Origin of the sequence: Streptomyces sp. Root1304 (genome assembly GCF_001426405.1) — a bacterium.
Classification (GTDB): Bacteria; Actinomycetota; Actinomycetes; order Streptomycetales; family Streptomycetaceae; genus Streptomyces.
Genome location: NZ_LMEP01000024.1, coordinates 399,751 through 454,733, shown reverse-complemented (window position 1 = coordinate 454,733; position 54,983 = coordinate 399,751). Strand labels below are relative to the sequence as shown.

At 73.7% G+C, this 54,983-nt stretch carries 55 protein-coding genes and 1 riboswitch (2 of these 56 only partly in view); of the genes, 34 read left to right on the top strand and 21 right to left on the bottom strand.

Annotation, left to right across the window (positions count from 1 at the left end; genetic code table 11):
* A protein-coding gene (locus ASD33_RS26635; protein ID WP_056565591.1) for a putative T7SS-secreted protein crosses the window boundary here: on the top strand, positions 1 to 4,295 show its 3' portion. It extends 469 nt beyond the left edge of the window; 4,295 of the gene's 4,764 nt are visible here — the last part of the coding sequence; its start codon lies beyond the left edge, outside the window; its stop codon occupies positions 4,293 to 4,295.
* A gap of 2 nt (positions 4,296 to 4,297) precedes the next feature.
* Complete coding sequence (locus ASD33_RS34570) at positions 4,298 to 4,837, top strand: hypothetical protein (RefSeq protein ID WP_242427275.1); 540 nt, start codon at positions 4,298 to 4,300, stop codon at positions 4,835 to 4,837.
* A 1-nt stretch (position 4,838) separates the two neighbouring features.
* Here ASD33_RS34570 and ASD33_RS26625 read toward each other — a convergent pair whose 3' ends face one another.
* Positions 4,839 to 5,606 (bottom strand): GNAT family N-acetyltransferase, encoded by a 768-nt coding sequence (locus ASD33_RS26625; protein ID WP_056565587.1) that lies wholly within the window; start codon positions 5,604 to 5,606, stop codon positions 4,839 to 4,841.
* A gap of 321 nt (positions 5,607 to 5,927) precedes the next feature.
* On the opposite strand from ASD33_RS26625, the gene ASD33_RS26620 reads away from it, so the two are divergent.
* Both ASD33_RS26620 and ASD33_RS26615 read left to right on the top strand, forming a co-directional pair.
* Positions 5,928 to 6,938: an aldo/keto reductase gene (locus ASD33_RS26620; RefSeq protein WP_056565584.1), complete on the top strand. Its 1,011-nt coding sequence runs from the start codon at positions 5,928 to 5,930 to the stop codon at positions 6,936 to 6,938.
* Between the two features lie 43 nt (positions 6,939 to 6,981).
* On the top strand, positions 6,982 to 7,401 hold the full coding sequence (locus ASD33_RS26615; RefSeq protein ID WP_056565581.1) for an SRPBCC family protein: 420 nt from the start codon (positions 6,982 to 6,984) through the stop codon (positions 7,399 to 7,401).
* Between the two features lie 69 nt (positions 7,402 to 7,470).
* Here the strand turns inward: ASD33_RS26615 and ASD33_RS26610 are convergent, their stop codons facing one another.
* Positions 7,471 to 8,271 carry a DUF4239 domain-containing protein gene (locus tag ASD33_RS26610; RefSeq protein WP_056565578.1) on the bottom strand — a complete coding sequence of 267 codons (801 nt, stop codon included), beginning with the start codon at positions 8,269 to 8,271 and terminating at the stop codon, positions 7,471 to 7,473.
* A 238-nt stretch (positions 8,272 to 8,509) separates the two neighbouring features.
* Between ASD33_RS26610 and ASD33_RS26605 the strand changes: the two genes are divergently transcribed.
* Positions 8,510 to 9,199, top strand: coding sequence for a hypothetical protein (locus ASD33_RS26605; RefSeq protein WP_063992042.1), 690 nt, complete (start codon positions 8,510 to 8,512; stop codon positions 9,197 to 9,199).
* 79 nt (positions 9,200 to 9,278) lie between these two features.
* Here ASD33_RS26605 and ASD33_RS26600 read toward each other — a convergent pair whose 3' ends face one another.
* Positions 9,279 to 9,752 (bottom strand): alpha/beta hydrolase, encoded by a 474-nt coding sequence (locus tag ASD33_RS26600; RefSeq protein WP_056565573.1) that lies wholly within the window; start codon positions 9,750 to 9,752, stop codon positions 9,279 to 9,281.
* Between the two features lie 155 nt (positions 9,753 to 9,907).
* On the opposite strand from ASD33_RS26600, the gene ASD33_RS26595 reads away from it, so the two are divergent.
* The 6 genes from ASD33_RS26595 to ASD33_RS26570 all read left to right on the top strand — a co-directional run bounded on the left by ASD33_RS26595 (position 9,908) and on the right by ASD33_RS26570 (position 13,037).
* Positions 9,908 to 10,318 carry a VOC family protein gene (locus tag ASD33_RS26595; RefSeq protein WP_056565760.1) on the top strand — a complete coding sequence of 137 codons (411 nt, stop codon included), beginning with the start codon at positions 9,908 to 9,910 and terminating at the stop codon, positions 10,316 to 10,318.
* Between the two features lie 140 nt (positions 10,319 to 10,458).
* Positions 10,459 to 10,899, top strand: a complete 441-nt coding sequence (locus ASD33_RS26590; protein WP_056565570.1) for a helix-turn-helix transcriptional regulator — start codon at positions 10,459 to 10,461, stop codon at positions 10,897 to 10,899.
* A gap of 10 nt (positions 10,900 to 10,909) precedes the next feature.
* Positions 10,910 to 11,563, top strand: coding sequence for a glyoxalase (locus ASD33_RS26585; RefSeq protein WP_056565757.1), 654 nt, complete (start codon positions 10,910 to 10,912; stop codon positions 11,561 to 11,563).
* 92 nt (positions 11,564 to 11,655) lie between these two features.
* On the top strand, positions 11,656 to 12,132 hold the full coding sequence (locus ASD33_RS26580) for a DUF1801 domain-containing protein (RefSeq protein WP_056565567.1): 477 nt from the start codon (positions 11,656 to 11,658) through the stop codon (positions 12,130 to 12,132).
* 265 nt (positions 12,133 to 12,397) lie between these two features.
* Positions 12,398 to 12,601, top strand: a complete 204-nt coding sequence (locus tag ASD33_RS26575; protein ID WP_056565564.1) for a cold-shock protein — start codon at positions 12,398 to 12,400, stop codon at positions 12,599 to 12,601.
* A gap of 151 nt (positions 12,602 to 12,752) precedes the next feature.
* Entirely contained in the window at positions 12,753 to 13,037 is a 285-nt protein-coding gene (locus tag ASD33_RS26570) for an SCO5918 family protein (protein ID WP_056565561.1), read from the top strand.
* 119 nt (positions 13,038 to 13,156) lie between these two features.
* Here the strand turns inward: ASD33_RS26570 and ASD33_RS26565 are convergent, their stop codons facing one another.
* Both ASD33_RS26565 and ASD33_RS26560 read right to left on the bottom strand, forming a co-directional pair.
* Positions 13,157 to 13,516 (bottom strand): hypothetical protein, encoded by a 360-nt coding sequence (locus ASD33_RS26565; protein WP_056565558.1) that lies wholly within the window; start codon positions 13,514 to 13,516, stop codon positions 13,157 to 13,159.
* A 38-nt stretch (positions 13,517 to 13,554) separates the two neighbouring features.
* On the bottom strand, positions 13,555 to 14,193 hold the full coding sequence (locus ASD33_RS26560; RefSeq protein WP_056565554.1) for an MBL fold metallo-hydrolase: 639 nt from the start codon (positions 14,191 to 14,193) through the stop codon (positions 13,555 to 13,557).
* A gap of 112 nt (positions 14,194 to 14,305) precedes the next feature.
* On the opposite strand from ASD33_RS26560, the gene ASD33_RS26555 reads away from it, so the two are divergent.
* Positions 14,306 to 15,262 (top strand): helix-turn-helix domain-containing protein, encoded by a 957-nt coding sequence (locus ASD33_RS26555; RefSeq protein ID WP_056565551.1) that lies wholly within the window; start codon positions 14,306 to 14,308, stop codon positions 15,260 to 15,262.
* Here ASD33_RS26555 and ASD33_RS26550 read toward each other — a convergent pair.
* On the bottom strand, positions 15,246 to 16,661 hold the full coding sequence (locus ASD33_RS26550; protein WP_079045034.1) for a hypothetical protein: 1,416 nt from the start codon (positions 16,659 to 16,661) through the stop codon (positions 15,246 to 15,248). The two genes, ASD33_RS26555 and ASD33_RS26550, sit on opposite strands and share 17 nt — an antisense overlap.
* Positions 16,662 to 16,808: 147 nt before the next feature.
* Here ASD33_RS26550 and ASD33_RS26545 point away from each other — a divergent pair, with 147 nt between their 5' ends.
* Complete coding sequence (locus ASD33_RS26545) at positions 16,809 to 17,768, top strand: D-2-hydroxyacid dehydrogenase family protein (RefSeq protein ID WP_056565548.1); 960 nt, start codon at positions 16,809 to 16,811, stop codon at positions 17,766 to 17,768.
* Positions 17,769 to 17,793: 25 nt separating this feature from the next.
* On the opposite strand, the gene ASD33_RS26540 is transcribed toward ASD33_RS26545, so the two are convergent.
* The 4 genes from ASD33_RS26540 to ASD33_RS26525 all read right to left on the bottom strand — a co-directional run bounded on the left by ASD33_RS26540 (position 17,794) and on the right by ASD33_RS26525 (position 20,732).
* Positions 17,794 to 18,150 (bottom strand): GntR family transcriptional regulator, encoded by a 357-nt coding sequence (locus ASD33_RS26540; protein ID WP_056565544.1) that lies wholly within the window; start codon positions 18,148 to 18,150, stop codon positions 17,794 to 17,796.
* Between the two features lie 2 nt (positions 18,151 to 18,152).
* The gene (locus tag ASD33_RS26535) at positions 18,153 to 19,112 is read right to left on the bottom strand and encodes a DUF1648 domain-containing protein (protein ID WP_056565540.1); all 960 of its coding nucleotides are present in this window, start codon (positions 19,110 to 19,112) and stop codon (positions 18,153 to 18,155) included.
* A 222-nt stretch (positions 19,113 to 19,334) separates the two neighbouring features.
* On the bottom strand, positions 19,335 to 20,213 hold the full coding sequence (locus ASD33_RS26530) for an alpha/beta hydrolase (protein ID WP_056565537.1): 879 nt from the start codon (positions 20,211 to 20,213) through the stop codon (positions 19,335 to 19,337).
* Positions 20,214 to 20,291: 78 nt separating this feature from the next.
* Entirely contained in the window at positions 20,292 to 20,732 is a 441-nt protein-coding gene (locus ASD33_RS26525) for a MarR family transcriptional regulator (protein ID WP_056565754.1), read from the bottom strand.
* 95 nt (positions 20,733 to 20,827) lie between these two features.
* Here ASD33_RS26525 and ASD33_RS26520 point away from each other — a divergent pair, with 95 nt between their 5' ends.
* Both ASD33_RS26520 and ASD33_RS26515 read left to right on the top strand, forming a co-directional pair.
* Entirely contained in the window at positions 20,828 to 21,175 is a 348-nt protein-coding gene (locus ASD33_RS26520) for a DoxX family protein (protein ID WP_056565533.1), read from the top strand.
* A 48-nt stretch (positions 21,176 to 21,223) separates the two neighbouring features.
* Positions 21,224 to 21,463: a hypothetical protein gene (locus ASD33_RS26515; protein ID WP_199863592.1), complete on the top strand. Its 240-nt coding sequence runs from the start codon at positions 21,224 to 21,226 to the stop codon at positions 21,461 to 21,463.
* On the opposite strand, the gene cobN is transcribed toward ASD33_RS26515, so the two are convergent.
* On the bottom strand, positions 21,460 to 25,086 hold the full coding sequence (gene cobN / locus ASD33_RS26510; RefSeq protein ID WP_056565527.1) for a cobaltochelatase subunit CobN: 3,627 nt from the start codon (positions 25,084 to 25,086) through the stop codon (positions 21,460 to 21,462). The genes ASD33_RS26515 and cobN overlap by 4 nt on opposite strands.
* A gap of 39 nt (positions 25,087 to 25,125) precedes the next feature.
* Positions 25,126 to 25,251, bottom strand: a riboswitch (cobalamin riboswitch).
* 87 nt (positions 25,252 to 25,338) lie between these two features.
* On the opposite strand from cobN, the gene ASD33_RS26505 reads away from it, so the two are divergent.
* From ASD33_RS26505 to ASD33_RS26495, 3 genes are read left to right on the top strand one after another with little or no spacing between them, the layout of a single operon-like run.
* Complete coding sequence (locus ASD33_RS26505; RefSeq protein ID WP_056565751.1) at positions 25,339 to 26,574, top strand: cobalamin biosynthesis protein CobG; 1,236 nt, start codon at positions 25,339 to 25,341, stop codon at positions 26,572 to 26,574.
* Positions 26,571 to 27,224, top strand: coding sequence for a precorrin-8X methylmutase (locus tag ASD33_RS26500; protein ID WP_079045033.1), 654 nt, complete (start codon positions 26,571 to 26,573; stop codon positions 27,222 to 27,224). Before ASD33_RS26505 ends, ASD33_RS26500 begins: the two co-directional genes overlap by 4 nt.
* Positions 27,221 to 28,771: a precorrin-2 C(20)-methyltransferase gene (locus tag ASD33_RS26495; protein WP_056565520.1), complete on the top strand. Its 1,551-nt coding sequence runs from the start codon at positions 27,221 to 27,223 to the stop codon at positions 28,769 to 28,771. The genes ASD33_RS26500 and ASD33_RS26495 overlap by 4 nt, the downstream gene beginning before the upstream one ends.
* A gap of 21 nt (positions 28,772 to 28,792) precedes the next feature.
* Here ASD33_RS26495 and ASD33_RS26490 read toward each other — a convergent pair whose 3' ends face one another.
* Complete coding sequence (locus tag ASD33_RS26490; RefSeq protein WP_242427274.1) at positions 28,793 to 30,325, bottom strand: serine hydrolase; 1,533 nt, start codon at positions 30,323 to 30,325, stop codon at positions 28,793 to 28,795.
* A 288-nt stretch (positions 30,326 to 30,613) separates the two neighbouring features.
* Between ASD33_RS26490 and ASD33_RS26485 the strand changes: the two genes are divergently transcribed.
* The gene (locus ASD33_RS26485; protein ID WP_056565513.1) at positions 30,614 to 32,155 is read left to right on the top strand and encodes a PA14 domain-containing protein; all 1,542 of its coding nucleotides are present in this window, start codon (positions 30,614 to 30,616) and stop codon (positions 32,153 to 32,155) included.
* A gap of 25 nt (positions 32,156 to 32,180) precedes the next feature.
* Here ASD33_RS26485 and ASD33_RS26480 read toward each other — a convergent pair whose 3' ends face one another.
* Positions 32,181 to 32,909, bottom strand: coding sequence for a cobalt-precorrin-6A reductase (locus tag ASD33_RS26480; protein WP_056565510.1), 729 nt, complete (start codon positions 32,907 to 32,909; stop codon positions 32,181 to 32,183).
* Between the two features lie 12 nt (positions 32,910 to 32,921).
* Between ASD33_RS26480 and ASD33_RS26475 the strand changes: the two genes are divergently transcribed.
* Positions 32,922 to 34,064, top strand: a complete 1,143-nt coding sequence (locus tag ASD33_RS26475; protein WP_056565508.1) for a cobalt-precorrin-5B (C(1))-methyltransferase — start codon at positions 32,922 to 32,924, stop codon at positions 34,062 to 34,064.
* Here ASD33_RS26475 and ASD33_RS26470 read toward each other — a convergent pair.
* The 4 genes from ASD33_RS26470 to ASD33_RS35870 all read right to left on the bottom strand — a co-directional run bounded on the left by ASD33_RS26470 (position 34,049) and on the right by ASD33_RS35870 (position 37,093).
* Positions 34,049 to 34,762 (bottom strand): hypothetical protein, encoded by a 714-nt coding sequence (locus ASD33_RS26470; RefSeq protein WP_056565506.1) that lies wholly within the window; start codon positions 34,760 to 34,762, stop codon positions 34,049 to 34,051. The genes ASD33_RS26475 and ASD33_RS26470 overlap by 16 nt on opposite strands.
* Positions 34,763 to 34,928: 166 nt before the next feature.
* Entirely contained in the window at positions 34,929 to 35,678 is a 750-nt protein-coding gene (gene cobM / locus ASD33_RS26465) for a precorrin-4 C(11)-methyltransferase (protein ID WP_056565504.1), read from the bottom strand.
* A complete protein-coding gene (locus ASD33_RS26460) occupies positions 35,675 to 36,901 on the bottom strand; it encodes a bifunctional cobalt-precorrin-7 (C(5))-methyltransferase/cobalt-precorrin-6B (C(15))-methyltransferase (RefSeq protein WP_056565501.1) in 1,227 nt (408 codons plus the stop codon). The genes cobM and ASD33_RS26460 overlap by 4 nt, the downstream gene beginning before the upstream one ends.
* 48 nt (positions 36,902 to 36,949) lie before the next feature.
* Positions 36,950 to 37,093, bottom strand: coding sequence for a DUF6126 family protein (locus ASD33_RS35870; RefSeq protein WP_189508452.1), 144 nt, complete (start codon positions 37,091 to 37,093; stop codon positions 36,950 to 36,952).
* Between the two features lie 111 nt (positions 37,094 to 37,204).
* Between ASD33_RS35870 and ASD33_RS26455 the strand changes: the two genes are divergently transcribed.
* From ASD33_RS26455 to ASD33_RS26435, 5 genes are all read left to right on the top strand, one after another.
* Positions 37,205 to 38,284, top strand: a complete 1,080-nt coding sequence (locus ASD33_RS26455; protein ID WP_056565748.1) for an LLM class flavin-dependent oxidoreductase — start codon at positions 37,205 to 37,207, stop codon at positions 38,282 to 38,284.
* A 4-nt stretch (positions 38,285 to 38,288) separates the two neighbouring features.
* Positions 38,289 to 38,912 (top strand): FMN reductase, encoded by a 624-nt coding sequence (locus ASD33_RS26450; protein ID WP_056565499.1) that lies wholly within the window; start codon positions 38,289 to 38,291, stop codon positions 38,910 to 38,912.
* Positions 38,913 to 38,976: 64 nt separating this feature from the next.
* Positions 38,977 to 39,414 carry a universal stress protein gene (locus tag ASD33_RS26445; protein WP_056565497.1) on the top strand — a complete coding sequence of 146 codons (438 nt, stop codon included), beginning with the start codon at positions 38,977 to 38,979 and terminating at the stop codon, positions 39,412 to 39,414.
* A gap of 140 nt (positions 39,415 to 39,554) precedes the next feature.
* Positions 39,555 to 39,926 (top strand): VOC family protein, encoded by a 372-nt coding sequence (locus ASD33_RS26440; protein WP_056565494.1) that lies wholly within the window; start codon positions 39,555 to 39,557, stop codon positions 39,924 to 39,926.
* A gap of 167 nt (positions 39,927 to 40,093) precedes the next feature.
* Positions 40,094 to 40,657 (top strand): hypothetical protein, encoded by a 564-nt coding sequence (locus ASD33_RS26435; protein WP_063992038.1) that lies wholly within the window; start codon positions 40,094 to 40,096, stop codon positions 40,655 to 40,657.
* Here the strand turns inward: ASD33_RS26435 and ASD33_RS26430 are convergent.
* On the bottom strand, positions 40,615 to 41,019 hold the full coding sequence (locus ASD33_RS26430) for a hypothetical protein (protein WP_056565491.1): 405 nt from the start codon (positions 41,017 to 41,019) through the stop codon (positions 40,615 to 40,617). The two genes, ASD33_RS26435 and ASD33_RS26430, sit on opposite strands and share 43 nt — an antisense overlap.
* Before the next feature lie 245 nt (positions 41,020 to 41,264).
* Here ASD33_RS26430 and ASD33_RS26425 point away from each other — a divergent pair, with 245 nt between their 5' ends.
* From ASD33_RS26425 to ASD33_RS26390, 8 genes are all read left to right on the top strand, one after another.
* Positions 41,265 to 42,086 carry an alpha/beta hydrolase gene (locus ASD33_RS26425; RefSeq protein WP_056565488.1) on the top strand — a complete coding sequence of 274 codons (822 nt, stop codon included), beginning with the start codon at positions 41,265 to 41,267 and terminating at the stop codon, positions 42,084 to 42,086.
* 37 nt (positions 42,087 to 42,123) lie between these two features.
* Entirely contained in the window at positions 42,124 to 42,558 is a 435-nt protein-coding gene (locus ASD33_RS26420; RefSeq protein WP_056565483.1) for a hypothetical protein, read from the top strand.
* Between the two features lie 11 nt (positions 42,559 to 42,569).
* The gene (locus ASD33_RS26415; protein ID WP_056565480.1) at positions 42,570 to 43,001 is read left to right on the top strand and encodes a hypothetical protein; all 432 of its coding nucleotides are present in this window, start codon (positions 42,570 to 42,572) and stop codon (positions 42,999 to 43,001) included.
* 34 nt (positions 43,002 to 43,035) lie between these two features.
* Entirely contained in the window at positions 43,036 to 44,019 is a 984-nt protein-coding gene (locus ASD33_RS26410) for an endonuclease/exonuclease/phosphatase family protein (protein ID WP_056565740.1), read from the top strand.
* An 18-nt stretch (positions 44,020 to 44,037) separates the two neighbouring features.
* Positions 44,038 to 44,274, top strand: a complete 237-nt coding sequence (locus tag ASD33_RS26405; RefSeq protein ID WP_056565477.1) for a DUF2630 family protein — start codon at positions 44,038 to 44,040, stop codon at positions 44,272 to 44,274.
* Positions 44,275 to 44,358: 84 nt separating this feature from the next.
* Complete coding sequence (locus ASD33_RS26400; RefSeq protein ID WP_056565475.1) at positions 44,359 to 46,320, top strand: FUSC family protein; 1,962 nt, start codon at positions 44,359 to 44,361, stop codon at positions 46,318 to 46,320.
* Positions 46,321 to 46,514: 194 nt separating this feature from the next.
* Complete coding sequence (locus ASD33_RS26395; protein WP_056565472.1) at positions 46,515 to 47,990, top strand: APC family permease; 1,476 nt, start codon at positions 46,515 to 46,517, stop codon at positions 47,988 to 47,990.
* 70 nt (positions 47,991 to 48,060) lie between these two features.
* On the top strand, positions 48,061 to 49,050 hold the full coding sequence (locus ASD33_RS26390) for a hypothetical protein (RefSeq protein WP_056565468.1): 990 nt from the start codon (positions 48,061 to 48,063) through the stop codon (positions 49,048 to 49,050).
* A gap of 66 nt (positions 49,051 to 49,116) precedes the next feature.
* Here ASD33_RS26390 and ASD33_RS26385 read toward each other — a convergent pair whose 3' ends face one another.
* On the bottom strand, positions 49,117 to 51,195 hold the full coding sequence (locus ASD33_RS26385) for a PhoX family protein (protein WP_056565465.1): 2,079 nt from the start codon (positions 51,193 to 51,195) through the stop codon (positions 49,117 to 49,119).
* Between the two features lie 886 nt (positions 51,196 to 52,081).
* Between ASD33_RS26385 and ASD33_RS36565 the strand changes: the two genes are divergently transcribed.
* Positions 52,082 to 53,344, top strand: coding sequence for a VWA domain-containing protein (locus ASD33_RS36565; RefSeq protein WP_242427273.1), 1,263 nt, complete (start codon positions 52,082 to 52,084; stop codon positions 53,342 to 53,344).
* Here ASD33_RS36565 and ASD33_RS26375 read toward each other — a convergent pair.
* Both ASD33_RS26375 and ASD33_RS26370 read right to left on the bottom strand, forming a co-directional pair.
* Positions 53,341 to 54,486, bottom strand: coding sequence for an ATP-binding protein (locus ASD33_RS26375; protein WP_056565462.1), 1,146 nt, complete (start codon positions 54,484 to 54,486; stop codon positions 53,341 to 53,343). The genes ASD33_RS36565 and ASD33_RS26375 overlap by 4 nt on opposite strands.
* Positions 54,483 to 54,983, bottom strand: partial view of a response regulator transcription factor gene (locus tag ASD33_RS26370; protein WP_056565461.1) — the 3' portion only. Its footprint extends 156 nt past the window's final position; only the last 501 of its 657 coding nucleotides appear in the window; the start codon falls outside the window, past its right edge; the stop codon is at positions 54,483 to 54,485. Before ASD33_RS26370 ends, ASD33_RS26375 begins: the two co-directional genes overlap by 4 nt.

Sequence of the window (54,983 nt, the reverse complement as noted above, 5' to 3'; positions counted from 1 at the left end):
CGACCGTGGAATGGGCCCAGGGGCAGGCCCAGACCGCCATCGACAAGTGGAAGCAGGGCACCAAGGCGTCCGAGGACGCGGCGAACGCCCACCGGACGAAGGTCGACGACTTCAACAAGGCCGTCGACCGGTACAACGCCGAACCCGCCGACAAGCGGAACCCCGCCTCCCTGCCGCCGAGGCCCGGCGCCTTCAGCGACCCCGGCAAGGCCCTGATGGAGGAGGCGCAGGAGATCCTCGCCGAGGCCCGCAAGCAGCGCAACACCGCCGCGGAGACCGCCCGCGCGGCGGTCCGGGCGGCCCGCGACGCGGCCCCGCCCAAGCCCTCGTACGGCGAGCAGGCCATGGACGGTCTCGAAGAACTGCAGGTGATGCAGAACCACTTCGGCGGCGGCATCGTCAAGGGCACGGCGGGCCTGCTCAGTTTCGTCCGGAGCGTCAACCCCACCGACCCGTACAACCTCACCCACCCCGCCGAGTACTTCACCCAGCTCAACAGCCTCGCCGCCGGTCTCGTACAGGTCGCCAACGACCCCATGGGCGCGGGCAAGCAGATGCTCGACAACTTCATGAAGGACCCGGCGGAGGGCCTAGGCCGGCTCGTCCCCGACCTGTTGCTGACCGCCGCGACCGGCGGCGGCGGGGCGGCGGTCAAGGGCGTCAGGGTCGCGGCGGAGGCGGCGGACCTCGCCAACGACGCCAACCGGGCCCGCAGGCTGATCGACGACACCCCCCGCGGCACCCACAACCGGCCCGACGCCGAGCGCCCGGTCGGCGAGACCGACCCGGTGGACCTGGCCTCGGGCCGGATGTTCCTGCCGCAGACCGATCTGGTGCTGCCCGGCGCGCTGCCGCTGGCCTTCACCAGGCGCACCGAGTCCGGGTACACGCTGGGCCGGTTCTTCGGCCCGTCCTGGTCCTCGACCGTGGACGAGCGGCTGACGGTCGACGCGCGCGGCGTCGTCCACGTCACCGACGACGGCCTCCTGCTCCCCTATCCGCACCCGGTGCCGGGCCTCCCCACCCTCCCCGACGCGGGCACCGCACGCCGGCTCCTGGCCCGCCACGACAACGGTGACTACACGCTCACCGACCCGGCGTCCGGTCTGGTCCGCCGGTACACCGCACCGGCCGGCGCCGAGCCGGGCGGGAACGGGGTGGCCTGGCTCACCGGCATCGACGACCGCAACGGCCACTCCGTCACGGTGGACCGTGCCGAGGACGGCACCCCGCTCGCCCTCGTCCACTCGGCCGGTCACCACGTGGTCCTCGACACCGAGGACGGCCGGGTGACCCGCCTCGCCCTGCGGCTCCCCGACGGCGCCGCACAGGACGTCGTCCGGTACGGCTACACCGACGGCGACCTGACCGCCGTCACCAGGCCCTCCGGCGCGACCCTCGCCTTCGCGTACGACGACCGGCACCGGGTCATCACCTGGACCGACTCCAACGACAGCCGCTACGACTACGTCTACGACGACGAGGACCGGGTCGTCGGAGAGGGCGGCGGGGCCGGCCACCTGCAGCTCACCCTCGCGTACGGCCGCCCCGACCCGGTCACCGGCCACCGCACCACCACCCTGACCACCGCCGACGGCCGCGTCGTCCGCCATCTGATCGACGGCGACTCGCGCGTCGTGGCCACCACCGACCCGCTCGGGAACACCACCCGCTCCACCCACGACCGGCACGGCAACGTGCTCAGCCGCACCGACCCGCTCGGCCGGACCACCACCTTCACCTACGACGCCGAGGGCCGGCTGCTCGTCCTCGTCCGCCCCGACGGAGGCCGTGTCGCCGTCCGGCGCGACGCGCGCGGGCTCCCGGTCGAGTTCACGGACGCGGACGGCACGCGCATCCGCCAGGAGTACGACGAGCGCGGCAACCTGACGGCGGTCACCGACGCCGCGGGCCACACCACCCGGTACGCCTACGACGAGCTGGGCCACCCCGTGTCCCGTACGACCGGGACCGGGTCCGTCACCACGTACCGCAGCGACGCGGCGGGACTGCCCCTGGCCGTCACCGACCCGCTCGGGAACACCACCCGCTACGAACGCGACGCCTTCGGCCGGCTCGTCCGGGTCACGAACCCGCTCGGCGACGTCACCACCCTGGAGTGGGACGCCGACGGCGGCCTGGCCCGGCGCACCCACCCCGACGGCTCCGCCGAGACCTGGACCTACGACGGCGAGGGCAACTGCACCGCCCACACCGACCGGGCGGGGCTCACCAGCCGCTTCGAGTACACCCACTTCGACCTGCTTTCCGCCCGCACCGGCCCGGACGGGGCCCGCCACACCTTCGAGCACGACGCCGCCCTGCGGCTCACCGGGGTCACCGACCCGCGCGGCCTGACCTGGTCGTACGCCTACGACCCGGCCGGCCGGACCGTCGCCGAGACCGACTTCGACGGGCGGACCGTCAGCTACGAGCACGACGCGGCCGGGCAGGTGACCGCGCGGACCAACGCGGCCGGGGAGACGGTCGGCTACGAGCGGGACGCGCTCGGCCAGGTCGTCAGGAAGGAGGCGTCCGGCGCCGTCACCACGTACGCCTACGACCGCGCCGGGCGCATCGTCCACGCGGCCGGTCCCGACGGCGAACTCGTCCGGCAGTACGACCGCCGCGGCGACCTGAAGGCGGAGATCGTCGACGGCCGGCTGCTCTCCTTCGGCTACGACACGGCCGGGCGCCGCGCCCGCCGCACCACGCCCACGGGGCACGTGACCCGCTACGAGTACGACGCGGCGGGCCGCCTCGCGGCGCTGGCCGGCGGCACCCGGCGGATCGGCTTCACCCACGACCCGGCCGGACGCGAGGTGCTCCGGTCCGTCGGCGGCGCGGCGGACGGCCCGGACGGCGCACTGACGCTGGCGTCCGTCTGGGACGAGGCCGGCCGGCTGACCGGCCAGGAACTGACCGCCGGGGCCCGCACCGTCAACCGGCGCGCCTACGCCTACCGCGCCGACGGACACCTCAGCGCCCTGGACGACGCCCTGCGCGGCTCCTTCCGCTACGACCTCGACGCCGCGGGCCGGGTCACCGCGGTGGCGGGCCCCGACTGGGCCGAGTCGTACGCCTACGACGCGGCCGGGGCCCAGACCTCCGCGTCCTGGCCCGCGACGCACGCCGGCCGGGAGGCGACCGGCTCGCGCGCCTACGAGGGCACCACCGTCACCCGCGCCGGATCCGTGCGCTACGAGCACGACGCCGCCGGCCGGATCACCCTGCGCCGCAGGACGCGGCTGTCCCGGAAGGCCGACACCTGGCGCTACGACTGGGACGCCGAGGACCGGCTCACCGCCGTCACCACCCCCGACGGGACCCGCTGGCGCTACCGGTACGACCCGCTGGGCCGCCGCACCGCGAAGCAGCGGCTGGCGGAGGACGGGGCGACGGTCGTCGAGGAGGTGCGGTTCACCTGGGACGGCTGGACCCTGTGCGAACAGACCACCACCGCCCCCGGGGTCCCCCGGCCCGTCGCCCTCACCTGGGACCACCGCGGCGTACGGCCGCTGTCCCAGACGGAACGCGTACTCGCGGCGGACGACTCCCAGGAGGTGTTCGACGAGCGCTTCTTCGCCATCGCCACCGACCTCGTCGGCACCCCCACCGAACTCGTCTCCGAGTCCGGCGACGTCGCGTGGCTCACCCGCGCCACGCTGTGGGGCACCACCACCTGGTCCAGGAGCGGGACCGCGTACACCCCGCTGCGCTTCCCCGGGCAGTACTTCGACTCCGAGTCCGGCCTGCACTACAACCTGCACCGGCACTACGACCCCGAGACCGCCCGCTATCTGACGCAGGACCCGCTCGGGCTCGCGCCGGGCCCCGACCCCTCGGCCTATGTGCACAACCCGCACGTCCGGGCCGACCCGCTGGGCCTCGCCCCCTACGACCCGCTGCGCGAGGGGTACACCTCCTCGCCGGGGTTCGAGCGGGACCCGTACCACCCCGACGTCGTCGAGGAGCGCATCCGCCAGGACCGCGAGCGCTACGGCATCAAGGACCCCGCCGACAAGGGCATGATCGGGTCGAACGGACCCCAGATCACCAGCAAGACGCTGTGGAACCAGGGGCCGTACCGGATCGACGTGGAGAACCCCAACCCGGGGCAGCGGCCGGGGCAGCTGCACTTCCAGGACCAGAGCAACAAGGGGGCCAAGTACCAGTTCGACTTCGAGTCCGGGAAGTTCGAGGGTCTGCCCCGGAGCATCGAGAAGGCCGTGGGCAACAATCCCGGTTTCATCGCCGGCATCAGGAAGGGTCTCGCCGCACTCGGCGAAGGGTAGACGTGCGCACCAACCAGTGGATGAGGAAGCTCCTCGCGGACGCGGGCCCGGCCGGTCCGGCCGGTCTCTCCGGTCTGTCCTCGTCGGACGTCCCCCCGATGTTCCAGGAGGTGGTCGAGCGCGGCTGGTCGGTCACGGAGAGCGGCGCGCGGGTGCTGACCGATCTCCGCCCCGACCCGGCGGGGTCGTACTTCGACCGGCTGGCGGAGGAGACCACGGTCAACGGCCGGGGGATGACGGACTACGACCTGTCCACCGAGCCCGCCGACGCGGCCGACCGCGCGAACGTGCTGCTGCGCCGCTGCCTCGCGTACGCCGCCGGGTGCCTGCGGGCGGCGCGGGACCACTTCGGCGACGACGCGGTGCGGGCGTACGTCTCGCTGTCCCTCGGCGGGCTCGACGACGACCTGCTGACCGCCCAGGTCACGTTCTGCACCCCGCTGCCGGACACCGCGCCCTACATCGCGGACCTGGAGCGGGTGGAGGACGCCGCGGTGGCGGAGCTCTCCGTGGGCGACTGCCCGGACGGGGGGACGGCGTAGGTCACCGGGAGGCCCACCAGGTCGCGGGCGCCGCGACGGTGTAGCCCAGCGACTCGTACAGCGGCCTGCCCAGCTTCGAGGCGGTGAGGGTGACCGGCAGGTCGGCCAGGTGGGCGAGGGAGCCGAGCATGACGGCCCGTCCCACGCCGCGCGACCGGAACGCCGGCGAGGTGCCGACCCAGTAGTGGCTGCCGATGCCGTCGTCCACGACGGTGAGACCGGCGCCGGCGGGCACGCCGTCGTGGACGGCGAGGAACACGTCCACGCCCGGCGTCTCGATCAGCGCCGCCGGGAACAGCTCGCCGGGGCGGTACGGCTGGAATCCGGCCAGCTCGAATCCCTCGATCGCGATCCGCTCGGCCGCCTGGAGGTCCTCGGGCCGCCGTACCCGGATCACGTCCATGGCCGGCTCGCCGACGGGGCCGGGCGGGCGCAGCATGACCGGCATCTGCCAGCCGCGCAGACCCAGGTCGCTCAGGTCGGTCGAGCTGAACGGGTCCTCGGCGTTCACCGGCCCCGCGGCTCCGCGTACCAGCGCACCCAGCTCGTCCAGTTCGCCCGGGTCGAGTACCGGCTCCTGAACGAGAATCCGCAGGCCGGCGCGCGCGTCGCCGTCGACCGCGACGAATCCACGCCGCCGGACGACCTCGTGCCCCCGGCTGCGCCCGGTCGCGGTCCAGAGGGCGGCGGAGTTACGGGCCTGACGCGTCGGCGCGTCACTGAGGGCTACGGACGGGGGCCGGTCGGCGGAGGTGGATCGTGTTGTCATGACACTTACGGTAGTGCCCAATTGCCCCATGGAAGGGGCCAATTCGGCCTGATCCGATTGGGCCACCTGTGGCCCGGGGAGGGCGGGACTGTCGGAGTACGGCGGAGGGCGGGCGCGAGCGGGCGGGTGCAGGTGAGCACGGACGGACACGGGCAGGCACGAGATATTTACCCAGCGCACGCATGAAGTCAGTCCTTGCATTAGCCCGCGTCCGCAAGTAATCTCTTCATCTGCAAGGCGCGCTCGCATGCGAATGCGGCGCCCGTACGGCGGGGCCCCACCCCGTCCCCCTCCCCCCACATCCCGCAAAGGCACCCCCCCATGTCGCTCAAGAACCTCCTCCCCGGCCGTCTCGGCTTCGGCACCGCCCCGCTCGGCAACATGTTCCGCGCCATCCCCGACGCCGAGGCCGCCGCCACCGTCGAGGCCGCCTGGGAGCACGGCATCCGTTTCTACGACACCGCCCCCTTCTACGGCGCCGGCCTGGCCGAGGAGCGGCTCGGTGAGGTCCTCGCCGGCAAGCCCCGCGACGAGTTCGTCCTGTCCACCAAGGTCGGCCGGGTCATCCTGGACGAGCACGAGACGGACGTGCCCGACTTCGGCGAGAAGGGCGGACTGTTCGAGCACGGCAACCCGAACAAGATCCTCCACGAGTGGACCGCCGACGCCACCGAGCGTTCCATCGAGGGCAGCCTCAAGCGGCTCGGCACCGACCGCCTCGACATCGTCTGGGTCCACGACATCGCCCAGGACTTCCACGGCGACGCGTGGCTGGCCAGGTTCGAGGAGGCCCGCACCGGCGCCTTCCGCGTGCTGTCCCGCCTCCGCGACGAGGGCGTCATCAAGGCCTGGGGCCTCGGCGTCAACAAGACCGAGCCCGTCGAGCTGACCCTCGCCCTCGACGAGCCGCAGCCCGACGGCTTCCTCCTCGCCGGCCGCTACACCCTCCTCGACCACGCGCACGCCCTCACCCGCCTGCTGCCCATGGCCCAGGAGCAGGGCGTCGACATGGTCGTCGGCGGCCCGTACAGCTCCGGCATCCTCGCCGGCGGCACCCACTTCGAGTACCAGCAGGCCCCCGCCGAGATCATCGAGCGCGTCGGGAAGCTGAAGGCGCTGGCCGCCGGCCACGGTGTGAGCATCAAGGCCGCGGCGCTGCAGTTCTCCCTCGCCCACCCGGCGTCCGCCGCCGCCGTACCGGGCGCCACCCGCCCCAGCCGTATCGCCGAGGACACCGCCGCGCTGAACGAGACGGTCCCGGCGGCGTTCTGGACCGACCTGCGCGCGGCGGGCCTGGTCAGCCCGGCGGCCCCGCTCCCGAACAACGCCTGACCTTCCACCCCGTCCCCCCACACACAGCAACAGGAGAAGCGCCATGGCTTCCGCGTCCGTCTCCCGCGTCCTCCCCGCCTCCCCCCAGCAGGTCTGGGGCCTCATCGGCGGCTTCGACGCCCTCCCCGACTGGCTCCCCTACATCCCCGAGTCCACCGCTCTCGAAGGCGGTCGCGTCCGCCGCCTGACCAACCCCGCCGGCGACGTCATCATCGAGCGCCTCGTCGACTTCAACGAGGCGGAGCGGCACTACAGTTACGCCATCCTCGAAGCCCCGTTCCCCGTCGAGGGCTACGTCTCCACCCTCCGCGTCCACGCGGTCCCCGGCCGCGAGGACCTCGCCGAGGTCCAGTGGTCCGGCCGCTTCCACCCCAGGGGCGTCACCGAGCAGGAGGCCGTCGACCTCTTCACCGGCATCTACGCCGACGGCCTCGACGCCCTCCACCAGGCACTCACCGCCTGAGGCCGGCACCCGCGGGCCCCCCGGCGCGGCGCCGCTCTCGTCGGGCCGCCGCCGGAAGGTGTCGCGCGGTCAGACCGTGCGGCGGTTGCCCCGCTCGTCGCAGGGCAGCTCCGCGGCCGGGTGGTTCGCCGTGTAGTCGCGGGTCGCCTGGCGTTCCGCCTCGGCGATGGCCGTCGGCGGCACGTCGATGATGCCGCCGAACGGACGGTCGACGTCCCGGATGATGCACAGCGCCGTCGTCAGGAGCGCCGTGATCACCACGAGGGTGATCAGCTGGCCCCGGTTGTTCCTTCGGGGCAGACAGATCCCGAGGGCCATGACGGTGATGACCAGGGTGGCGAGCAGGAACCAGAGGATGGCGCTGGGGATGCTGGCGGTGGCCTGGGTGAGCCGCTCCTCCCGCTCGTCGGACCGTTTGTTGTCGGCGGCGATCAGCATGCCGAAGGCCGGCTGGCCCTCCAGCGTGCGGAAGGTCCGGCGGAAGTCCGTCGACCACACGCTCGGCGCGGCAGAGCCCTCGCCGTCGGCCATCGCCGGCCATTCCTGGGTGCGTACGGCACGGGCGTAGCAGACGGCGGCCGCCTGGATCCGGGCCCGCTGGGCGGCGGGCGCGTACTCGGCCGTCTCCACGATCTGGTCCAGGGCCCGCGCCTCACCGCGCGAGGCCACCTCGGCCTTCCCGTAGGAACCGTTGGCCGTGACCAGCACGAAGGCCAGCAGCAGGACGGTCAGCGTCAGCAGCGGACCGACCAGGTCCTTCACTGCCATGCCGGTGTCGTCGTCCTCGCTCAACAGCCGTGGCCGCAGCCATCGGTTGGCGGCGAGGCCGGCGAGCAGAGCGAGTGCGGCGACCACGATGACGAGGACCACGGGCGATTGCCTCCGGGGAACGACTGGGGGCCGGCGGGGCCCCTCGCAGGAGGACCGCCTCGGCCGGTACGGGCGGGAGCGGCGATCATGACCCGGCAGGTCACGCGGCCGGAACAGAGGAAACGTTCGCTCACCCCCGCACGGGGGACACCCTTGCGCCGGCGGGAGCACCGGGGCCCGCCCCGGCCGGGAGCGGGCAGGGAGCTGAAAGGGGAGCGGGATGCGCCACGATGTCGCCATGACCGCCTCGCACACGACGCCCGCCACACCGTCCGCGACCGACGCCACCGACGGAATAGCCTGGCTCGCCGCCCCCCGGTCGATCGTCTACGGGGGCTACAGCGTGCTCCTCGCTCGTGGGCTGGGATCCGGGGAGCTCGTCGACCGGTTCGCGGCCACCGTTCTCGGGCCGGAGCGCGCCGTGTGTCCCGTGGGTGAGGTGACGGGCGAGGAGCTGGTCGAGCTGCTGGAGGACGAGTACGGGGGCGTCCACGAGGAGATCGCGCTCCGGCACGGGGAGCACGAGGGATGGGCGTACGCCGTCATGTACGGCGGCTGGCCCAGCGAACTGGGCAGCCTGCTGCCCGTCTCGCGCGACGGCGCCCACGTCTTCCACCTGGTGTTCGAGGAGGAGAACGGCAAGCCGGTGCCGCCGTGGTTCACCTACGTCCACGACGAGCGCCTGCTGTGCGCCTTCAACCTCCACCTGGACCGCTCCTGGGGCCACGACGGCGTGGAGGGCGAACCCGAGGCGGCGGCGCCGCTGCAACGGCTGCTGAACGCCGCCGGCCTGCCCGACGAGAACCTGCCCCACCGCGACGCGCACCGCGTCTCCCTGGAGGTCCTCGAACGCCACTTCGCCCTCACCCTGCCCCGTGCGCGCATCCTGGGCACCGCGCTCCCCGCGGTGGTCCTGGAGTCGGACTGAGCATCGGCGGGTCCGACAGCCGGCGCGGTGGCGGGCGCGGCCCGAGGGGCGCTCGCGCGCACGCCCGCCGACCCGCCGCTCAGCGCATGACCGTCGCCGTGAAGGCCGCGATGTCGCGGGCCACCCGGGCCGGCCGTTCCCAGTGGACGACGTGTCCGGCGCCCTCGTGGACGATCAGCCGGGCGCCCGGGACGGCGTCCAGCATCGTCTGCTGGTCCTCGGGCGTCAGTACGGGGTCCCGGTCGCCCCGGACGACCAGCGTGGGCACCAGGATTCCCGCCAGCGTCGCCCGCAGATCGGTTTCGAGCAGCCCGCGCAGCGTCTCCCGCCACACGTACGCGGGGGCCTTCAGGCTCTCCTCGACGACGGTCTCCAGGAAGCCGCGCCCGACGGGGGCCTCCGTCAGACCGGAGACGAAGCGCTCGGCGAGCTCGCGGCTCACCGGATCCTCCAACTGGACGACCGGAGCGCCCCCGGGCCCGCCCGCCTCCGCGTACGGAAGCGCCGGCCCGTGCCGCAGAACCACCCGGCGCACGACGACACCACCGACCACGGGGCCCTCCTCTCCGCCCCTCCCTTCCCAGCGTAGGCCTCCCCCGCGCGGGGGACCCGCCCGCGCGGACCGCCTCTTCCCGGCACGGACCTTCCCCCGGAATTCGTCAGGAATCGAGAAGCACGTCTCGGTTGCGCCCAACTAGGTTGGCGGGCATGGACATCACCATTCACACCACCGTCCTTCCGCACGACGACCCCGACGCCTCGCTGCGGTTCTACCGGGACACCCTCGGGTTCGAGGTGCGCAGCGACGTCGGGCAGGGGCGGACCCGGTGGATCACCGTCGGACCCGCCGGGCAGCCCGGTACGTCGATCCTGCTCGCGCCGCCCGGGGCCGACCCCGGCATCACCGAGGACGAGCGGCGGACCATCGCCGAGATGATGGCCAAGGGCACGTACGGCTGGATCCTGCTGGCCACCCCCGACCTCGACGGCGTCTTCGAGAAGGTGCAGGCCGGGGACGCCGAGGTCGTGCAGGAGCCGACCCAGCAGCCGTACGGCGTGCGCGACTGCGCCTTCCGCGATCCCGCCGGCAACCTCGTCCGCTTCCAGGAAGTCCGCTGAGCCGTCCGACGGGACCGGCACCGCGCCGGTCCGTCCGACGGCACGGCGTCGCTCCGGGCCGTCCGCTTCCGGGAAGCAGGGCCTCCGCCGCTTCCCGGAAGCCCGTCGAAAGGATTCCTCCCATGTGTCATCCTGCGTGGATGAGCGCACTGACCGAAGCACAGCGCCTGAGTGATCTGGCGCGGCTGCGCCGTGTGCGTGACCGGATGGACCGCGAGTACGCGCAGCCTCTCGACGTCGAGGCCCTCGCCAGGGGCGTCAGCATGTCGGCCGGCCACCTCAGCCGGCAGTTCCGGCAGGCCTACGGCGAATCGCCGTACTCGTACCTCATGACCCGGCGCATCGAGCGCGCCATGGCCCTGCTCCAGCAGGACGGGCTGAGCGTCACCGACGTCTGTTTCACCGTCGGCTGCTCCTCGCTCGGCACCTTCAGCACCCGCTTCACCGAGCTCGTCGGCGTCTCGCCCAGCGTCTACCGGCGCCAGGTCGCGGACGGCGAGGCCGGCCTGCCGTCCTGCGTCGCCAAGCAGGTCACCCGACCGGTCAGGAATCGAGAAGCACCCGTCGCCGCCCGCGCCTAGCGTGAACGGCATGAACACCATCGCCTCCGTCACCGTCGAGGTGGCCGACCTCCCGGCCGCCGACCGTTTCTACACCGCCTCCGGCCTGGGCTCGTGGGTCCGCCTGCGTGCCTCGGACGCCCCGGCCTCCGGCTTCCGCGGGGTCTCCCTCTCGCTCACCGTCTCCCAGCCGGCCGACGTCCGGTACCTGGTCGACGCCGCCCTCGACGCGGGCGCCACCGTCCTCAAGCCCGTCTCGAAGTCCTTCTGGGGGTACGGCGGCGTCTTCCGGGCCCCCGACGGGACCGTCTGGAAGGTCGCGACCTCCGCGAAGAAGGACACCGGCCCCGCGACCGGGCACGTCGACCAGTTCGTCGTCCTCCTCGGCGCCTCGGACGTGGCCGAGACCCGGAAGTTCTACGTCGAGCACGGCCTGACCGTCGCCAAGAGCTTCGGCCGCAAGTACGTCGAGTTCGACGCCGGGGACAGCCCCGTCAAGCTCGCCCTCTACGGGCGCCGCGCCCTCGCCAAGGACGTCGGCCTCCCCGTCGACGGCGAGGGCTCGCACCGGATCGTCCTCGGCTCGACCGGCGGCACCGCCTTCACCGACCCGGACGGCTTCGTCTGGGAGACCGCCGGGGCCGACGCCGAGGCCGCCGCGACCTCCGCCGAAACCCGTCGCTGACATCCGTACGCGTACCCGTACCCGTACCGCAGACGACACCCCCGCACCATCACCTCCCCGCTCTCCCCGCTCTCCCCGAGAGGAATCCCGTCATGACCAGCGCGCGCACCACCTCCCCGAGCAGCACCGCCGACGCCAAGAAGTACGACGGCTTCACCGACGACGAGCGCGACGCCATGAAGGAGCGCGCCAAGGAGCTGAAGTCCACGGCCCGGCGCGGTTCGCGGGCCCCCAAGGCCGACGGCGAGACCGAGGTGCGCGCCAAGATCGCCGAGATGCCGGACGCCGACCGCGTCCTCGCCGAGCGGATCCACGAGATCGTCCGGACCGCCGCCCCGGAGCTCGCCCCGAAGCTCTGGTACGGGATGCCCGCCTACGCCAGGGACGGCAAGGTCGTCTGCTTCTTCCAGAGCGCGCAGAAGTTCAAGAGCCGGTACGCCACCCTCGGCTTCAGCGACCTCGCGCAGCTCGACGACGGCGCCCTGTGGGCCACCAGCTACGCCCTGACCACGCTCACCGCCGACGACGAGGCCCGGATCGCCGCGCTCATCACGCGGGCGGCCGGCTGACGGAGGCGGGCCGGGAGCGGCTGGGGGGCGGATCGGCGCCGATCCGCCCCCCAGCCGCTCCGGAAATTCGAAGCGACGTGCGGTGGAATTTGTCATGTAAACGCATGGGATGACAGGGGGTGAAATCTTCACCCCGCACACGTCGTCCCACCGTGCTACTGTCGATAACAGTTGCAGTTGTGGGTCCCGAACGTACGAGTGCCCTCTTCCGGTTTCTCCGGCGCTGGGCACCCTTTTTCATTTCCGGACTTTTTGGAGCAGTGACATGGCAACCGGCACCGTGAAGTGGTTCAACTCGGAAAAGGGTTTCGGCTTCATCGAGCAGGACGGTGGCGGCCCTGACGTGTTCGCCCACTACTCGAACATCGCCGCCCAGGGCTTCCGTGAGCTGCTGGAGGGCCAGAAGGTGACCTTCGACGTCGTGCAGGGCCAGCGGGGCCTGCAGGCCGAGAACATCGTCCCTTCCTGAAACCGAAACGTCGTACGCGTCGCGAGAACTGGGGCCCGCACCTTCGGGGTGCGGGTCCCAGTCCTTTGCACCGTTCCTTTTCTCACCACTGATCGGCCGCGGGAATTCCCTGCCCGGATCATCTCTGGACCACTTCTCCGCAGGAGTCACCATGCGCTGTGTCATCGCCCGCTTCCCCTTCGAGCTGACCAAGGCCGGAGTGATCGAATCGATGAAGGGCGTCAAGCCCGAGCCGGCCGTCGGCGACGTCGTCGTCATCGGCCGCCGTCAGTTCCCCGTGAAGCAGGTGGGTGAGGCCGTCACCCGCCAGGACCGCCGCGACTTCAGCGCCGGCGAGGTCACGCGGGCCATGACCAAGCTCGGCTTCACGTGCCTCACCGTGCCTGCCGCCGGTGCGGCCGACCCGGTGGCCGGAGAGCCCTCCGAGACGTTCTGACGGCAGGACCCGGACCCCGGTCCACCAGGGCCCCGGTCCGGCCGGACCCCGGCGGGTACCCCGTAAGGGGCGCCCGCCGGGTCGTACGGCGGTCCGACGGCGGCCGTACGGCCCGTACCTCAGTGGTCGAAGTAGCTGAAGTCGCCCACCGTCCAGGCGCTCACGTCCGCCAGGGCCACCCGGTACATCCCGCCGGTCTCCGGGATGCCCACCGTGCCCTGGAGGATCCGGGCGAGGTGGAAGTGCAGATGGGTCGGGGGACCCTCCTCGCGTGCGGAGGGGCTGAACACTCCGGAGAACTCACCGAGGCGGGCCGAGTCCGTCAGGACCTCCGACACGCGTTGTCTCCACAGGGCTTCCGGGGCTAGCCGGCCGGTGAGAACCACGCCTCCCGCGACCACTGTCAGGGACATCTGATTGCTCTGCCCGGACTCCACCGTTGCGGCGATCTCGACGAGCAGCTCGTCAGGCTTCGACATGGAAGCCCATTCTAGGCGCCCACTCGGGTGCGGGGGTGTCAGCGGGGGGCGGTCTCGTCCGCCGGGAACGCCGGGCCGTGGCCGGGGACGATCACGTCGGCGGCCGCCAGGACCCTGAGCCGCGAGGCCGTCAGGACCGTGTGGTCCGGGGCCACCGGGTCCTCCACCGGGCCGTTCGGCCGCCACCACAGGTCCCCGACGAAGGCGACGACGCCCGTACCGGTCCCCGCGAGGAGCGTGATGTCCTCCGGGCTGTGGCCGGGGGTACGGATGAGCCGCAGCGACGGGGCCAGCTCGTGGCCCTCCGCGTCGCGGTCGGTCCACTGGTCGTTCTCGTAGATCGCCTTGTGGTCGTGGACCCGGGCCCGGCCGAAGAGGCCGACGTTCATGGTGTTGTCGGGGTGGTGGTGGCTGAGCACCACATCGGTGATGTCGTCGGGGCCGAGGCCCAGCGCGGCGAGCGGACCGAGGATCCGGTCGCGGCTCGCCACCATGCCGGGGTCGACGATCACATGCCGGTCCCCGTCCCTGACGTAGGAGACGGTGGCGGCGACCCCGGGGCCGGTGGAGAGCGTGTAGCCGGTGGTCAGGACCGTGTACGCGGCGGTACGGGCGAGGGGCGCTTCGGTACGGGGCTCGGCGGTACGGGCGAGGGGCGCGGCGGTGTGCTGTGTCATGCCCCGAGTCTTCTGTGCCGCACCGGCCCGCACGAGTGGCCGTGCTGCCACCGATCGCGGGAATCGTGCCACCCCGGCCCGCTCCCGGCCCCGCCCGTGCCACACTCCCGCCATGCCGCCCTTCGTGACCGTCGCCGCCTACGCCCCCGCCGGGGTCGGCATGCTCGGCGCCGGGATCGTCTCCGAGGTGTTCGACGCGCGCGGCGGCGACCTGCCCCGCTTCGACTTCGCGCTCTGCACCGACCGGCCCGGCACCGTCCGCACCGATGTCGGACTGCCGCTCGTCGTCGAGCACGGCCTCGACCGGCTGGCCTCGGCAGACCTGGTGATCGCCCTGCCCTGGGCCGGGTTCCGTACGCCGCCCGGACCCGCCGTGCTCGACGCCCTGAACACCGCCCACGCGCGCGGTGCGCTGGTCGCCGCGCACTGCGTCGGCGCCTTCGCGCTCGCCTCGGCGGGGCTCCTCGACGGGCGGCGCGCCACCACGCACTGGCGGTTCGCCGGGCTCCTCGCCGAACGCCACCCGGACGTCACCGTCGAACCCGACGCGCTCTACGTCGACCAGGGCCCGGTCGTCACCGGCGCGGGCGCCGCCGCCGGCTTCGACCTGTGCCTGCACCTGCTGCGCCGGGAGTACGGCGCCGGCACCGCCAACGCCATCGCCCGTGACCTCGTCCTGCCCTCCCACCGCGAGGGCGGACAGGCCCAGTACCTGGCCACCCCCGTCCCCGAGGACAGCCGGGACGAACGGCTCACCGACGTCCTCGCCTGGGCCCGTGAGCACCTCCACGAGCCGCTGCCCGTCGCGGAGCTGGCCCGCCGGGCCCTGATGAGCCGCCGGTCGTTCGCGCGCCGCTTCGCCGCCTCCACCGGCACCACCCCGCACGCCTGGCTGCTCTCGCTGCGCCTGAGCCGGGCCGAGGAACTCCTGGAGAGCACGGAGCTGCCCGTCGAGGAGGTCGCCCGCGCGGTCGGCTTCGGCAGCGCGGCGGTGCTGCGGGCCCAGTTCGTGCGCCGTCGCGGGGTCCCACCGCGCGCCTACCGGCGTTCGTTCACCCGGACGCCGTGACGGTCGAGCCCGTCGAAGGCCCTGTCGGGGGTTCCTGCGGAGGGCCGGCCGGGGGCTCCGGCGGGCCCGTCGGCGGTTCCTTCGGCTGTCCCTCCAGCGAGTCCTTCGCCAGGAACGCCACCACCGCCAGGGCGAAGAGCAGCGCCAGCGCGAGCCCCAGCACGACCCAGCCCGTCGGGTGCGGCCAGAACACGCACGCCGCCGCCGCGCCCGCGACGAGCAGCCAGGTGATCCACCTGCGGTACCGGCGTACGAAGGGGCCCACCGGTCCGGTCCGCAGGCCCGCCCGGTCCGCGGTGGTGCGGGTGGCGGAGATGCCGTCGTCCCAGAGCCTCCGGGTCAGGACGGCGGGGCGGCTCGGGCCGGAGAGCCAGGCCGCGAGCGCGAGCAGGACGCCGAGCGTCGCGTACACCCGTACCGAGGTGCGGAGGTAGCGGACCAGGGTGTCGTAGAGGGTGCCCGCGGCGGCCGGGGAGACGGTGGCCGGGAGGGCGTTCAGATAGACCGTGCGGAACACGGTGAGGGCCACCCCGAGGACCACCGCCGCCACCGCCACGCCGAGCGCCGCCGCGATCAGGGTGCGGCGGCGGCCCGCCGCGAGCAGCACCCCGCCGACGACGAGCAGCACCGCGATCACCGGCAGCCACATGCCCATCTTCTGGAGCAGCCCGAAGGCCGTCTTCACCTTCCCGATGTCCTCGGACTGGACGACGGTGAAGTCGGTGTGGACCTCGGGGATCTTGCCCGCGACCGTGAGGCCGGAGTCGACCAGCCGCTCCTTCACCCGGTCGATCACGGGGGCCAGGTCGATGGTGACCGTGTCCGTGCCGATCTTCACGGCCCCGTCGTCGCTGCCGGTCAGGGCCCGGTCGAGGGAGGTGTGGATGGCCCGGTTGGCGTCGATCCAGATCGTCTTGAAGGCCGGGGAGGCGACGACGTCCTGCGCGCGGTCGTGGACGAAGCTGCCGACCGCGCTCTCCAGGGAGCCGCCCAGCTTGCCGAGCGCCTTCTCGACCAGCGGCCGCTGGTCGGGCGCGACCCCCTCCAGGAGGGAGGCCAGGTCGATGTGGTCCATGACCGCGGTCGTCACCCGGTCGGCGACGGCGGCCTGCACGTCCGGGTCCGAGGCGAGCGGGGTGACCGTCTGCACGTAGCGGTCGGTGTCCCCGACGATGTCCGAGGTCCAGGAGGCGACGATCCCCAGCGGGACGAGCACACAGCCGATGACGATCAGCAGGGCGGAGAAGAAGGACCGGAGGCGGTGGTGGGGCGGGCGGGCCGCCGCGCCGCCCGTCCTCGCCTCGTGTTCGAGGGCGGCCACGCGGGCGCGGAGCCTCGCGAGTTCGTCGGCGCCGCCGCCGCTGCCCGTACCGGCACCGGACTCAGCATCGGCATTCATGGCGCCCACTCCTCGTCGTCACATCTCGTCGTCACATGTCGTCGCCACATGTCGAAACGGGGCAATTCAGCGCAATTCTGCGAGACGGGGGTCGTTCTGTCGTCCCGAGAGGGGCGTCGGAGGGACGATCGGGGTGATCATGCGGGGATGAAGCTGCGCTGTGCCGTCCTCGACGACTACCAGGGGGCCGCCCTGGCCTCCGCCGACTGGAGCCCGCTCGCCGACCGGGTCGACGTACGCGTCCTGCGGGAGCACCTCACCGACCGGGACGCGCTGGCCGAGGCCCTGGCGGACTGCGAGATCCTCGTCGTCATGCGGGAGCGGACCCCCGTCGACGCCGGGCTCCTGGACCGGCTCCCCCGGCTGCGGCTCCTCGTGACCTCCGGGATGCGCAACGCCTCCGTCGACGTGGCCGCCGCCCGCGCGCGCGGGATCACCGTCTGCGGCACCGCCAGCAGCTCGGAGCCGCCCACCGAACTCACCTGGGCGCTGCTGCTCGGCCTGGCCCGCCACGTACCCGCCGAGGCCCGGTCCCTGCGCGAGGGCGGCCCCTGGCAGTCCACCGTCGGTACGGACCTCGCCGGCCGGACCCTGGGGCTGGTGGGGCTCGGCAAGATCGGCGCCCGGGTGGCCCGGATCGGCCTCGCCTTCGGGATGCACGTACGCGCGTGGAGCCCGAACCTGACGGAGGAACGGGCGGCCGAGCACGGCGCCGGGTACGCGAAGGACCTGCGGGAACTGCTCGCGGAGAGCGACTTCGTCTCGCTCCACATGGTGCTCTCGGACCGCACCCGCGGGCTGCTCGGGGAGCCGGAACTACGGGCGATGCGCCCGCACGCGTACCTCGTCAACACCTCGCGGGCGGGGCTGGTCGACGGCGGTGCGCTGCTGCGGGCGCTGCGCGAGGGGTGGATCGCGGGGGCCGGGCTCGATGTCTTCGAGACCGAGCCGCTGCCCCTGGACGACCCCCTGCGGTCCCTGCCGAACGTCCTCGCCCTGCCGCACCTCGGCTATGTGACGGAGGGGAACTACGGGCGGTACTTCGGGCAGGCGGTGGAGGACATCGAGGCGTTCCTGGCGGGGTCGCCGGTACGGGAACTGGGCTGAGCGGGGATCGGGCCGGCTCCGGCCCTCACTCCAGGCTCGTGCGGGCCAGTTCCATGAACTCCTCGTCCGTCAGGCCGAGTTCGCGGGCGTCCGCCGCCGCCTCGCGGAGCCGGGAGACGAGGCGGGCGCGGTCGGGAGCGGTGGCGCCGGGGACGATGACGGCGCCCCGGCCCCGGCGGAGTTCGATGAGGCCCTCCTCGCGGAGCCGCTGGTAGCCACGGAGGACGGTGTGGACGTTGACGCCGAGGGAGTCGGCGAGCTCCCGGGCGGCCGGGAGGCGTTCGCCGGGTGCGGCGGAGCCGTCGGCGAGGGCGCCCCGGACGCAGGCGGCGATCTGGTCGCCGAGGGGCACGGCGGAGGCCGGGTCGACACGGAAGAGCACGTTCAGACCTTCCCATGCCGCTCGACGAGCGTGTTGAGGAGGGCGGCGGCGGTGCCCGCGTCGGGCACGGTGACCGCGAACTCCCGGCCGCTGTCCCGCCGTACGACCAGGGTCTCCCCGGTACGGACGATCACGCCCGTGCGGTGGGCCCTGACCCGGTAGCCCCAGCCGCCGAACTCGCCGAGGACCGCGGCCGTGTCCAGCTCCCTGACGCTCGCCCCGGCGACCTCGCCGAGCGGGACCCTGACGCGGGGCCGGGGGACCAGGGAGGGCCGTACGGTGACGCCGCGGCGGTCGACGGTGACCCGGACCCGGGCGAGGGCGAGCCCCGGCACCCCGATGACGAGGCCGAGCAGCGCGAGCAGCGCGCCGGGCCAGGGTGCGAGGAGCAGTCCGACGGGGACGGCGGCGAGGACGAGCACGCCGAGGACGGTCAGCGGCCCCGACGCGGTGGCGTGGGACCAGCCCGCGACCTCGCTCGCGCCGAGCGGGAGCCGGGGGCCGTCGGGGGCCCCGTCGCGGGCGGCGGGCGGCGCGCCCTCGGGGACGAGCTGGGTCAGGCCCCACCCGACGATCCCGAGCACCGCGGCGGTCGCCGCGGCGAGCGCGAGGTTCAGGAGGGGCGAGGAGACCTGCGCGGGGTCGGTGACGTCCAGGTTGTCCCGTACGACGAGGACGAGCAGCGCACCGGCGAAGCCGGCCGTCGCCCAGGCGCCCCAGAGGGAGGCGTGGCGGACGAGGGCCGTCCAGCCCGCGCCGAGGGTGAGAAGCAGGGCGACGCCGACGACGGCGAAGGCGGTGCGGCCGGTGAAGCCGTCGGGGCGGCCGTCGAGGCCGAAGTGGGTGGCGAGGGTGTCGGGGAGCCGGTCGTGCCGGAGGACGAGCAGCAGGACGTACACGGTGAGCGCGAGGACGAACGGGAGCGCGGCGAGGGCGCGGAGACGGGGTGTGGATCGGTTCATGGAGCCTCCCTTGTTCGCACCAGGATAGAACAAGTTGTTCGTACTTCGCTAGAACAACTAGACCTCCAATCCGGATGCCTCGGCACGTCGGGGCCCGGGAACGTCGACGCGGCGGCGGCCGTGAAGGCCGCCGCCGCGTCGAAGCAGGCAGGGAGGGGACGGAGGGGCGAGGTCGCCGGCCGGGCGCTGCTCGGACCTCGTCGGCCGGGTCCTCGGAGCTCGTCAGCCCCGGTCGTCGCCCTCCAGGGCCTCCCGCAGCGCCTCGGCGAATTCCGCCGGGGCGCCCTGCTGTCCGAACTCGCCGCCCAGGAAGCCGCCGTGGTGGCTCGGGAAGACGGCGAGCGGGGCGCCCAGGCCCTCGGCGACGGCGGCCGCCGCGCGGGCGGCGAGCTGACCCTCCGACTCCTTGCCCGCCGCGAGGACGATCCGGGTCGGCGCGGCGCGCAGGGCGGTGAAGTCGGGGCGGTAGGAGGTGCAGCCCCGCATGTTCTGGCCGAGCAGCGGGTCGCCGCGCGAGCCGTCGTCCTCGGCGGGCAGGCCGAAGGCGGCCGGGTCCGGGGCGGGCTCCTCCGCCCAGTCCGCCGGGAACGGGCCCGTCCGGCTCGTCAGCGCGAGGAACTTCGCCATCCCGGGCCCCCAGCCGTCCCGCAGATACGTCGCGTGGACGTCCTCGCAGGCCCCGAGGGCCGCCTCGCGGTCCGGGAGGACCTGGGCCGTCGGCGGCTCGTGCGCGACGAGGGTGTGCACCAGGTCGCCGCGGGCGGCGACGAGGGCGAGGGCGTTGACGGCGCCGCCGCTGCTGGCGAAGACGTCCACCGGGCCGGCGCCGAGCGCCTCGATCAGCCGGGCCAGGTCGTCGGCGTGCTCCTCGGGAAGCGTCTCCGCCGCGCCGTCGGTGCGCTCGCTGCGGCCCACCCCGCGCGGGTCGTACGTGACGACGGTGCGGTCGGCGAAGTGGGAGGCGAGCGTGGTGAAGCCGGTCGCGTCCATCGGCGAACCGATCAGCAGCAGGGGACGCGGCTCGGTCCCCGTGCCGGGGCGCACGTCGTAGCGTAGGGTCGCGCCTGCGGTGTCCAGGGTGCGGGTGTCGGTCTCGGCCATGGTGCTCTCCTCGGTGGTGAGTCAGTCATGGGGTAGACGGCCGGCGGCACCGGAACTCATCGCAGAGGGCGCCGGCGGCTACTCGCCGCACTCGTGGACGGCCGAGTCCACGACGACACGGTCCAGCAGGCCGCGCAGGAGGGCCTGTTCCGCCTCGGTGAGGTCGCCGAAGAGCTCCCGCTCGGCCTCCCGCACGGCCTCGTCGATGCGTTCGAGCGCGGCGGTGCCGGCCGAGGTGATCTCGACGATGTGGCGGCGGCGGTCGGCCGGGTCCCGGCGGCGCTCGGCGAGCCCGGAGGCCTCCAACTCATTGAGGATCGCGACCAGTTGGCTCGGGTCGAGCTCCATCGCGAGGGCGAGCTCGCGCTGGCTCGTGGCCCCGGGGGCGAGCTGCATCAGCGTCATCGCGTTGCGCGGGTGCAGCCCGGCGACACCCAGGGCGGCGCGGATGCGCGCACCGGTGAGCTCTCCGCGGAAGGAGAGGAGAAAGCCGAGGCGATCGGTCGGGAGAGCTGCCATGCCGTCCACGGTAACAAGAACATCTCGATTGTGGAGCGGCGTGAATCGTTGTTACTCTTCAACGGTTGTCGTCCCCATACCGTTGGAGCCCTTCCATGTTCATCGCCTACGCCGTCGTGGCGGCCCTGCTCGCCCTCACGTCACTCGGCTCCGCCTTCATGACGTTCACCAAGAACCCGCAGGTCATCGGCAGCATGACCAAGGTGGGCGTCCCGGAGAGCGCGCTGCCGTGGCTCGCGACGGCCAAGGCGGCGGGCGCGGCCGGCCTGCTCGTGGGCCTCTTCGTTCCGCTGCTCGGTGAGGCCGCGGCGGTGGGCCTGGTGCTCTACTTCGCCGGCGCCGTCATCTCCCACCTGCGGGTGAAGGACTACGAGCTGGCCCCGGCGGCGGTCCTCACGCTGGTCGCGGCGACCGCGCTGGTCCTGCGCATAGCCTCCGCCTGACCCTCACCGGCCTCCACCGAACGCGATACGAGACGTATCGTCTTGTTATTGATCCGTCGGGAGACGGCCCCGCCCGCCGACCCCCGTACGGTGGGCGAGGCCTCCGGAGCGGACCGCGCGGACGAACTCCTCGCCCTCGGTCTCCTCTCCGCCGGGGACCTGACGACCCCGGTCCGGCGACTGTCGGCAGGACAGCGCCGGGAACTGACACGGGAACGGGCGCGGCGCGGCCCGGAACCGACCCCGGCTCCGAGCCCGGTCCCGGCACCCGCCCCCGACAGGCCCTAGTCCTCGTCGGAGGCGCCCTCCAGGTCGCCTTCCGTCTCCAGGAAGACCTGGCGCAGGGCGGCCAGGGTCTCCGGGTCCGGCTTCTCCCACATGCCGCGCGACTCGGCTTCGAGGAGGCGTTCCGCGATGCCGTGCAGGGCCCAGGGGTTGGCGTCCTTCAGGAAGGCCTGGTTCTCCGGGTCGAGGACGTACTCCTGCGTCAGCTTGTCGTACATCCAGTCGGCGACGACGCCCGTCGTGGCGTCGTACCCGAAGAGGTAGTCGACGGTCGCCGCCAGCTCGAACGCGCCCTTGTAGCCGTGGCGGCGCATCGCCTCGATCCAGCGCGGGTTGACCACACGGGCGCGGAAGACCCGGGAGGTCTCCTCGACGAGCGTGCGGGTGCGGACGGTCTCGGGGCGGGTCGAGTCGCCGATGTACGCCTCGGGGGCCGTGCCCCTGAGCGCGCGGACGGTCGCCACCATGCCGCCGTGGTACTGGAAGTAGTCGTCGGAGTCGGCGATGTCGTGCTCGCGGGTGTCCGTGTTCTTCGCGGCGACCGCGATCCGCTTGTACGCGGTCTCCATCTCGGCGCGCGCCGGGCGGCCTTCGAGCCCGCGCCCGTACGCGTAACCGCCCCAGACCGTGTACACCTCGGCGAGGTCCGCGTCCGTGCGCCAGTCCCGCGAGTCGATCAGCTGGAGGATGCCCGCGCCGTACGTGCCGGGGCGGGAGCCGAAGATGCGGGTGGTGGCGCGCCGTTCGTCGCCGTGCTCGGCGAGGTCGGCCTGTGCGTGCGCCCGGACGTAGTTGTCCTCGGCGGACTCGCCCTCCAGGCCGGCGACCAGCCGGACGGCGTCGTCGAGGAGGCCGATGACGTGCGGGAACGCGTCGCGGAAGAAGCCCGAGATGCGCAGGGTGACGTCGACGCGCGGGCGGCCCAGCTCCGCGAGCGGGATCGGCTCCAGGCCGTTGACGCGGCGGGAGGCCTCGTCCCACAGCGGGCGGACGCCGAGCAGGGCGAGCGCCTCGGCGACGTCGTCGCCGGCGGTGCGCATCGCGCTGGTGCCCCACAGGGAGAGGCCGACGGAGGTCGGCCACGCGCCGTTGTCGGTGCGGTAGCGCTCCAGGAGCGAGTCCGCGAGCGCCTGCCCGGTCTCCCAGGCCAGCCGGGACGGCACGGCCTTCGGGTCGACCGAGTAGAAGTTCCGGCCGGTCGGCAGGACGTTGACCAGGCCGCGCAGCGGCGAGCCGGACGGGCCTGCGGGGACGAAGCCGCCGTTCAACGCGTGGACGGCGTGGGTGAGTTCGTCGGTGGTGCCGGCCAGGCGCGGGACGACCTGCTCGCAGGCGAAGCGGAGGACGGCGTGCACCTCGGAGCCGTACGCGGCGGCCACGGCCGGGATCGCGTCCACGGACCAGCCCGCCGCCTCCATGCCCTCGACCAGCTCGCGGGCCCTGGCCTCCGCCTCGTCGGCGGTGGTGCGGGTCGCGGCGGACTCGTCCAGGCCGAGGGCCTCGCGCAGACCCGGAAGCGCCTGCGTGCCGCCCCAGATCTGGCGGGCGCGCAGGATGGAGAGGACCAGGTTGACCCGGGCCTCACCCTCCGGGGCGCCGCCGAGGACGTGCAGACCGTCGCGGATCTGGGCGTCCTTGACCTCGCACAGCCAGCCGTCGACGTGCAGCAGGAAGTCGTCGAAGCCGTCGTCCTCCGGGCGCTCCTGGAGGCCCAGGTCGTGGTCGAGCTTGGCGGCCTGGATCAGCGTCCAGATCTGGGCGCGGATCGCGGGCAGCTTCGCCGGGTCCATGGAGGAGATCTGCGCGTACTCGTCGAGGAGCTGCTCCAGGCGCGCGATGTCGCCGTACGAGTCGGCGCGGGCCATCGGGGGCACCAGGTGGTCGACGAGGGTGGCGTGGACGCGGCGCTTGGCCTGGGTGCCCTCGCCCGGGTCGTTGACCAGGAACGGGTAGATCAGCGGGATGTCGCCGAGGGCGGCGTCGGGGCCGCAGGCGGCGGAGAGGCCGGCGTTCTTGCCGGGCAGCCACTCCAGGTTGCCGTGCTTGCCGAGGTGCACCATGGCGTCGGCGCCGAAGCCGCCGTCCTCGGCGCGGGCGGCGATCCACCGGTAGGCGGCCAGGTAGTGGTGGGACGGCGGGAGATCGGGGTCGTGGTAGATCGCGATCGGGTTCTCGCCGAAGCCGCGCGGCGGCTGGATGAGGATCAGCAGGTTCCCGCGCCGCAGGGCGGCCAGGACGATGTCGCCCTCCGGATTGCGGGAGCGGTCGAGGAACATCTCGCCGGGCGCCGGACCCCAGTGCTCCTCGACGTGGGTGCGCAGTTCGTCGGGGAGCGTCGCGTACCAGCGCTTGTAGTCGGCGGCCGGGATGCGGACCGGGTTCTTCGCGAGCTGTTCCTCGGTCAGCCAGTCCTGGTCGTGGCCGCCGGCCTCGATGAGGGCGTAGATCAGCTCGTCGCCGTCGCCGGAGAGCAGGCCGGGGAGGTCGGCCTCGGGGCCGAAGTCGTAGCCCTCGGCGATCAGGCGGCGGAGCAGCGAGACGGCGGAGGCGGGGGTGTCGAGGCCGACGGCGTTGCCGATGCGGGAGTGCTTCGTCGGGTACGCGGAGAGGACCAGCGCGAGCCGCTTCTCGGCGTTCGGGATGTGCCGGAGGCGGGCGTGCCGGACGGCGATCCCGGCGACGCGGGCGGCGCGCTCGGCGTCGGCAACGTACGCGGGCAGGCCGTCCTCGTCGATCTCCTTGAAGGAGAACGGGACGGTGATGAGCCGGCCGTCGAACTCGGGCACCGCGACCTGGCTGGCGGCGTCCAGCGGGGAGAGGCCCTCGTCGTTCTCCTCCCAGGCGGCGCGCGAGCCGGTCAGGCAGAGCGCCTGGAGGATCGGTACGTCGAGCGCGGCGAGCGCGCCCGCGTCCCAGGCCTCCTCGTCGCCGCCGGCCTGCGCCTCGGCGGGCTTGGTGCCACCGGCGGCGAGGACGGTGGTGACGATGGCGTCGGCGGTGCGGAGGCGGTCGAGCAGCTCCGCCTCCGGGGCGCGCAGGGAGGCCACGTACAGCGGGAGGGCCCGGGCCCCGGCGTCCTCGACGGCCTCGCAGAGGGCGTCGACGAAAGCCGTGTTCCCGCTCATGTGGTGGGCGCGGTAGTAGAGCACGGCGATCGTCGGGCCGTCGGTCGTGCGGGGCGTGCGCTCCAGGGGGCCCCAGGTGGGGGCGGCGGCCGGGGCCTCGAAGCCGTGACCGGTGAGGAGCACCGTGTCGGACAGGAAGCGGGCCAGCTGCTCCAGGTTCGCGGGGCCGCCGTGCGCCAGGTAGGCGTGGGCCTCGGTGGCGACGCCGACCGGGACGGTGGACGCCTCCATCAGCTGGGCGTCGGGGGCCTGTTCGCCGCTGAGGACGACCATCGGCTTTCCGGCCGCGCGGACCGCGTCGAGGCCGTCCTCCCAGGAGCGGAGCCCGCCGAGGAGCCGTACGACGACCAGGTCGGCGCCGTCGAGGAGGGCCGGGAGGTCGGCGAGGGGCAGCCGGGAGGGGTTGGCGTAGCGGTACTCGACCGGGCCGCCGTCGGATCCGGCGGTCGCCGCGCGGGCGCTGAGCAGGTCGGTGTCGGAGTGCGACAGCAGCAGAAGCATGGCGAGCGCAGGCCTTCCTCGGGGTTGTCCGCGCCCCGGGTGGTCGTATGGACGGCAGGAGTTCCTGACTCACCCGTCCCCTCGCGGGTACGGGCTCACAGTGGCGGGACCGCGCCGGAATCTCACCGGGCTTCCTCCCCGGGGTCCTGGGACCCCATGCCGATCTGCATCCTAGATCGTGCGGTCTCCGGGCCGGAGGGAGCCGGAGGGTCGGCCGGATCACACTCGGTGGCCGCCCGGTTCCCCGTGGGTATGCTCGCCGCCATGCCGCCCACCCCGCCCCCACCGCCCGAACCGGGCGAAGCTCGCATACGGGACCGTGGCGACGCCTGCCCCGGGGCGCTGCGCCTGCACCCCGCCGACGACGGCCGCCTGGCCCGACTGCGGCTGCCCGCAGGGCGCCTGACGGACCATCAGGCCGAAGTCCTGGCCCGCGCCGCCGAGACCCTCGGCGACGGGCGGATCAGCATCACCTCGCGCGGCAACGCGGAGCTGCGCGGCCTCGCCGACGACTGCGGTGCGGAGCTCGCGGCGCTCCTCGCCGGGGCGGGCCTGCTGCCCTCCCCCACCCACGAACGCGTCCGCAACATCGTCGCCTCCCCGGCCTCCGGCCTCGACGGACTCGGGTACGCCGACGTGCAGTTGTGGGCGCGCGCCCTGGACACCGCCCTGTGCGCCGAACCCCGGGCCGCGTCCCTTTCGGGACGGTTCCTGTTCCTCCTGGACGACGGGCGCGGGGACGTCGCCGGACTCGGCGGCGATGTGAGCTTGGTCGCAGGACCGGGCGGGACCGTCCTGCTGTGGCTGGGCGCGCGGGTCTTCCGCCTCGCCGCCGACGACGCCGTCCGCGCCGCCCTCACCGCCGCCCTCGCGTTCCTCGACGCCGCCGAGGCCGCCGGGAACGGCGCCTGGCGGCCGCGCGAACTGCCCGAAGGGCACGAGCCCGACTGGGCCGGGGCCCTCGCCCGGGCCGGGATCCCGGCGGAGCCCGTACCCGCACCGCCGCTCCCCGCGTCCCCGCCGCCCCCGCCCGGGCCGCTCGGCGAGCGCGCCCTGCACGTCCTCGCCCCGCTCGGCCGGCTGACCGCCGCCCAGCTGCGGGCCCTGCTGCCCGCCGACGAGATCCGGCTCACGCCCTGGCGCGGAGCGGTCGTCACCACCGAACCCGGCAGGCTCGCCGCACTGGAGGCGCACGGCCTGATAACCCGCCCCGACGCACCCCTGGCCGGGGTCACCGCCTGCACCGGACGCCCCGGGTGCGCCAAGTCCCTCGCCGACGTCCGGGCGGACGCCCTCGCCGCGCCCCCCGGGCCGGGGCCCGTGCACTTCTCCGGATGCGCGCGCCGCTGCGGGCACCCGTACGGCGCCTGGACCGGCGTCCTCGCCACCGGCGACGACACCTATCTGGTGGACGGCGCCCCCACCCCCCGTACCTCCCTGACCGCAGCAGTCGCGGCGGCCCGCGGCCTGCCGACCCACACGAGATGAGCGAGAGCACCAGGATGTTCGACTACGAGAAGGACGGGGCGGAGATCTACCGCCGGTCCTTTGCCACCATCCGCGCCGAGGCGGATCTGGCGGGCCTGCCCGCCGACGTCGCCCAGGTGGCGGTCCGGATGATCCACGCCTGCGGCATGACCGACCTCGTGCAGGACATCGCGTACTCCCCCGGGGTCGTCGCGGACGCCCGCGCGGCCCTCCGCGCCGGTGCGCCGATCCTCTGCGACGCGCAGATGGTCGCGAGCGGCGTCACCCGCAAGCGGCTGCCCGCCGACAACGAGGTGATCTGCGCGCTCTCGGACCCGGCCGTGCCCGGCCTCGCCGCCGAACTCGGCACCACCCGCTCCGCCGCCGCCCTCGAACTCTGGCGGGACCGCCTCGAAGGCTCCGTCGTCGCCATCGGCAACGCGCCCACCGCCCTCTTCCACCTCCTGGAGATGGTCGCGAAGGGCGGGCCCCGCCCGGCGGCCGTCCTCGGCATACCGGTCGGCTTCATCGGCGCCGCGGAGTCCAAGGACGCCCTGGCCGCCCAGGACCTCGGCCTCGAATACCTCGTCGTACGGGGCCGGCGCGGCGGCAGCGCGATGACCGCCGCCGCGATCAACGCCATCGCCCACGAAGCGGAGATCCAGGCATGAGCGGGACCGAGGACACGACCGGGCCGGGGCGCACGCGCGCGACGGACGACGGGGGCACGACCGTGACCGGCAAGCTGTACGGCGTCGGGCTCGGGCCCGGCGATCCGGACCTGATGACCGTGGCGGCCGTGAAGGCCATCGCCGCCGCCGACGTCGTCGCCTACCACTCGGCCCGCCACGGCCGTTCCATCGCCCGCTCGATCGCCGCCGGACACCTCCGCGAGGACCACATCGAGGAGCGGCTGATGTACCCGCTCACGGTGGAGACCACGGACCACCCCGGCGGCTACCGGGGCGCCCTCGACGACTTCTACGAGGAGGCCGCGGCCCGCCTCGCCGCCCACCTCGACGCGGGCCGCACGGTCGCCGTCCTCGCCGAGGGCGACCCGCTGTTCTACGGCTCGTACCAGCACATGCACAAGCGGCTCGCCGACCGCTACGACACCATCGTCATCCCCGGTGTCACCTCGGTCAGCGCCGCCGCGGCCCGGCTCGGCGAACCGCTGTGCGAGGCCGAGGAAGTCCTCACGATCATCCCCGGCACCCTGCCCGAGGACGAGCTGACGGCCCGGCTCGCGGGCACCGACTCGGCGGTCGTGATGAAGCTCGGCCGCACCTTCCCCACCGTGCGGCGGGCCCTGGAGCGGGCCGGCCGGCTCGACGACGCCCGCTATGTGGAGCGCGCGTTCATGAAGGGCGAGCGCACCGGCGAACTCGCCGCCGTCGACCCCGAGTCCGTCCCCTACTTCTCGGTGGCCGTCCTGCCCTCCCGGATCGACGCCACGCCCCCCGTACGGGACCAGGGCGAGGTCGTCGTCGTCGGCACCGGCCCCGCCGGGGCACCCTGGCTCACCCCCGAGTCGCGCGGCGCGCTCGTCAACGCCGACGTGCTCGTCGGCTACACCACCTATCTGGACCGCGTACCGGTGCTGCGCCCCGGCCAGATCCGGCACGGCTCCGACAACAAGGTCGAGTCCGAGCGCGCCGAGTTCGCCCTCGACCTGGCCCGCCGCGGCCACCGGGTCGCGGTCGTCTCCGGCGGCGACCCGGGCGTCTTCGCGATGGCCACGGCCGTCCTGGAGGTCGCCTGCGAGCCGCAGTACGCCGCCGTACCCGTACGGGTCCTCCCCGGGGTGACCGCCGCCAACGCGGCGGCCGCCGCCGCGGGCGCCCCGCTCGGCCACGACTACGCCACGATCTCCCTCTCCGACCGGCTCAAGCCCTGGGACGTCATCGAGACCCGGCTGCGCGCCGCGGCCGGCGCGGACCTGGTCCTCGCCCTGTACAACCCGGGCTCCAAGTCCCGTACGCACCAGGTGGCGGCCGCCCGCGACCTCCTCCTGGAGCTGCGTCCCCCGGAGACCCCGGTGGTCGTCGCCCGCGACGTCGGCGGCCCCGAGCAGTCGGTACGGGTAGTCACCCTGAAGACCCTGGAGCCGTCCGAGGTCGACATGCGCACCCTGCTCCTCATCGGCTCCTCGCAGACCCGCGCGGTGGAACGGGCGGACGGCCGCACGATCACCTGGACGCCGCGCCGGTACGGGTGACCTGCGGGAACCCAGAGGACGCTAGGGCCCGGTGCGGGTGAAGGTGCCCAGGCCCTCCTGGTCCAGGTACTCCACCCGGACCGACTTCCCGTCCGGGGAGAACGTGACGCCGGTGAGACCGACGGCGTTCTCCCCGCGCGTGGCGAAGCTGAACGTGTCGCCGTCGTAGTGCGTCAGCCGGTACGACTGGGGCTCGGGCTCCGGCCCGAGTCGCAGCACCAGGCCGCCGTCGTCGCCCTGGGACACCGTCATCCGGCCGTAGTAGGCGCTGGTGTACGTACCGGTGTAGGCGCTGTCCGCCTTCGCGGGCGCGGCCTGGGCGGGCGGCTTCGCGTAGTCCGTGGGCGAGCGGGCGGCGTCGGCCTCCTGCTCGTACAGCCCGTTGACGAGCGGCAGCCAGTCCCTGCTGGGCTTTCCCTCCTGCGCGGTGTCGAAGAAGTCGAGGGCGACGGCGTCCGCGACACCGGCGGGCGCGCCGTTGGTGAGGACGACGATGCCGAGCTGTTCGCCCGGCAGCATCGTGACGTTGGTGTGCGCGCCGAGCGCGAACGCGCCGGTGTGCGAGAGGCGCAGCCGGCCCTCGTCGTCGTACGACACGTTCCAGCCGAGGCCGTAGAAGCCGGTCCGGGCGGCCGGGGCGTGCGCCGGGTTGGCGACGGACTCGGGGTGGTGGGTGAGGTCGAGGGCGTCCTCGGCGATGATCCGGCGCCCGTCGAGGCTGCCGTTCGCGAGCTGGAGCCGCAGCCAGGTCGCCATGTCGCGGGCCGAGGAGCTGACGCCGCCGGCGGGGGACTGGGCGTCCGGGTCGCGCACGTACAGCGCCTTCCAGGTCCCGTCGGCCTCCTTGACGTGGCCGTGGGCGCGGTCGGGGTTGGAGACGAAGTCCTCGAAGCGGGAGCTGGTGTGGTTCATCCCGGCGGGCTTGTAGAGGGTGTCCTCGGCGAGCTTCGCCCAGGGCACGCCCTTCTCGGCGGCCACGGCCTCGGCCGCCGCCGTCAGGCCGAAGTTGGTGTAGGCGTAGCTCGCGCGGAACGGTGTCAGGGGCTCGTACCGCAGGTGGGACAGGATGTAGTCCTGGTCGTAGCCGAGGTCCTCCAGGAGGTCGCCGGCGTGGTCGGGCAGACCGCTGCGGTGCGAGAACAGGTCGGCGGCCGTCACATGGGACGTCACCCAGGGGTCCTTGAGCCGGAACTCGGGGAGTTCGGGGTTGACGGGCTTCTGCCAGCCCTCCACGCCGACCGCCCCCGAGACGATCGTGGAGGCGATCGGCTTGGACACGGAGGCCAGTTGGAAGACGGTGTCGGCGTCGATCCGGGCCGGTTTGCCGACCTCGCGCACCCCGTACCCCTTGAGGTGGACGACCTTGTCCTCGTAGACGACGGCGACGGACACCCCGGGGACGCCGGTCCGCTTCATCAGGTCCGCGACGCTCCCGTCGAGCCGGTCGACGGCCCGGTCCACGTCGGCCCGGTCGAGGGACGGCGGGGGCTGGGCCGGGGGTGGCTCGGGGGTGGGGGTGGGACCGGTCGCGGAGACCAGACCCCATACGGTCACGAACCCCGCTGTCGCCAGCCATCGGACGGTATCCACCCCTCCATTGAACGCCCGGGCCGGACGGTTGTCGCGCGGGGGAAGGGGGCGTGGGGAACGCGCCGGGACGGCGGAGAACCGGCCCGGCGGCGGCCCGGAAAGGGCTCAGGAGCGGCCCGGAAGAACCCGTCGGAGCGGTGGGGAAACGGCCCGGAAGAACCCGCTGTCGTGGTGGCGGTGGGGATGGGTAGAGTCCCGTTCCGGCCGTTGGCCGTTCCCCCCTCGCACCACCGTTCCCCCAACGCCTCACCTGTGTCCCGTAGGTCCGGAAAGGGCCCCTCTGCCTGTGACGACTTCCTCTGTTACGGCGACCCGGCGGGCGTCACGCTGCCCGTCGACAACTTCTCCGCCCGCTGGTCGATGACCCGGGACTTCGGCTCCGGCGGCCCGTTCCAGTTCGCCGTCGAGGCGCAGGACGGGGTCCGCGTCTACCTCGACGGCGTCCGCAGGATCGACCTGTGGCGGAACGTCTCCACCACCCAGAAGAAGATCGTCGCCCTGACGGTCCCGGCCGGACGGCACTCGATCCGGGTGGACTACGCGGCCTGGACCGGCGCCGCGAACATCAAGTTCGCCTACGCGCCGAACACTTCGGCCACCGTGGACAAGGTCCGCCCGCTCGCGCCGACCGGCGCGTCCCTCGCGTACGACCGCGCCCTCGACAAGGTCACCCTGAAGTGGGCCGCCAACAAGGAGATGGACCAGGCCGGTTACCGCCTCTACCGGCGGCTGCCCACCACCGCGTGGGCCAGGGTCAGCAGCGCGACGGCCCTGATCACCGGCACCTCGTACGTCACCTACCCGCCCGCCACCGGCGAATCGTTCCTGTACGAGCTCCGCGCCGTCGACAGGGCCGGCAACGAGTCCTGGGGCGGCGCCGACCTCACCGTCGCCACGGTCGACCGGACCGCTCCGGCGGCCCCGTCCGGGCTGACGGCGACCGACGCGCGCACCGGTGTCGCCCTCGCCTGGAAGCCCGTCGCGGGCGCCACCCGGTACACCGTCCACCGGCGCCTCGGCGCGGACCCGGCCGCGCCCGTGACCCAGATCGCGACCGGCGTCACCACCACCGCCTGGACCGACGCCACCGCCGCCGAGAACACCGGCTACAGCTACTGGGTCTCGGCCGCGGACGCCGCCGGGAACGTCTCGGCCCGCACCGCCGTCACCGCGGCCCACGGCGACTACGCCCCCGGCGCGCCGACCGGCCTGACGGCCCGGGACGGCACCCCGGCCGGTGTCGTCCTCGACTGGGCCGCGCCCGCCGCCCCCGACGTGGTCTCCTACCGCGTCCACCGGGACGGCGTGCTGTGGACCACGGTCCACGAGCGCACGTACACCGACCGTTCCGCCGCGTACGGGACGACGTACCGGTACACGGTCACCGCCGTGGACGGTGCCGGGAACGAGTCCGCCGCCGCGGAGGCCTCGCTCACCACCCGGGGCGACCTCGTCGCCCCCGCCGCCGTCACCGGACTCCGGGGCACCGCCCGCGAGGACGGCGTCCTCCTGGAGTGGGACGCGAGCACGGAACCCGACCTGGAGCGGTACGACCTCTACAAGGCCGAGTTCTGGCCCGACGAGGAGGAGCCGGGCGGCGGCGTGTGGGTCTACCACCACGTCGACTACCTCGCGGCCGCCGCGACCTCGCACCTCTTCCCGTCCACGCAGGACGGCGACCGGTACCGGTTCGCGGTCGTCGCCGTCGACACGTGGGGCAACAGCCTCGCCACGGACATCGAGAAGGCGTCCTGGGTCGAGGTCCCGGAGCTCGACGCACCCACGGAGGGCTGACGGACCGGCCGGGACCGGCCGGGGCTCAGCGCTCCCGGCGCACCCAGGCGGCGGCCTCCTCCGGGGTCGCCGCCACCGGGACGCCCTCCGGGACCGGGGGGCGGCGGACCACGACGACCGGAAGGCCCGCCTCGCGGGCCGCCGTGAGTTTCGGGGCGGTCGCCGTGCCGCCGCTGTCCTTCGTCACCAGCACGTCGATCCGGTGCCGGGCCAGGATCTCCCGCTCGCCGTCCAGGGTGAACGGCCCCCGGTCGAGCAACACCTCGGTGCGGGCCGGCACCGGGGCCTCGGGGGCGTCCACCGAGCGGACCAGGAACCGGTGCGGGAGGTCCGCGAAGGCCGCGAGGCCCATCCGGCCCGTCGTCAGGAACACCCGCTCCCCCAGGCCGTCGAGCGCCTCGGCCGCCGCCGCCAGGGACGGCACGGACAGCCAGCGGTCCCCGTCCACCGGGACCCAGCCGGGACGGCGCAGCGCCAGCAGGGGAACATGGGCGGTGGCGGCCGCCCCGGCCGCGTTGAAGCTGATCCGCCCGGCGAAGGGATGCGTGGCGTCGATGACCGCGTCCACCCCGTGCGCGCCGATCCACTCCACGAGCCCCTCGACGCCGCCGAACCCGCCGATCCGCACCTCGCCCTCGGGCAGCCGGGGGCTCGCCACCCGCCCCGCGAGGGAGCTGGTCACCCGGACCTCGCCGTGCAGCAGCCCGGCCAGGGCGCGGGCCTCGGTGGTCCCCCCGAGAATGAGTATGTGCACAGGAGCCCCTTCGTGACTTCAGGCGGCGGGCGTGAGGCCCAACTCAAGCACACCGGCCTCCGGCCGGGCTGGACCACGGGCGCCTGCGCGACGGCCGCCACGACGGCCGCGTACACCGCCCTGCTGACCGGCGAATTCCCCGACCCGGTGACCGTGACCCTGCCCAAGGGGCAGACCCCGTCCTTCGCGCTCACGGCGGAACGGCTGTCCGGCGGTACGGCCATGGCGGCCGTCACCAAGGACGCGGGCGACGACCCGGACGTCACGCACGGGGCCGTGATCCGCTCGACGGTACGGCTCCTCCCGCCGGGCTCCGGCGTGGTCTTCCGGGCGGGCGAGGGCGTCGGCACGGTCACCCTGCCGGGGCTGCCCCTGGAGGTGGGCGAACCGGCGATCAACCCCGTACCCCGGCAGCTGATGCGGGAGCACGTGGCGGAGGTCGCGGCCCGGCACGGCGGTGCCGGGGACGTCGAGATCACCGTGTCCGTCGACGGCGGCGCGGAGATCGCCCGTTCCACGTGGAACCCCCGCATCGGCATCCTGGGCGGTCTGTCGATCCTCGGCACGACGGGGATCGTGGTCCCGTACTCGTGTTCGGCCTGGATCGACTCGATCCGCCGGGGCGTGGACGTGGCCCGCGCGGGCGGCCTCACGCACGTGGCCGGGTGCACCGGCTCGACCTCGGAGCGGACGGTGGCGACGCTCTACGACCTGCCGGAGATCGCGCTCCTCGACATGGGCGACTTCGCGGGCGCGGTCCTCAAGTACGTGCGCCGCCACCCGGTCGACCGCCTCACGATCTGCGGCGGTTTCGCGAAGCTCTCCAAGCTCGCGGCGGGCCATCTGGACCTGCACTCGGCGCGCTCCCAGGTCGACAAGGGCTTCCTCGCGGACCTGGCCGTCACCGGCGGCGCCTCGGAGTCCCTGGCGGCGGAGATCGCCGGGGCGAACACGGGCCTGGCAGCGCTCCGCCTCTGCGAGGCGGCCGGCGTCCCCCTCGGCGACCTGGTCGCCGCCCGCGCCCGCGACGAGGCCCTGGCGGTCCTCAGGGGCGCACCGGTGGCGGTCGACGTGGTCTGCATCGACCGGGCGGGCACGGTGGTGGGCCGATCGGAGACGGCGGGGCCTCCCCCCGTCCGTCAGGCCGCCGGGTAGCCGGTCTCCGCGATGTCCTCCGCCAGCTCGGTGAGGTCCGTCTCCGGGTTCAGGGACGCCACGACCTCCGCCGTCAGCGGGCGCAGGGCCAGGACGTGGCGTACCGCCCCGATGTCCACCGTGCGCTCGTAGTAGTCCGAGGCCCACTCCGCGTACGCCTCCGCCGTGCGGTCCGTCAGGAGGCGGAGGAGGGTGGCGGAGCCGTCCGGGTCCGGGTGGTCCCCCAGGTCCGGGTAGGCGACCTCGCCCGTGTGCCAGGCGGTGTCCGCGGTCTCGCGCCACAGGCAGGCGGTGGTCACGTGCACGTCGTCCTCGTCCATGAACGCGGGCTCGGCCAGGTACTCCGAGAAGACCTCCGGCACCGCGTCGAGCACCCCCGGCCACGTCTTCCCGTCCGCGAGCGGCCCGTAGGGGCTCAGCGGCGACTCGTGGTCGAAGACGCGGGCGTACGCCCCCGCGGGGGAGAGGACGATCGTGTACTCGCCGCCCGAGCCGTCCCGCATGGACGCCAGCTGCTCGTCCTCCGACCAGTGCGCGTCGAAGGAGTAGTACCGCCCCTCCCAGGCCGGGCTCAGGATCGCGTCGAGCATCGCGAGCCCCCGGGAGTGGTCGCGCAGTTCCTCGATGCCCGGCAGCGCCCGGGCCACGTCGTAGACAGTCACGTCTCCATGAGACCGCACGGCTCCGGCGGCCGACATGCGGGGCCCCCGCCCCGAACCTAGGCTGGCCGGGACACGCCCCCCGAGCGAGAGGGAGTCCCATGGCCAAGCGAGGCAACAAGCGGCGCGCGCGGAAGAAGAAGAACGCGAACCACGGCAAGCGGCCGAACGCCTGACGTCCACGCGGCGGGGCCCCCCGGACGTCTCAGCAGGTGTGGCGGTCCCGGGCCGGGTCGTACAGGTGGCTGTCGCGGAACTCCGAGGCCGCGAGCGTGCGGCCGACCAGGATCACCGCCGTCTTCGTGATGCCCGCCGCCTTCGTCTGCGCGGCGATGTCGTCGAGGGTGCCCCGCAGGACCACCTCGTCGGGCCGGCTGGCCATCGCCACGACCGCGGCCGGGCAGTCGGTGCCGTAGTGCGGGACGAGTTCGGCGACGACCCGGTCGACGTAGCGGGCGGCGAGGTGCAGGACGAGCAGCGCGCCGCTGCGGCCCAGCGTCGCCAGGTCCTCGCCCTCCGGCATCGGGGTGGCCTGCTGCGCGATCCGGGTGAGGACGACCGTCTGGCCGACCGTGGGGACGGTCAGCTCCCGCTTGAGCGCGGCGGCGGCGGCCGCGAAGGCCGGGACGCCGGGCACGACCTCGTACGGGATGCCCGCGGCGTCCAGCCGCCGCATCTGTTCGGCCATCGCGCTGAACACGGACGGGTCGCCGGAGTGCAGCCGCGCCACGTCCTGCCCGGCCTCGTGCGCCGCCGCGATCTCGGCGACGATCTGGTCGAGGTCCATCCGGGCCGTGTCGACGAGCTTCGCGTCCGGCGGGCACTCGGCGAGCAGTTCGGTGGGGACGAGGGAGCCCGCGTAGAGGCAGACCCCGCACGCCGCGAGGGTCCTCGCCCCGCGCACGGTGATGAGGTCGGCCGCGCCGGGCCCCGCGCCGATGAAGTAGACGGTCATCCCTCTTCAGAACCTTTCGTTACGGACCACTGCGTGACGGGCATGGCCTGGCGCCAGCCGGTGAAGCCGCCGACGGGGACGGCGGTGGCGACCGCGAGCCGGACGAGTTCGCCGCCGTGGCGGCGGTAGCGGTCGGCGAGCAGCGCCTCGGACTCCAGCGTCACGGTGTTGGCGACGAGCCGGCCGCCGGGCTGCAGGGCCTCCCAGCAGGTGTCGAGGAGGCCGGGGGCGGTGAGGCCGCCGCCGATGAAGACCGCGGACGGTCCTTCCAGACCGGACAGCACGGCCGGCGCCGGGCCGGTGACGACCTTCAGGCCCGGTACGCCGAGGGCGTCGGCGTTGCGGGCGATGCGGGCGGCCCGCTCGGGGGACTTCTCGACGGTGACCGCCCGGCAGGAGCGGTGGGCCCGCATCCACTCGATGCCGATCGAGCCGGAGCCGCCGCCGATGTCCCAGAGGAGTTCGCCGGGCGCGGGGGCGAGCGCGGCGAGGGTCGCCGCGCGCACGTACCGCTTGGTGAGCTGCCCGTCGTGCTCGTACGCCTCGTCGGGCAGTCCGGGCACGGCACCGAGCCGGAGCGCCTCCGGGCCGCGTACGCAGTCGAGCGCGAGGACGTTGAGGGGGTCGGTCCGCTCGTACGGCCAGTCGGCGGCGGTCCCGTCGAGGATCCGCTCGGCGGGGCCGCCGAGCTGTTCGAGGACGCGGAGGCGGGTGCCGCCCCAGCCGGTGTCCCTGAGCAGGGCCGCGACCAGCGCGGGGGTCCCGGCGCCTTCGCTGAGGACGAGCAGGCGGCGGCCGTCGTGGAGGGCGGCGGAGAGCGCGGCGAGCGGCCGGGCCACGAGGGAGACGGTCTCGACGGCCTCCAGCGGCCAGCCGAGGCGGGCGCAGGCGTACGAGACGGAGGAGGGGTGCGGGTGGACGCGGAGGCGCTCGGCGCCGGCGACGTCGGCGAGGGTGCGGGCGATGCCGTGGAAGGAGGGGTCTCCGCTGGCGAGGACGGCGATCTCGCGGCCCTCGTGGGCGGCGAGCAGTCCGGGGACGGCGGGGCGGAGCGGGGAGGGCCAGGTGATCCGCTCGCCGGGGCAGTCGGCACCGGGGAGGAGGCCGAGCTGGCGGGGGGCGCCGAGCAGGACCTCGGCGGTGCGCAGGACGCGGCGGGAGCTCTCGGGGAGTCCGTCCCAGCCGTCCGCGCCGATTCCGACGACCGCTATCGCACCGTTCACGTCGGGGACTCTACGTGAGGGCCGCCGGCCGGCGGCACGTGGTGGCGCTCACTTCTGGGCGTTCTGCCCCACGTAGAAGAGCAGCCAGACGAAGCCCGCGAAGGCGTGTGTCGCGAAGACGTACACGAAGACGCGGAGCATCACGCCCCGCTCCTTCCAGCGCTCGTTGTCGTACGTCTTCTCCTCGGCCATGCGGTCCAGGGTACGGGCCGGAATAGGACGGGGGGTGGCACCGTTGAGCCGGATGGTTTAAGATTCAACCACAAGTCGGGCAGTAGCCAGGAACCTCGAGAGGTGAGCACGATGCAGTTCGGGATCTTCACCGTCGGCGACGTGACGACCGACCCCACCACCGGCCGCACCCCCACCGAGCACGAGCGCATCAAGAACACCGTTGCCATCGCGCTCAAGGCCGAGGAGGTCGGGCTCGACGTCTTCGCGACCGGCGAGCACCACAACCCGCCGTTCGTGCCGTCCTCCCCCACCACCCTCCTCGGGCACATCGCCGCCCGCACCGAGAACCTGATCCTGTCCACCTCGACGACCCTGATCACCACCAACGACCCGGTGAAGATCGCCGAGGACTACGCGACCCTCCAGCACCTCGCCGACGGACGCGTGGACCTGATGATGGGCCGCGGCAACACGGGCCCGGTCTACCCGTGGTTCGGCCAGGACATCCGCCAGGGCATCCCGCTCGCGATCGAGCACTACGCGCTCCTCCACAAGCTGTGGAGGGAGGACGTGGTCGACTGGGAGGGCAAGTTCCGCAGCGCCCTCCAGGGCTTCACGTCCACCCCCCGCCCGCTCGACGGCGTCCCGCCGTTCGTCTGGCACGGCTCCATCCGCTCCCCCGAGATCGCCGAGCAGGCCGCGTACTACGGCGACGGCTTCTTCGCGAACCACATCTTCTGGCCCAAGCAGCACACCGAGAAGATGGTCCGGCTCTACCGCCAGCGGTACGCCCACTACGGGCACGGCACCCCCGAGCAGGCCATCGTCGGCCTCGGCGGCCAGGTGTTCATGAGGAAGAACTCGCAGGACGCCGTACGGGACTTCCGCCCGTACTTCGACAACGCGCCGGTCTACGGCCACGGCCCCTCCATGGAGGAGTTCACCCGCGAGACCCCGCTGACCGTCGGCTCCCCGCAGGAGGTCATCGAGCGCACCCTGTCGTTCCGCGACTACGTGGGCGACTACCAGCGCCAGCTGTTCCTGGTCGACCACGCCGGACTGCCGCTCAAGACGGTCCTGGAGCAGCTCGACCTGCTCGGCGAGGAGGTCGTCCCGGTGCTCCGCAAGGAGTTCGCGAACCTGCGCCCGGCCGGCGTGCCGGAGAGCGCCCCGCTGCACCCCGCCGTCCTCGCCTCGAAGGAGGTCTGACCCCATGCAGACCCTGAAGCTGGTCGCCGTCTCCGCCGGACTCAGCGCCCCGTCCTCCACCCGGCTGCTCGCCGACCGGCTCCTCCAGGCCGCGCGGTACCGGCTGGCCGAGCAGGAGTACGCCGTCGACGTCCAGGTCGTCGAACTGCGCGACCTGGCCGTCGACATCGCGAAGAACTTCGTCACCGGCTTCCCCTCGGAGAAGCTCCAGGAGGCCATCGACACGGTGACGGGCGCGGACGGCGTCATCGCCGTCAGCCCCGTCTTCACGGCCTCCTACAGCGGTCTGTTCAAGTCGTTCTTCGACCTGATCGACCCGGCCGCGCTGACCGGCACCCCGGTCCTGATCGGGGCGACCGGCGGCACCGCCCGGCACTCCCTGGTCCTCGACCACGCCATGCGGCCGCTCTTCGCCTATCTGCGGGCCCTCGTCGTCCCGACCGCCGTCTACGCGGCCTCGGAGGACTGGGGTTCGGGCGGCGACGAGTTCACCGAGGGCCTGCCCACCCGGATCACCCGGGCGGGCAACGAGTTCGCCGACACGGTCGCGGGGCGCCCCGGCCGCCGGGAGGACGAGGACGAGATCGTCCCGTTCGAGAAGCAGTTGGCCGACCTTCGTCTGGATTGATCGGTTTGTTACGTTGTGGGGGAGGCCCTTCCGGGGGTTCCCGACAGCGAAACGGAGGTCGGCCATGGCCGGCGGCAGGATCGTGGTGGGCGTGGACGGATCGGAGCCCGCTCTGAGGGCGTTGAAGTGGGCGGCCGGGCAGGCCGCCCTGACCGGGGACTCCCTGCAGACGGTGATCAGCTGGGAGTACCCGGCCTCGTGGGCGACGCTGATGCCCGGCGTACCGGCGGAGTTCGACCCCGAGCGGCTCGCGAAGCAGATCCTCGACGAGTCGATCGACCAGACCCTCACCCCGCAGGAGGCCGCCGCCACCACCCGCACGGTGGTCGGCGGCAACGCCCCGCAGGCCCTGCTCGACGCCGCGAAGGGCGCGTCCCTGCTCGTCGTCGGCGACCGGGGGTACAGCGGCTTCAAGGCGGCGATGCTCGGCTCGGTCTCCTCGCACGTCACCCAGCACGCGCCGTGCCCGGTGGTCGTGGTCCGGGGCGAGACGGACGCGTAGGCGACACGGACGCGTAGGCGAGACGGACGCGTGGGCGAGACGGGCGCGTAGGCGACACGGACGCGTGGGCGAGACGGGCGGGCGACCGGCCCCGGCCCCGGCGTCGTGCGCCCGGCCCGCGCCGGGCGCATGATGCCCCCATGGACATCAAGCTGGAACTGGTCGCGGTCCCCGTCACCGATGTCGACCGCGCCAAGGCCTTCTACGAGCGGGTCGGCTTCCACGCCGACCACGACGTGACCGTCAGCGAGGACATCCGCTTCGTCCAGATGACCCCGCCGGGCTCGGCCTGCTCGATCGCCTTCGGCAGGGGGCTCACCGAGATGGCCCCGGGCTCCCTCGACAACATGCAGGTCGTCGTCACCGACATCGAGGAGGCCCACCGCGAGCTCACCGCGCGCGGGATCGAGGTCGGCGAGATCTCGGACCTGCCGTGGGGTTCGTTCGTCTACTTCGCCGACCCGGACGGCAACCGCTGGGCCGTCCAGCAGACGACTCCGCGCGGACGCTAGGGTCGCGCGGGCGGGCCGACCGCGCCGGATCACGAGCGACAACCCGCGGTTGTCGGAGCGACCACCCGGGGTTGTCACTCCCGGACGACCCCGTCTCCCCCGCGCGGCGGAGGCGGACCGGTCGCCGGGGCGACGTGCGGGACCGGCCGCGGCGCGAGGCTGGACGCATGATGAAGCTCAAGGCCCTTCCGGACGTGCCCCGTTGGGCCGTCCTGGCCGCCCACGCCGTCCCCCTCGTCACCCTCCCGTCCGGCCTGTGGCGGATCGCCCTGGTCGCCGGACTCCCGGTCACCCAGGACAGCGGACTCGGCCCCCTCCGTTTCGGGGAGTCGGTGTACGTGGTCTCCCTCAGCGTCGTGTCCGAACTCCTGGCCTTCCTGACCCTGGGGCTCGTCCGCTCCTGGGGCGAGGTCTTCCCCCGCCGGCTGCCGTTCCTCGGCGGACGCCGGGTGAACCCGACGGCCGCGACGGGCGCCGCCCTCGCCGGAGTGGCGGGGCTGTGCGCCATCGCGGGCTGGGGCGCGTACGCCTCCTACGCGGGCCTGGGGCCGGGCGTCCCGGCCTCACCGGCCCAGGACGCCCTGCTGATCGCCTGCTACGCGCCGCTGCTGGCCTGGCCGGTGCTGCTGGCCGCCGTCGCGGTCGCGTACCACCGGCGCCGCCGCCACGGCGGAAGGGGCGGGGCCGGTCAGTACGGCGCGGGGCGGCCCGCCGCGTCCTCGTGGGTGTAGAAGAGGTAGTACGAGCCGGCGGCGGCGACCCCGGCGAAGGTGAGGCCCAGCCCGCTCGACGACAGCACGCTGGCGCCGGACAGGCTGAAGAGGAAACCGGCCGCGATGCCCGTCAGGGTGCCCCAGGCCGCGGCCCGCAGCTCGCGGGGGAGCCGGTGGCCGTAGGCCCGCAGGGCGTACAGGCCACCGGCGAGGACCACGGCCGACACGATGCCGAGCCACAGCTGCCCGAGGGTGGTGGGGCCGCCCTGGCGGGCGACGGTCGCCGCGTAGAGGCCGTACAGGACACCGGTCGTGACCGGGAGCCCCCAGCCGTGCGTACTGAACTGGCGCCGCGTGGGCACCGCTGCGTGTGCGGCCATGGCAGGAGCTCCTTCGCTCTCGCCCCCCTGCTGCTTCCCGCACCCTCCAGGGCACACCCGGGCCCCGCCCGTCGCAACCGGAGGGCGGCGGCGCGGCAGGAGAGCCCGGGTGGGCGCGGTGCCGGAGCGCCGTCGGCCGACCCCGGCGCACCGGGCACAACGACCTCATCGCACCCGGCAGTTGCGGCTGACCTAGGGCCTGTCGTCACACTCCCGTCGTTGACGACAGGCCCTAGCCTGCGGTCATGTACACCGCACGCATCGCCGACACCGAGATCGCCTACGAGGACCGGGGCGAGGGCCCCGCCCTCCTCCTCGTCCACGGCCACCCCTTCGACCACACCATGTGGCAGCCGCAGATCGACCGCTTCTCCCGCACCCACCGGGTGATCGCCCCGGACCTGCGCGGCTACGGCCGCACGCCCCTCGGCGCGAAGCCGGACGCGACCGCCCCCCGCCGCACCCTCCTCGGGGACTTCGCCGAGGACCTCGTCGCCCTCGCCGACCGGCTGGAGGTCGACGGCTTCGTCCTCGCCGGTCTCTCCATGGGCGGCCAGATCGCCATGGAGCTCTACCGCCGCCACCCCGGGCGCGTCCGGGGCCTCGTCCTCGCCGACACCTTCCCCGCCGCCGAGACCGAGGACGGCAGGTCCACCCGCAACGCCATGGCCGACCGGCTGCTCGCCGGCGGCGCGGAGGCGATGCGGGAGTACGCCGACGAGGTGCTGGACCGGATGGTCGCCCCGTACAACACCCACGCGGCCCCGCACGTCCACCGCATGATGCGCTCCAGCGACCCCGCCGGTGCCGCCGCCGCCCTGCGCGGCCGGGCCGAACGCCCCGACTACCGCGAGCTGCTCACCACCGTCTCCGTGCCCGCGCTCGTCGTCGTCGGCCGGGACGACTCCTACACCCCCGTCGCGGACGCCGAGGGCATGCACGCGCTGCTCCCCGACTCCACGCTCGCCGTGATCGAGCGGGCCGCGCACCTGCCCAACCTGGAGCGGACCGAGGAGTTCGACGCCGTACTGGAGAGCTACCTCCGCTCACTCGTTCGGCTCAACTGAACGTTCGGAACCGTACGAACGCTCCGACGATGGGGGCATGAGCCAGAACACGGCACCACCGCGCAAACCGGCCCCCTCGACCTCCGGCGCCTGGGCCTCCGGCGGCACCCTCTTCGCCGGTGTCCTCATGCTGGTCACCGGGTGCATGGACGTCTTCCAGGGCATCGCAGGGATCGCCGAGGACGACGTCTACACCCGCGTCGGCGACTACGTCTTCAAGTTCAACCTCACCACCTGGGGATGGATCCACCTCATCCTCGGCATCGTGGTCGCCATCGCCGGCTTCGGCATCCTCAAGGGCGCCGAGTGGGGCCGGGTCGCCGGTATCTCCCTGGCCTCCCTGAATCTGCTCTTCCAGTTCCTCTTCCTGCCGTACCAGCCCTGGTGGGCGCTCTTCTCGATGGCCATCTCGGTCTTCGTGATCTGGGCCCTGGCCACGGACGAGGCCTACGGCCCGGACGAGAAGTACTGAGGGGGCGGCCCATGAGACGCCTCGCGGGCATCGCCCTCGGACTCACCGCCGCCACCACGCTCACCCTCACCGGGTGCGACCAGGCCAAGGAGACGGCGGGCGACATCATCGCCTCCGCCACGGCCGCCGCCGCGTCGGCCGCCGAGGAGAAGATGAAGGAGGTCAAGGACGGGGTGAACGCCACCGGCGACGTCACCGCCGGACCGACGAGCACCGACGGCGACCGCACGGTCGCCGAGATCACCGCCACCAACCCCAAGGACAAGGACGCCGACTACACCGTCCTGGTCACCTTCCGGGACGGCGAGGGCAACTTCCTCGACTCGGTCGTCCTGAACATCGACGGTGTCCCCGCCGGAAAGTCCAAGACCGGCACGGCCCGCAGCACCCGCACCCTCTCCGGCGATACGAAGGCGGAGATCGGACAGGCCCTGCGACACTGACGGCGTGGACCGAGCCCCCGCCGCCGAACCCGTGATGCGTCCCGCCCCACCCCGACCCGACCCCTCCCTCCGACCCAGGCACCGCGTCACGGCCTGGGTCGCAGGGCTGCTCCTGGCCGCGCCCGCCGTGCTCACCGCCTGCCGTCTGCTGGACACCGACGCGGTCACGCCCGTCCCCCAACTGCTCTCCCTCCTCCCCTGGTTCGCGGTCCCCGCCGCCCTCGGACTGCTGCTCGCCGCCCTCGCCCGCCGCCGGATCCTCGCGGCGGTCGCCGCCGTGGTCCTCGCGGCCACCGTCTGGACGGTGCTGCCCTACGGGCCCGACCGCACCACCGCGCGGGGGCCCGTGGTGGCCCGGCTCCGGGTCCTCGCCTCGAACGTCGAGTTCAGCGGGGCCACCGGCGCGCTCGTCACCGCCGTCCGGCGCGAGCGGCCCCAGCTCGTCTTCGTCTCGGAGTGCGACCGCGCCTGCGGGCGCACCCTCACCCGGGCCTTCGCCGCCGAACTCCCCCACTACGCCTCCGTCGAGGAGGACGGCTCGGCCGGCTCCGTGATCCTCAGCGCCTTCCCGCTCCGCGACTGGCACATGCTCCCGACGACCATGGGCATGCCGGGCGCCACGGCGGAGATCGGCGGCCGGACCGTACGGCTCCAGCTCGCGCACCCCATGCCGCCGCTGCCGGGCCAGGTGGACCTGTGGAAACGGGAACTGGGACAGCTGCGGGACGCCACCGCGCCCGGCGGCCCCCAGCTCGTCGCCGGCGACTTCAACGCCTCCCAGGACCACGCCGCCTTCCGCGCCGTCCTCGACGGCGGCGGACTCCACGACGCGGCCCGGCTCGCGGGCGCGGGCCGCACCCCCAGCTGGCCCGTGGAGGGCCCGCTGCCCCCGTACGTCCAGATCGACCACGTCCTGGTCACCGACGACTTCACCGTCAGGGGCACCCGCTTCCTCGACCTCGCCGGAACGGACCACCGGGCGCTCCTGGCCGATCTCGACCTGCACGCCGGGCGCTGATCCGCCACGCTGGAGGGCATGGACAACGAGGAGATCCTGGACGACATCGGCGCCCTCGTCGAGGAGGAACGCGCCCTGAGACAGCGCACGGGCGGCCTCCTCCCCGAGGAACGGGCCCGCCTCGCCGACCTGGAGGTCCGCCTGGACCAGTGCTGGGACCTGCTGCGCCAGCGACGCGCGAAAGCGGAGTTCGGCGAGGACCCGGACACGGCGGCGGTCCGCCCGGCGACCGAGGTCGAGTCGTACCGCAACTGAACCGCCGCGAAGGACCGGACCGGTGCCGGGGGCACGGTCGGCCGCGCCCCGCCACCCCCCTGCCCCGGCCAGTACGTTAGGCACATGGATCGACCCGCAGGCCCCGGTACCGTTCGGCTCAATCCGCCCGCCTGGCTGACCGCCGGGCTCCGGCCGGCGCCCTCGCCGATCCCCTGGGCCGCCGTCCTGCGCGCGTCCGTCGCCCTGTCCGTGCCGCTCGCCGTCGGACTCGCCGCCGGGCAGCCCGCCTACGGCGCCCTCGTCTCCATGGGCGCCCTCTCCGGAGTCATCGGCGACACCGCCGACGCCTACCGGATGCGGATCTTCAACATCGCCGTCCCGCAGCTCTTCGGCGCCGTCGGCGTCACCCTCGGCACCCTCGTCTTCGGCCACGGCTGGCTCGCCGTCGGCGCCCTCACCCTCGTCGCGCTCGTCTCCGGGATGATCTCCTCGATCGGCGCCGTCGCCTCCGTCTCCGGGCTGCTCCTGCTCCTCAACGCCGTCGTCGGCGCCGGACTCCCCATGCCCGACCCCTGGTGGAAGGCGCCCCTGCTCCTCACCCTCGGCGGGCTCTTCGTCCTCGTCCTCACCCTGCTCGGCTGGCCGCTGCGCCGCGCCGCCCCCGAACGCGCCGCCGTCGCCGCCACCTACCGGGCCGTCGCCGAGCTGTACGAGGCCACCGGGACCGCCGAGTACGACGAGAAACGGCACGCCGTCACCGCCTCGCTCAACCAGTCCTACGACCTCGTCCTCGCCCGCCGCGCCCGCCAGCACGGCCGCGCCCCCACCCTCGTCCGGCTGCTCGCCCAGCTCAACGTCGTCATCCCGCTCGTCGAGGCCGCCCCCGCCGCCCAGCTGCGCGCCCAGCTCTACGGGCCGCTGCCGCCCTCGGTCGCGGCGGCCGTGCGGGAGCTCGCCGACGCCGTCGAGGAGGGCCGCACCGGGGACCCCGTGCTGGAGCTGCCGACCCCCGAGCGGCCCGCCGAGAAGGCCGTCGACCACGCCCTGCGGCACGCCGCCGCCGTCGTCCACAAACCCGAACCCGATCCTTACAACGTCGACGACCGGCTCGGCCGCCCCGCCGCGCTGCGCGTCCGGGTCCGCCGGACCTCCCGCGCCGTCCTGTTCTCCGAGGCCTCCTGGCGGTACGGGCTCCGCCTCGCCCTCTGCGTCGGACTCGCCCAGGCACTGGTCTCGCTGATCGCCGTGCCCCGCTCCTACTGGGTCGCGCTCACCGTCACCTTCGTCATGAAGCCCGACTTCGGCTCGGTCTTCTCCAGGGCCGTGCTCCGCGCCCTCGGCACCGCAGCCGGGCTCCTCCTCGCCGCCCTGGTCCTCGCCGAGGTCCCGCGCGGGTGGTGGGACGTGCCCGTGATGTGCGTGCTCGCCGCCCTCATCCCGGCCTTCTCCGCCAAGGGGTACGCCTTCCAGACGGCGGCCATCACCCCCGTCATCCTGCTGCTCTCCGACACCCTCAACCAGCAGGGCTTCGACCTGGTCATGCCCCGCCTGTACGACTCCCTCATCGGCTGCGGCATCGCGCTGGTCGCCGGCTACCTGCTCTGGCCCGAGTCCTGGCACTCCCGCGTCGGGGACCGGCTCGCGGACGCCGTCGCCGACACCGCCGCCTATGTGAGCCGGGCCTTCGCCGGAGACCCCACCGACCAGGGCGGACGGCTCCGGGCCCGGCGGAAGCTCTACCGGGACCTGTCCACCGTCCGCTCCGAGTTCCAGCGCGCCCTGACCGAACCCCCGCCCACCGGCCCCCGCGCCGCAGCCTGGTGGCCGCTGGTCGTCGCCGTCGAACGGATCGTGGACGCCACCACCGCCGCCCGCATCCGCGTCAACCACGGCGCCCCCGCACCCGACCCCGCCGAGGTCGCCGACGTCGAGCGGGAACTGCGCGAACTCGCCGACGGACTCCGGGGCACCGACACCCTCGTGGAGGTCCGCACCGAGCTGCCCGGCGACGAGAACGGAGTCCTCGCGCCACTCCGTCAGGAGGTCCGCGCGGCCCGCGCCATCGCCGGTCCCGACCTGCGGTAAACCTGCCCCGGGGGGCGTACGGGAGGACTTACCGGCGGTCACGGAACGGAACCCTCCCCACCGCCGTTACCGCAGCCCACCGGGGCGACTACGATGCGCTCGATTCACCGTGATCCGCGCCCGCCGCCGCCGGCAACCGGCCCGGCGGACGGGCCACTTCGCCCTGCCTCACCCCCGCGCCCCGAGGACCCGCCATGCGCACCACGACGAACAGAGGGCTCCAGCCCAATGTCCTCGGCACCTTCGACACGATCGTCATGGCCGTCGCCGGCAGCGCGCCCGCCTACTCGCTCGCCGCGACCACCGCCGTCCTCTTCGGCGCCGTCGGCCTCGCGGGGCCCGCCGCCCTGCTCTACTGCGCGATACCGATGCTCGGCATCGTCCTCGCCTACGCCCGCCTCGGGCGGATCGACGTCAACGCGGGCGCCGGCTACTCCTGGGTGGGCCGCACCCTCCACCCCTTCCTCGGCTTCCTCTCCGGCTGGGCGCTGGTCTGCGCCGCCACCGTCTTCATGGTGGCCGGCTCGCTGCCCGCCGGATCGCTCACGCTCTCCCTGATCGACCCGCACCTCGCGGAGAACACCCCGCTCGCGGCGGCCGTCGGCGCCGGCTGGTTCCTGATGATGCTGCTGGTCGTCCTGGGCGGCGCCCGGCTCACCGTCCGGGCCCAACTGATCATGTCGGGCGCCGAGATGCTGATCCTCGTCGGCTTCGTCCTCGCCGCCGTCGCCCACCGGGGCCGGGCCACCGCCTTCGACTGGTCCTGGTTCGGGATCGGCGGCTTCGACGGCTCCCAGGGCTTCGCCGCCGGGGCCCTCATCGCCGCCTTCTACTACTGGGGCTGGGACGTCACCAGCAACCTCAGCGAGGAGACCCGCGACAGCCGGCGCACCGCCGGGCTCGCCGCGCTCATCGGCGTCGGCTTCGTGTTCCTCCTCTTCGAGGCCTTCACCGTCGCCGTGAACGTCCTGCTCACCGCCGAGGAGATCCGTACCGCCGGACCCAACGTCCTCGCCGTCCTCGGCCAGGAGATCTGGCCCGGCGTCGGCGGGAAACTCCTCGTCGTCGCCGTCGTCCTGTCCACCGTCGCCACCCTGGAGACCACCCTCCTCCAGGTCACCCGCTCGCTCTTCGCGATGGGCCGCGACCGGACCCTGCCCGCCGCGCTCGGCCGGGTGCACCGCCGCTGGAACACCCCCTGGGTCGCCGTCGTCGCCGTCGGCGCCGCCGCCCTCCTCATGTTCGCGGCCGCCGCGGCCGCCGGGTCCGTGCAGCAGCTCCTCCGCGACGCCGTCTCCGCGATCGGACTCCAGATCGCCTTCTACTACGGCCTCGCCGGCATCGCCGCCGTCGTCGCGTACAAGGCGGTCCTCTTCCGCTCCGTACGGAACCTGCTGCTCGGCGGCGTCTGGCCGCTGCTCGGCTCCGCGTTCATGCTCTGGGCCTTCGTCGAATCCCTCGGCGAACTCTCCACGACCGCCCTCACCATCGGCCTCGGCGGCCTGCTCGCCGGAGTCGTCCCGCTCCTCGTGTACTGGCGCAAGGGCAGCGACTACTACCGCCCGGCCCGGCTGGACGCGATCGCCGCGATGGCCGCGGCGGAGGGCTCGGGCCCGGCCACGCGCACGCGTGCGGCGACGCGCGACAAGAGCTACGCGACGGACTTCTGACGCCCCGAACCCCAGGCGCGGACAGCGCGAACCGACTTCTGACGGCAGCCGACACCGAAGGAGGCCCCCGATGGCCGTACGCCGCCGCTCCACGCGCCCGGCGCGTCCGGAGCGCTTCGCGCCCGACTTCGACCCGGACTTCGGGGACCGCGCGCTGACCGACGCCCGCCACGACATCGTCATCGGCCGCTGGCAGGGCGTACGGGACCTGCTCGCCGCCACCGGGGAGGACTGGGCGCGCCGCACCCACCGGCTGCGGCTCCTCTCGCACGCCGCCGCGGGCAGTTCCACCGTCGAGACCTGGCGGGCCGCCGAACCCCGCAACCCCGACGCGGCCGTGCTGCGGGCGGCGACCGAGGTGGTACGCGTCTTCGACGCGGCCATCGCGGCCGGCCGGGGCGCGGCGATCGACCGGGGCCGGATCGACGCCGCCGTCGACGCCTGCCGGGGCGCGGCGGAGGCGGCACCCGCCGACCCGATGCCGTGGGTGTCGCTGCTCTCGGTGGCGCGGCTGTACGAGGGCGGCGTGGCGCGCCGGGAACTGCGGCACTGGTTCGACGAGTTGCGCCGCCGGGACCCGTACAACACCGAGGGCCACATCCAGGTGCTGCGCTACTGGTCGGCGCGGTGGCACGGCACGCACGGCAGCATGTACGACTTCGCCCGCGACGCGGCGGGCGTGGCGCCGCCCGGTTCCTCGCTGCCGGTGCTCGTGCAGGTGGCGCGGGTGGAGGAGTACCGGTACATCGCGGACGGGGCGCTCGGGCGCGGCCCGGTGCGGGGCTTCGACCAGCACTGGAAGCACGAGCTGGCGGTGACGGAGCTGCGGCGCACCCACGCGCGGTGGATCGGCGGCCGGGAGCCCGGGAGCCCGGTGGCGCCGGAGGAGGTCGGGGACCTCAACTTCCTGGCGCACGCGGCGTGCTACGCGGGCCAGGTGGAGATCGCGCGGGAGCTGCTCGGGATGCTGGGCACCCGGGCGGCGTGGGTGCCGTGGGCGTACACGGGGGACCCGGAGGAGCAGTTCGTACGGTTCAGGGAGGGCCTGGGGGTGGAGTGAGGCCCGGGGTCACGGCTGGGGCCCGGGGGTGGAGTGAGGCTCTCCGCCCCCGGGCCCGCGCCCGGATCAGACGCCGATGTCCTCGCCGTCCGTGCGCCAGACGGCGACGACCGACGGGCGGACGATCCTGCCGGGTCCGTCGGGCCAGACCGAGGCGGGCTTCTCGACGGAGGCGCCGTCGATCTCGCCCGGGTGCTGCACGGCGACCAGGACGCGGCGGTCCTGGACGATCGGGCCGCAGGTCTCGGCGCCCGTCGGGACGGTCAGGAACTGCTTCAGCTCACCGCGCCGCTCGCCGCGGGTGGCGACGCCGAACAGGCCGTCGTGCGAGCCGAGCTGGTTGCCGTCCGTGGAGATCCACAGGTTGCCGTGCGGGTCGAAGGCCACGTTGTCCGGGCAGGAGATCGGGGAGACCTTCTCCTTGGGGAAGCCGGCGAAGTACGTGGCCGGGTCGTTCGGGTCGCCCGCGACGAGGAAGAGGCGCCAGGCGAAGCCGTCGGAGGACGGGTCGTCCCAGTGCTCGGCCAGTTCGAGGATCTGCCCGTGCTTGTTGAGGTTGCGCGGGTTGGCCTCGTCCGCGGGGGCCTTGCCGGCCTTGCCGCGGTCGGAGTTGTTGGTGAGCGCGACGTAGACGCGGCCCGTGCGGGGGCTCGGCTCGACGTCCTCGGGGCGGTCCATCTTCGTGGCGCCGACCTTGTCACCGGCGAGGCGGGTGAAGACGTACACCTCCTCGGCGGTCATGCCGGGGACGTGCGAGACGGCGCCGTCGGGGCCGGCGGTGGCGAGCGGGAGCCACACGCCGGAGCCGTCGAACTCGCCGTCGCCCGGGAGCTTGCCGGTGCCGTCGATCTCGGCGGCGGGGGAGTCGCCGGTGAGCTTGGCGACGTACAGCGTGCCCTCGTCGAGCAGCGTGAGGTTGTGCTCGTGGGCGGACCGCGAGCCGCCCTTCTTCATCCGCTTGCTCGACACGAACTTGTAGAAGTAGTCGAAGCGCTCGTCGTCGCCCATGTAGACGACCGGACGGCCGTCCTCGGTGAGACGGGGCTGCGCGGCCTCGTGCTTGAAGCGGCCGAGCGCGGTGCGCTTGCGGGGGGTGGAGTCGGGGTCGTACGGGTCGAGCTCGACGACCCAGCCGAAGCGGTGGGCCTCGTTGGGCTCCTGCTTGAGGTCGAAGCGCCTGTCGAACCGCTCCCACTTGCGCTCGGTGGCGCCGGTGCCGATGCCGTAGCGCTTGTCGGTGGCGCTGGAGCCGTTGGCGAAGTACTGGTTGAAGTTCTCCTCGCCGTGGAGGGTGGTGCCCCACGGGGTGGTGCCGCCGGCGCAGTTGTTGAGCGTGCCGAGGACGGTACGGCCCTCGGGGTCGGCGGAGGTCCTCAGCAGGGCGCTGCCCGCGGCCGGTCCGGTGACCTCGAACTCGCTCGTCGTGTGCAGACGGCGGTTGAGGTGGTGGCGGGTGACGGGCGTGAGCTTGCCCGTACGGCGCTCCTCCTGGACGACGACGACCGAGAGGCCGTGCGCGGCCCAGGCGACCTCGACCTGCTCGCGGGTCGGGTTGGCGGCGTCGTAGCCGCGGAACATCAGGACCTCGTCGGTGTACTCGTGGTTGGCGACGAGCACCTGACGGCCGTGCTCCCCGCGCAGCGGCAGCAGGGAGAGGAAGTCGTTGTTGTAACCGAACTGGCCGGCCTGGGCCTTCGCCGACTGCTTCTCGGAGTCGAAGGCGGGGGCACCGCGGAGGATGGGCTCGCCCCAGCGGATGACCACGTTCTGGGAGTAGCCGGCGGGGACGGTGACCCGGTCGGCGGTGTTGGGCGCGACGGGGGCGAAGCGGAGGCCGCGGGCGCCGTCGGCCTTTCCGTTGCCGTGGCCGTTGCCGTGGCCGGGCTTCGGGGAGTGGGCCTCGGCGGCGGGGGCGTTGCCGAGGGTGAGGGCCCCGCCTGCGGCGGAGGCGACCGTCACGACGGCGGCGGCGCGGAGGGCGGAACGGCGCGAGAGGACACCGGCTATGACGTCGCCGACGTACTCGTTGTCGCTGGTGTTGGGCACCTCGTGGAAGCAGGCGTCACCGCAGCGGTAGCGGCAGGTGAGAGCGGAACGGCCGCCTCCGTGGGGGTTCGTGCTCAGCAGCGGCAGCAGTTTGCGCACTTCGTCCTCCTCCGGCGCACACTGCGCCGACATGGTGTCGGGATGGCTTCGGCCGCGACGCTATGTGCGCACGTCTGCACGGGGACGGCCGAGGAGTGAACGCCGAATGAATGCACGGCATCCGGGGGCGACCGGGTCACCGGGGAGGGAGGGTGTGGCCGCTAACCTTACGTGTCCGCCCTGGCCAGGGATGAAATTCCCGAAACGCCCAGTACGGACATTCACACGCACCCCACTCATGCGAAAGGGTTCGCTCATGGGTATTCGGAGCATGCTGCGCAAGGTGTTCGGCCGGGACCGCGAGGACTCCCCGGCGACCTCCGTCCCGTCCCAGACGCGTGAGACCACGTCCACGTCCCCCGACACCCCGGAGGCCCCGGAAGCGGCGGCCCGCCGCGCGGCGGACGACCTGGTGGCGGCGTCGTTCGACAACCCCCAGATCCCGAGGGCACGGGCGGGAGCGGTGACGCCTGCGGAGGCGCCTGCGGCTGGGGCTGGGGCGGAGGTTGTGGCTGCGGAGGCGGAGACGCCTAAGGCTGAGGTTGTCACTGCGGAGGCGGAGACGCCTGCGGCTGAGGCCGAGGTTGTCGCTGCGGAGGCGGGGACGGCTGGGGCTGAGGCGGAGGTTGTCACCGCTGAGGCGGAGACGCCTGAGGCTGAGGTTGTCGCTGCGGAGGCGGAGACGCCTGCGGCGGTGGCTGAGGCGGAGGTTGTCACCGCTGAGGCGGAGACGCCTGAGGCTGAGGTTGTCGCTGCGGAGGCGGAGACGCCTGCCGCTGAGGCCGAGGTTGCCGTCGAGGCGGAGGTTGTTGCTGAGGCTGCCGCGCCGTCGGAGCCGTCGGTCACGGAGCCGGCGGAGACGCCGGTCGCGGATGCGGCGGAGCCGGTGGCCGAGGCACCCGAGGAGGCGCCGGAGGCCGAGGCCGCCGCGAAGGAGACGGCCGTCGAGCCCGAGGCCGCCGAGGAGCCGGTGGACGAGGCCACGGACGCCGCCGAGGAGGTCGCCGCGACGGCGGAGACCACGACGGCCGCTGAAGCGGACGCGCCCGCGTCCGAACTCGCTCCGGAGGAGCAGGAGGAGGCGGCGGAGCCCGCCGCCAAGGCCGCCGACACGACGGTGACGCCGCAGACGGACGCACCCGAGGCCGAAGCCGCTCCGGAGGAGCAGGACATCGCCCCCGCCGCCGTCACGGCGGAGCCCGAGGCCGAGGTCAAGGCCGAGCCGGAGGTCAAGGCCGAGCCGGAGGCGCAGGCCACCGAGGCGGCCCCGCAGCCGGAGGAGGCCGAGACGGTCGCCGCCACCGAGCCGGAGCCGCAGACCGCCGAAGCCCCGGAGGAGCCGGAGGCCGAAGCGCAGCCGGAGCCCGCCACCGAGCCGGAGGCCGCAGCGCAGCCCGAGGCCGAAGCCCAGCCGGAGTCCGAGCCGCAGGCCGACGCACAGCCCGAGCCGCCGGCCGCCGAGGCCCACGCCGAGCCCGCATCCGACACCCCCGCTCTCCCCCTCCCCCGCCTCAAGTCGCTCGCCCCCCACCTCGCCGACGCCTACAACGCCGCCGGCGCGCAGCTCAAGAAGCAGGGGCTGGGCGGGAGCCGGGCGGCCGTGTACCTGGTCGTCGACCGTTCCGGGTCGATGCGCGGGTACTTCAAGGACGGCTCCGTGCAGCGGCTCGCCGAGCAGGTCACCGCGCTCGCGGCGCACCTCGACGAGGCCGCCACCGTCACGACCGTGTTCTTCTCCACGGACATCGACGGCACGGTCGAGCTGACCCCGGCCACCCTCACGCCCACCCACGTCGAGGAGGTCAACGCCACCCTCGGCCGGCTGGGCCGCACCAACTACCACCGCGCCGTGGAGGAGGTCCTCGCCCACCACGAGAAGGCGGACCCGTCCCGCCCCGCACTGGTCGTGTTCCAGACGGACGGCGCGCCGGAGTCGAAGACGGCGGCCACGCAGGCCCTGGCCGAGGCCGCCGACCGCCCGCTGCACTGGCGTTTCGTGGCCTGGGGCGAGGAGGACAACAAGGCCTTCGACTTCGTCCGGAAGCTCGACGGCACCCCGCGTACCGGCACGTACTTCGCGGGCGCGACCCCCGTGGAGACCGCGCACGCCGCGTTCTACCGCGGCCTGCTCGCGGGCCTGGAGCTCTAGGAGCGGGAACCGGGCGCGGTGGCGGTGACCGGCAGGGTCACCGTCACCGCCAGCCCGCCGCCCTCCTCCGCGCCGCGCGCCACGGCCCGTACCCCGCCGCCGTGCGCGACGGCGATCGACCGCACGATGGAGAGCCCGAGCCCCGCGCCGGGCCCCGTGCGGTCCCGGCCCTCGCCCCGCCGGAAGGGCTCGAAGAGCGCCTCGACCTGGTCGGCGGGGACGACCGGCCCGGTGTTGGCCACGGTCAGCACCCCGCCCTCGACCCGTACGTCGACGGTTCCGCCGGGCACGTTGTACGCGACGGCGTTCGCGACGAGGTTCCGTACGAGCTGCCCGAGCAGCACCCGGCTCCCCCGGACGACCCCGCCGCCGTCGCTCACGCACGCGTCCGCGTACTCCTCCGTGACGACCTCCCCCAGCCGTACGTCGTCCCGCTCCGCGAGCCCCCGCTCGCTGCGGGCGAGGAGCAGCAGCCCGTCGATGAGGCGTTCGCTGCGGCGGTTGGCGTCGAGGAGCACCTGCCGTACGCCGCAGTCCTCGTCGAGGCCGACCTGGATCGCGGCGCGCTGGGTGGCGAGCGGGGTCCGCAGCTCGTGGGAGGCGTTGGCGATGAAGCGGCGCTGGCTGTCGAAGGCGGTCTCCAGGCGGCCGAGGAGCGCGTCGATGGTGTCGCCGAGTTCCTTGAGCTCGTCGTCGGGCCCGCGGACGGCGATCCGGTCGTGCAGGGTGCGCTCGGAGAGGCGGCGGGCGCGGGCGGTCATCTCGTGGACGGGCCGCAGCACCCGCCCGGCGGTCCACCAGCCGACGACGACGGCGCAGCAGGCCATGACGAGCAGCGCGAGCCCGGACCACATGAGCATCTGCTCGCCGGCGGCCCGGCTGATGTCGTCGCCGAGCGCGGACGCCCCGACGAAGGCGACACCGCCCCCCGACCCGCCCCCCGACGCGCCTGTCATTCCGCCCGCCGTCCCGTTCGCGCGCGCGACGATCGCCTCGGTCTCGTCGTCCGTCCCGGCGAGGACCAGCAGGTTCACCACGAGCAGCAGCACCGTGCCGAGGACGAGGAAGACACCGCCGTAGACGAGCGCGATCCGCGTACGGATGGTGGACCCGGAGCCCAGATATCCCTGGTCGCCCGTCACAGCTGGTACCCCACGCCCTGCACGGTCCTGATCAGCGCCGGCTCGCCGACCTTCGTCCTCAGTTTGCTCATGCAGACGCGGACGGCGCCGGTGAAGGGGTCGGTGTGGGCGTCCCAGGCGCGGTCGAGGAGGGTCTCGGCGGAGACGAGCGCCCCCTCGGCCTCCAGGAGGATCTGGAGGACGGAGAACTCCTTAGGGGAGAGGCCGAGGTCCCGCCCGTCGCGGGTGGCGGTCCGCCGGACGGTGTCCACGCGGAGCCCGTACCGCTCCAGGAGCGGGGGCAGCGGCGGGCGGGCGGAGCGGCGGCGCAGGGCCCGGACGCGGGAGACCAGCTCGGGGAACTCGAAGGGCTTGCCGAGGTAGTCGTCGGCGCCGAGGTCGAGGCCGTCGACCCGGTCCTCGACGGAGGTGGCGGCGGTCAGCATGAGGATCCGCGTACGGGATCCGGCGGCGACGAGCCGGCGGGCGACGTCGTCGCCGTGGACGCGCGGCAGGTC

Bases quoted from the DNA above. Each gene is read 5' to 3' on its own strand.
- ASD33_RS26625 (WP_056565587.1), bottom strand. From the start codon at position 5,606: ATGACAACACGATCCACCTCCGCCGACCGGCCCCCGTCCGTAGCCCTC.
- ASD33_RS26620 (WP_056565584.1), top strand. From the start codon at position 5,928: ATGTCGCTCAAGAACCTCCTCCCCGGCCGTCTCGGCTTCGGCACCGCC.
- ASD33_RS26615 (WP_056565581.1), top strand. From the start codon at position 6,982: ATGGCTTCCGCGTCCGTCTCCCGCGTCCTCCCCGCCTCCCCCCAGCAG.
- ASD33_RS26605 (WP_063992042.1), top strand. From the start codon at position 8,510: ATGACCGCCTCGCACACGACGCCCGCCACACCGTCCGCGACCGACGCC.
- ASD33_RS26595 (WP_056565760.1), top strand. From the start codon at position 9,908: ATGGACATCACCATTCACACCACCGTCCTTCCGCACGACGACCCCGAC.
- ASD33_RS26590 (WP_056565570.1), top strand. From the start codon at position 10,459: ATGAGCGCACTGACCGAAGCACAGCGCCTGAGTGATCTGGCGCGGCTG.
- ASD33_RS26585 (WP_056565757.1), top strand. From the start codon at position 10,910: ATGAACACCATCGCCTCCGTCACCGTCGAGGTGGCCGACCTCCCGGCC.
- ASD33_RS26580 (WP_056565567.1), top strand. From the start codon at position 11,656: ATGACCAGCGCGCGCACCACCTCCCCGAGCAGCACCGCCGACGCCAAG.
- ASD33_RS26575 (WP_056565564.1), top strand. From the start codon at position 12,398: ATGGCAACCGGCACCGTGAAGTGGTTCAACTCGGAAAAGGGTTTCGGC.
- ASD33_RS26570 (WP_056565561.1), top strand. From the start codon at position 12,753: ATGCGCTGTGTCATCGCCCGCTTCCCCTTCGAGCTGACCAAGGCCGGA.
- ASD33_RS26565 (WP_056565558.1), bottom strand. From the start codon at position 13,516: ATGTCGAAGCCTGACGAGCTGCTCGTCGAGATCGCCGCAACGGTGGAG.
- ASD33_RS26560 (WP_056565554.1), bottom strand. From the start codon at position 14,193: ATGACACAGCACACCGCCGCGCCCCTCGCCCGTACCGCCGAGCCCCGT.
- ASD33_RS26555 (WP_056565551.1), top strand. From the start codon at position 14,306: ATGCCGCCCTTCGTGACCGTCGCCGCCTACGCCCCCGCCGGGGTCGGC.
- ASD33_RS26550 (WP_079045034.1), bottom strand. From the start codon at position 16,661: ATGAATGCCGATGCTGAGTCCGGTGCCGGTACGGGCAGCGGCGGCGGC.
- ASD33_RS26545 (WP_056565548.1), top strand. From the start codon at position 16,809: ATGAAGCTGCGCTGTGCCGTCCTCGACGACTACCAGGGGGCCGCCCTG.
- ASD33_RS26535 (WP_056565540.1), bottom strand. From the start codon at position 19,112: ATGAACCGATCCACACCCCGTCTCCGCGCCCTCGCCGCGCTCCCGTTC.
- ASD33_RS26530 (WP_056565537.1), bottom strand. From the start codon at position 20,213: ATGGCCGAGACCGACACCCGCACCCTGGACACCGCAGGCGCGACCCTA.
- ASD33_RS26525 (WP_056565754.1), bottom strand. From the start codon at position 20,732: ATGGCAGCTCTCCCGACCGATCGCCTCGGCTTTCTCCTCTCCTTCCGC.
- ASD33_RS26520 (WP_056565533.1), top strand. From the start codon at position 20,828: ATGTTCATCGCCTACGCCGTCGTGGCGGCCCTGCTCGCCCTCACGTCA.
- cobN (WP_056565527.1), bottom strand. From the start codon at position 25,086: ATGCTTCTGCTGCTGTCGCACTCCGACACCGACCTGCTCAGCGCCCGC.
- ASD33_RS26505 (WP_056565751.1), top strand. From the start codon at position 25,339: ATGCTCGCCGCCATGCCGCCCACCCCGCCCCCACCGCCCGAACCGGGC.
- ASD33_RS26500 (WP_079045033.1), top strand. From the start codon at position 26,571: ATGAGCGAGAGCACCAGGATGTTCGACTACGAGAAGGACGGGGCGGAG.
- ASD33_RS26495 (WP_056565520.1), top strand. From the start codon at position 27,221: ATGAGCGGGACCGAGGACACGACCGGGCCGGGGCGCACGCGCGCGACG.
- ASD33_RS26470 (WP_056565506.1), bottom strand. From the start codon at position 34,762: ATGTCGGCCGCCGGAGCCGTGCGGTCTCATGGAGACGTGACTGTCTAC.
- cobM (WP_056565504.1), bottom strand. From the start codon at position 35,678: ATGACCGTCTACTTCATCGGCGCGGGGCCCGGCGCGGCCGACCTCATC.
- ASD33_RS35870 (WP_189508452.1), bottom strand. From the start codon at position 37,093: ATGGCCGAGGAGAAGACGTACGACAACGAGCGCTGGAAGGAGCGGGGC.
- ASD33_RS26455 (WP_056565748.1), top strand. From the start codon at position 37,205: ATGCAGTTCGGGATCTTCACCGTCGGCGACGTGACGACCGACCCCACC.
- ASD33_RS26450 (WP_056565499.1), top strand. From the start codon at position 38,289: ATGCAGACCCTGAAGCTGGTCGCCGTCTCCGCCGGACTCAGCGCCCCG.
- ASD33_RS26445 (WP_056565497.1), top strand. From the start codon at position 38,977: ATGGCCGGCGGCAGGATCGTGGTGGGCGTGGACGGATCGGAGCCCGCT.
- ASD33_RS26440 (WP_056565494.1), top strand. From the start codon at position 39,555: ATGGACATCAAGCTGGAACTGGTCGCGGTCCCCGTCACCGATGTCGAC.
- ASD33_RS26435 (WP_063992038.1), top strand. From the start codon at position 40,094: ATGATGAAGCTCAAGGCCCTTCCGGACGTGCCCCGTTGGGCCGTCCTG.
- ASD33_RS26430 (WP_056565491.1), bottom strand. From the start codon at position 41,019: ATGGCCGCACACGCAGCGGTGCCCACGCGGCGCCAGTTCAGTACGCAC.
- ASD33_RS26425 (WP_056565488.1), top strand. From the start codon at position 41,265: ATGTACACCGCACGCATCGCCGACACCGAGATCGCCTACGAGGACCGG.
- ASD33_RS26420 (WP_056565483.1), top strand. From the start codon at position 42,124: ATGAGCCAGAACACGGCACCACCGCGCAAACCGGCCCCCTCGACCTCC.
- ASD33_RS26415 (WP_056565480.1), top strand. From the start codon at position 42,570: ATGAGACGCCTCGCGGGCATCGCCCTCGGACTCACCGCCGCCACCACG.
- ASD33_RS26410 (WP_056565740.1), top strand. From the start codon at position 43,036: ATGCGTCCCGCCCCACCCCGACCCGACCCCTCCCTCCGACCCAGGCAC.
- ASD33_RS26405 (WP_056565477.1), top strand. From the start codon at position 44,038: ATGGACAACGAGGAGATCCTGGACGACATCGGCGCCCTCGTCGAGGAG.
- ASD33_RS26400 (WP_056565475.1), top strand. From the start codon at position 44,359: ATGGATCGACCCGCAGGCCCCGGTACCGTTCGGCTCAATCCGCCCGCC.
- ASD33_RS26395 (WP_056565472.1), top strand. From the start codon at position 46,515: ATGCGCACCACGACGAACAGAGGGCTCCAGCCCAATGTCCTCGGCACC.
- ASD33_RS26390 (WP_056565468.1), top strand. From the start codon at position 48,061: ATGGCCGTACGCCGCCGCTCCACGCGCCCGGCGCGTCCGGAGCGCTTC.